The organism is Massilia sp. Soil_C_3 (genome assembly GCF_057657035.1).
Genome location: NZ_JBDGJG010000004.1, coordinates 454,578 through 512,248, shown reverse-complemented (window position 1 = coordinate 512,248; position 57,671 = coordinate 454,578). Strand labels below are relative to the sequence as shown.

The 57,671-nt window shown below is 66.4% G+C and carries 41 protein-coding genes and 1 pseudogene (2 of these 42 cut by a window edge); 29 read left to right on the top strand and 13 right to left on the bottom strand.

The window, feature by feature from the left end; genetic code table 11:
- Positions 1-114, bottom strand: partial view of a hypothetical protein gene (locus tag AC3A6F_RS10455; RefSeq protein ID WP_487680392.1) — the beginning only. It extends 927 nt beyond the left edge of the window; only the first 114 of its 1,041 coding nucleotides appear in the window; its start codon is at positions 112-114; its stop codon lies beyond the left edge, outside the window.
- 238 nt (positions 115-352) lie between these two features.
- On the opposite strand from AC3A6F_RS10455, the gene AC3A6F_RS10450 reads away from it, so the two are divergent.
- From AC3A6F_RS10450 to AC3A6F_RS10425, 6 genes are all read left to right on the top strand, one after another.
- On the top strand, positions 353-1,855 hold the full coding sequence (locus tag AC3A6F_RS10450; protein WP_487680390.1) for a hypothetical protein: 1,503 nt from the start codon (positions 353-355) through the stop codon (positions 1,853-1,855).
- Positions 1,852-3,354: a hypothetical protein gene (locus tag AC3A6F_RS10445; RefSeq protein WP_487680388.1), complete on the top strand. Its 1,503-nt coding sequence runs from the start codon at positions 1,852-1,854 to the stop codon at positions 3,352-3,354. Before AC3A6F_RS10450 ends, AC3A6F_RS10445 begins: the two co-directional genes overlap by 4 nt.
- A 20-nt stretch (positions 3,355-3,374) precedes the next feature.
- Positions 3,375-3,833, top strand: a complete 459-nt coding sequence (locus tag AC3A6F_RS10440) for a hypothetical protein (protein ID WP_487680386.1) — start codon at positions 3,375-3,377, stop codon at positions 3,831-3,833.
- Positions 3,834-3,852: 19 nt separating this feature from the next.
- Positions 3,853-7,515 carry a tubulin-like doman-containing protein gene (locus tag AC3A6F_RS10435; RefSeq protein WP_487680384.1) on the top strand — a complete coding sequence of 1,221 codons (3,663 nt, stop codon included), beginning with the start codon at positions 3,853-3,855 and terminating at the stop codon, positions 7,513-7,515.
- Between the two features lie 428 nt (positions 7,516-7,943).
- Positions 7,944-8,183, top strand: a complete 240-nt coding sequence (locus AC3A6F_RS10430) for a hypothetical protein (RefSeq protein ID WP_487680382.1) — start codon at positions 7,944-7,946, stop codon at positions 8,181-8,183.
- A gap of 73 nt (positions 8,184-8,256) precedes the next feature.
- Positions 8,257-8,580: a hypothetical protein gene (locus AC3A6F_RS10425; protein ID WP_487680380.1), complete on the top strand. Its 324-nt coding sequence runs from the start codon at positions 8,257-8,259 to the stop codon at positions 8,578-8,580.
- Between the two features lie 7 nt (positions 8,581-8,587).
- On the opposite strand, the gene AC3A6F_RS10420 is transcribed toward AC3A6F_RS10425, so the two are convergent.
- The 4 genes from AC3A6F_RS10420 to AC3A6F_RS10405 form a co-directional block, all read right to left on the bottom strand.
- A complete protein-coding gene (locus AC3A6F_RS10420; RefSeq protein WP_487680378.1) occupies positions 8,588-9,874 on the bottom strand; it encodes a sensor histidine kinase in 1,287 nt (428 codons plus the stop codon).
- Positions 9,867-10,565 (bottom strand): response regulator transcription factor, encoded by a 699-nt coding sequence (locus AC3A6F_RS10415; protein WP_487680376.1) that lies wholly within the window; start codon positions 10,563-10,565, stop codon positions 9,867-9,869. The genes AC3A6F_RS10420 and AC3A6F_RS10415 overlap by 8 nt, the downstream gene beginning before the upstream one ends.
- Before the next feature lie 75 nt (positions 10,566-10,640).
- Positions 10,641-11,408, bottom strand: a complete 768-nt coding sequence (locus AC3A6F_RS10410; protein WP_487680374.1) for a MipA/OmpV family protein — start codon at positions 11,406-11,408, stop codon at positions 10,641-10,643.
- 80 nt (positions 11,409-11,488) lie between these two features.
- Positions 11,489-12,634 (bottom strand): fumarylacetoacetate hydrolase family protein, encoded by a 1,146-nt coding sequence (locus AC3A6F_RS10405; protein WP_487680372.1) that lies wholly within the window; start codon positions 12,632-12,634, stop codon positions 11,489-11,491.
- 145 nt (positions 12,635-12,779) lie between these two features.
- Between AC3A6F_RS10405 and AC3A6F_RS10400 the strand changes: the two genes are divergently transcribed.
- Positions 12,780-15,764: a sensor histidine kinase gene (locus tag AC3A6F_RS10400; protein WP_487680370.1), complete on the top strand. Its 2,985-nt coding sequence runs from the start codon at positions 12,780-12,782 to the stop codon at positions 15,762-15,764.
- A 3-nt stretch (positions 15,765-15,767) separates the two neighbouring features.
- Here the strand turns inward: AC3A6F_RS10400 and AC3A6F_RS10395 are convergent, their stop codons facing one another.
- Entirely contained in the window at positions 15,768-17,081 is a 1,314-nt protein-coding gene (locus AC3A6F_RS10395; protein WP_487680368.1) for an ATP-binding protein, read from the bottom strand.
- Positions 17,078-17,818, bottom strand: a complete 741-nt coding sequence (locus tag AC3A6F_RS10390; protein WP_487680366.1) for a response regulator — start codon at positions 17,816-17,818, stop codon at positions 17,078-17,080. The genes AC3A6F_RS10395 and AC3A6F_RS10390 overlap by 4 nt, the downstream gene beginning before the upstream one ends.
- Before the next feature lie 191 nt (positions 17,819-18,009).
- Between AC3A6F_RS10390 and AC3A6F_RS10385 the strand changes: the two genes are divergently transcribed.
- The 8 genes and pseudogenes from AC3A6F_RS10385 to AC3A6F_RS10350 all read left to right on the top strand — a co-directional run.
- Positions 18,010-18,717, top strand: a complete 708-nt coding sequence (locus AC3A6F_RS10385) for a cytochrome c biogenesis CcdA family protein (RefSeq protein ID WP_487680364.1) — start codon at positions 18,010-18,012, stop codon at positions 18,715-18,717.
- 11 nt (positions 18,718-18,728) lie between these two features.
- Positions 18,729-19,250: a thioredoxin family protein gene (locus tag AC3A6F_RS10380; RefSeq protein ID WP_487680362.1), complete on the top strand. Its 522-nt coding sequence runs from the start codon at positions 18,729-18,731 to the stop codon at positions 19,248-19,250.
- Between the two features lie 35 nt (positions 19,251-19,285).
- Complete coding sequence (locus AC3A6F_RS10375) at positions 19,286-20,023, top strand: 3-oxoacyl-ACP reductase family protein (RefSeq protein ID WP_487680360.1); 738 nt, start codon at positions 19,286-19,288, stop codon at positions 20,021-20,023.
- A gap of 15 nt (positions 20,024-20,038) precedes the next feature.
- The gene (locus AC3A6F_RS10370) at positions 20,039-21,091 is read left to right on the top strand and encodes an alpha/beta fold hydrolase (RefSeq protein ID WP_487680359.1); all 1,053 of its coding nucleotides are present in this window, start codon (positions 20,039-20,041) and stop codon (positions 21,089-21,091) included.
- A gap of 11 nt (positions 21,092-21,102) precedes the next feature.
- Positions 21,103-21,522 carry an organic hydroperoxide resistance protein gene (locus AC3A6F_RS10365; RefSeq protein WP_487680357.1) on the top strand — a complete coding sequence of 140 codons (420 nt, stop codon included), beginning with the start codon at positions 21,103-21,105 and terminating at the stop codon, positions 21,520-21,522.
- Positions 21,523-21,533: 11 nt separating this feature from the next.
- On the top strand, positions 21,534-21,986 hold the full coding sequence (locus AC3A6F_RS10360) for a DUF6130 family protein (protein ID WP_487680355.1): 453 nt from the start codon (positions 21,534-21,536) through the stop codon (positions 21,984-21,986).
- A gap of 247 nt (positions 21,987-22,233) precedes the next feature.
- Positions 22,234-22,788, top strand: a complete 555-nt coding sequence (locus AC3A6F_RS10355; protein WP_487680353.1) for a porin family protein — start codon at positions 22,234-22,236, stop codon at positions 22,786-22,788.
- Positions 22,789-22,838: 50 nt separating this feature from the next.
- Positions 22,839-22,904, top strand: a pseudogene (locus AC3A6F_RS10350) (GAD-like domain-containing protein); the annotation flags it as partial.
- Between the two features lie 158 nt (positions 22,905-23,062).
- Here the strand turns inward: AC3A6F_RS10350 and AC3A6F_RS10345 are convergent.
- Entirely contained in the window at positions 23,063-25,132 is a 2,070-nt protein-coding gene (locus tag AC3A6F_RS10345; RefSeq protein WP_487680352.1) for a diguanylate cyclase, read from the bottom strand.
- Between the two features lie 331 nt (positions 25,133-25,463).
- On the opposite strand from AC3A6F_RS10345, the gene AC3A6F_RS10340 reads away from it, so the two are divergent.
- Positions 25,464-26,225, top strand: coding sequence for a DUF2243 domain-containing protein (locus AC3A6F_RS10340; protein ID WP_487680350.1), 762 nt, complete (start codon positions 25,464-25,466; stop codon positions 26,223-26,225).
- Here the strand turns inward: AC3A6F_RS10340 and AC3A6F_RS10335 are convergent.
- The 3 genes from AC3A6F_RS10335 to AC3A6F_RS10325 form a co-directional block, all read right to left on the bottom strand.
- Positions 26,222-28,024 (bottom strand): ABC transporter ATP-binding protein, encoded by a 1,803-nt coding sequence (locus AC3A6F_RS10335; protein ID WP_487680348.1) that lies wholly within the window; start codon positions 28,022-28,024, stop codon positions 26,222-26,224. The genes AC3A6F_RS10340 and AC3A6F_RS10335 overlap by 4 nt on opposite strands.
- Positions 28,014-29,774, bottom strand: coding sequence for an ABC transporter ATP-binding protein (locus AC3A6F_RS10330; protein WP_487680346.1), 1,761 nt, complete (start codon positions 29,772-29,774; stop codon positions 28,014-28,016). The genes AC3A6F_RS10335 and AC3A6F_RS10330 overlap by 11 nt, the downstream gene beginning before the upstream one ends.
- A 124-nt stretch (positions 29,775-29,898) precedes the next feature.
- Entirely contained in the window at positions 29,899-30,639 is a 741-nt protein-coding gene (locus tag AC3A6F_RS10325) for a phasin family protein (protein ID WP_487680344.1), read from the bottom strand.
- A 184-nt stretch (positions 30,640-30,823) separates the two neighbouring features.
- On the opposite strand from AC3A6F_RS10325, the gene AC3A6F_RS10320 reads away from it, so the two are divergent.
- From AC3A6F_RS10320 to AC3A6F_RS10305, 4 genes are all read left to right on the top strand, one after another.
- Positions 30,824-32,128 carry an amidohydrolase family protein gene (locus tag AC3A6F_RS10320; protein WP_487680342.1) on the top strand — a complete coding sequence of 435 codons (1,305 nt, stop codon included), beginning with the start codon at positions 30,824-30,826 and terminating at the stop codon, positions 32,126-32,128.
- A gap of 64 nt (positions 32,129-32,192) precedes the next feature.
- Positions 32,193-32,720, top strand: coding sequence for an N-acetyltransferase family protein (locus AC3A6F_RS10315; protein ID WP_487680340.1), 528 nt, complete (start codon positions 32,193-32,195; stop codon positions 32,718-32,720).
- Positions 32,721-32,753: 33 nt separating this feature from the next.
- Positions 32,754-33,269 carry a GNAT family N-acetyltransferase gene (locus AC3A6F_RS10310; protein ID WP_487680338.1) on the top strand — a complete coding sequence of 172 codons (516 nt, stop codon included), beginning with the start codon at positions 32,754-32,756 and terminating at the stop codon, positions 33,267-33,269.
- Between the two features lie 74 nt (positions 33,270-33,343).
- The gene (locus AC3A6F_RS10305) at positions 33,344-34,339 is read left to right on the top strand and encodes a diacylglycerol/lipid kinase family protein (RefSeq protein ID WP_487680336.1); all 996 of its coding nucleotides are present in this window, start codon (positions 33,344-33,346) and stop codon (positions 34,337-34,339) included.
- 185 nt (positions 34,340-34,524) lie between these two features.
- On the opposite strand, the gene AC3A6F_RS10300 is transcribed toward AC3A6F_RS10305, so the two are convergent.
- On the bottom strand, positions 34,525-37,419 hold the full coding sequence (locus AC3A6F_RS10300) for an alpha-L-rhamnosidase-related protein (RefSeq protein ID WP_487680334.1): 2,895 nt from the start codon (positions 37,417-37,419) through the stop codon (positions 34,525-34,527).
- The gene (locus AC3A6F_RS10295) at positions 37,416-39,269 is read right to left on the bottom strand and encodes a glycoside hydrolase family 13 protein (RefSeq protein WP_487680332.1); all 1,854 of its coding nucleotides are present in this window, start codon (positions 39,267-39,269) and stop codon (positions 37,416-37,418) included. Before AC3A6F_RS10295 ends, AC3A6F_RS10300 begins: the two co-directional genes overlap by 4 nt.
- Positions 39,270-39,711: 442 nt before the next feature.
- On the opposite strand from AC3A6F_RS10295, the gene AC3A6F_RS10290 reads away from it, so the two are divergent.
- The 9 genes from AC3A6F_RS10290 to AC3A6F_RS10250 all read left to right on the top strand — a co-directional run.
- Positions 39,712-42,591: a TonB-dependent receptor gene (locus AC3A6F_RS10290; RefSeq protein ID WP_487680330.1), complete on the top strand. Its 2,880-nt coding sequence runs from the start codon at positions 39,712-39,714 to the stop codon at positions 42,589-42,591.
- Between the two features lie 85 nt (positions 42,592-42,676).
- Positions 42,677-44,188 carry a tryptophan halogenase family protein gene (locus AC3A6F_RS10285; RefSeq protein ID WP_487680328.1) on the top strand — a complete coding sequence of 504 codons (1,512 nt, stop codon included), beginning with the start codon at positions 42,677-42,679 and terminating at the stop codon, positions 44,186-44,188.
- A gap of 438 nt (positions 44,189-44,626) precedes the next feature.
- The gene (locus tag AC3A6F_RS10280) at positions 44,627-47,296 is read left to right on the top strand and encodes a TonB-dependent receptor (RefSeq protein WP_487680326.1); all 2,670 of its coding nucleotides are present in this window, start codon (positions 44,627-44,629) and stop codon (positions 47,294-47,296) included.
- A gap of 214 nt (positions 47,297-47,510) precedes the next feature.
- Positions 47,511-49,346, top strand: a complete 1,836-nt coding sequence (locus AC3A6F_RS10275; protein ID WP_487680324.1) for a DEAD/DEAH box helicase — start codon at positions 47,511-47,513, stop codon at positions 49,344-49,346.
- Positions 49,347-49,778: 432 nt separating this feature from the next.
- The gene (locus AC3A6F_RS10270; protein ID WP_487680322.1) at positions 49,779-51,113 is read left to right on the top strand and encodes an MFS transporter; all 1,335 of its coding nucleotides are present in this window, start codon (positions 49,779-49,781) and stop codon (positions 51,111-51,113) included.
- A 138-nt stretch (positions 51,114-51,251) separates the two neighbouring features.
- Positions 51,252-52,883 (top strand): alpha-D-glucose phosphate-specific phosphoglucomutase, encoded by a 1,632-nt coding sequence (locus AC3A6F_RS10265; RefSeq protein ID WP_487680320.1) that lies wholly within the window; start codon positions 51,252-51,254, stop codon positions 52,881-52,883.
- Positions 52,884-52,919: 36 nt separating this feature from the next.
- The gene (locus tag AC3A6F_RS10260) at positions 52,920-54,593 is read left to right on the top strand and encodes an alpha-amylase family glycosyl hydrolase (RefSeq protein WP_487680318.1); all 1,674 of its coding nucleotides are present in this window, start codon (positions 52,920-52,922) and stop codon (positions 54,591-54,593) included.
- Between the two features lie 178 nt (positions 54,594-54,771).
- Positions 54,772-56,637, top strand: a complete 1,866-nt coding sequence (locus AC3A6F_RS10255) for a putative bifunctional diguanylate cyclase/phosphodiesterase (RefSeq protein ID WP_487680316.1) — start codon at positions 54,772-54,774, stop codon at positions 56,635-56,637.
- A gap of 80 nt (positions 56,638-56,717) precedes the next feature.
- Positions 56,718-57,671 carry the 5' portion of an alpha/beta fold hydrolase gene (locus AC3A6F_RS10250; protein WP_487680314.1) on the top strand. The gene runs 72 nt beyond the window's last position, so only the first 954 of its 1,026 coding nucleotides appear in the window; its start codon is at positions 56,718-56,720; its stop codon lies beyond the right edge, outside the window.

The following is a 57,671-nucleotide window of genomic DNA, read 5'->3' as shown; positions in this document are numbered from 1 at the left end:
CGCGCGCTGCGCCGGACCGTGTTCGAGCGCGATCGTCAGCACGTCGGCTAGATGCCTGGTGGCGGCATCGACGGCATGCGAAGGGAGGTCGGCGTGGGGATCGGCAGCGGTCATGGCGGAATCGGAAGGGCTGAAGAGGTGGAAAGGCAGGCGGCCATTATACGTATGTCTGCCGAAAGTTCCCCGTCGGGGCAGGCGATGAGTTCGATTATTGATGCGTCCGGGATCGCGCGACGCTACCTTGTGAACGGCGCGCCGCGCGCCGGTTCACGGAGCTATCATTTGAGCAACAGCAATGACGCGGCCTGCGGGTCGTGTTTCGACAAATTATTTGGCAGAGCGAAAGGCAGCAATGGCGTACAGATGGGAAACGCCCGCCAGCATCTGGCAGGAAGACGAGGCAAGCGGCGAATTCGCCCTGCTCGCCAGCGAAGGCCTGGGCCCGGTCGACTGGCAGGGGCGCGCGCGCCAGCGGCTGCCCGACGTCGCCCACGTGCTCGGCGCCTCGCTGCCCCTCGATTGCCGCTGTTCTCCGATCTATCCCGAAGGTTTCGCCTATTGCCCGCGCTGCGGGCGTCCGCTGCTGCGCCTTGGCGGCGCGCCGACGCGAGCGCGCGGCTGGTGGGGACCGGGCGGGGACGACGTGCTGCCGCGCCACGTGCCGCATGGCTTGCCGGTCACCTCGACGCCGCTCGGCGACAGCCTCGAAGAACGGCCGGCCGCGCCGACGCCAGGCCGCTGCGACCTGACCATGCCGGCGCCGCCCAATGCCTGTTCGGTGTTCGCTGCCGCCGGCTTCGGCTTTCCCGGCGAACGCCTGCTGGCGCTGGCCCACACCCGCGGGGTGCTGCAATACTGGGATCCGCTGGGCGGCAGCTGGCATGTGCTCACGCCCGAAGCGGGCGCCGCCAGCCTGGCGTTCACCGCGTCCAGCCACGCCTGGATCCCGGCGCTGGATGCGCGCCGCGGCGAGGCCGGCGTGGTCCCCGGCCTGGACGGCCTGCAGCGGCTCTGGATCGATCCGGTAAGCGAAACCTACCGCACCGAGAGCGTGCTGGCCGCGCCCATCGTGGCCGCGCCCGGCCTCATGCGGCGCCACCTGGCGTGTCTCGCGGGCGGCAATGACGGCGTGCGCCTGTGGAGCATGCGCCTCGACCTCGATGAAGTGCACGAATATGCCTGCCCCGATGCGCCGGCCGCCGGCTGGAGCCGTCCGCTAGGCTACGACGGCCGGCTGTTCTGGCTGCACGCGCAGGGCCAGCTCACCTGGCGCCCGGGCGAGGCGCCGCAATTTTCGCCATGGCCGCTGCACTGGCAGCCACGCCTGGACTTCGGCGGCCCGACCCAGGGCCGCGACGGCCGCCTGTGGCAGATCGGGCACGATGGCCAGGGGTATTCCTATCTCGAACTCGGCGCCGGCTTCGACCGGCTGCCGGCGCGCATGGCGATCGACGGCGCGCGCCTGGGTTTCGCCAACTTCCTGTTCCGGCGCGGGCATCCGGTGCTGGACGAGCCGTGGTCGAACGAGCACGTCGAAGACCCGCACCACGACGACACGCTGGTGCTGCCGCTGCTGCGCAGCTTTAACAATAACCGCAGCCAGCCGAGCGGCCTGGTGCTGCGCTTGCACAAGGCGAATTTTCGCGCCGAAGAAGCGTTGGGGAGCGGAGAAAACGCCCGCATCATCCCGCGCACCACCGTCGAATGGATCGGGCGCCGCAACGTGATCCTGGACGAGATCGCGCGCCTTTCCCGTCCGCTCGAGTGCGTGCCGGTGGTGGCGGGCGGCTGCCTGTGGCTGCACCATCCGGACTGGAACCAGATGCGCGGCTGGCGCCTGGACGAGCCCTTGTGATCACGACGATGATGAACACGATCGCACGTCCACTGGCGGCAGCCCTGCTGGCCGGCGTGTCGCTGTGTGCTCATTCAGTCCCGCATGTATTCCTGGTGCAGAACTCGGGCTGGATGGAGCCGTTCTACAGCGATCCCAAGTCGCCTTTCAAGCCGCTGGTGGCGGCGTTGGCGGGCAGCGTGGTCCAGCCGGGAGACGCGCTGGTGCTGGCAAGCTTCAACCAGGCCCGGGAGGGGGCGCCGTCGCCGCGCGCGCTGCTGTCGTTCAAGGCGGGCGAGGAACCGGTGCGCGCGCGCGTGGCGCAGGCCATCGCCAGCCTCGATACGGCGCGCAAGCCGGGAGGCGCCGCGCTGGCCGACACCGATCTTGGCGAAGCGGTGCGCGCCGCCACGGGCGAGGTGCTCAAGGGCCAGCCGGGCATCGTCTGGCTGGTGACGAACAACCGCAACAGCCCCAACAACGACCAGGCCACGGCCACCCGCAATCGCGAATTCTATGCGCTGATCCACGGCGGCGACGCGATCACGAAGGCGCTGGCCTTCCCGCTGCGCATGCCGGTGCAAGGTAAGCATTACAGCGCGAACGGCTTGATGGTGTATGCCTTCGCCGTCGGGCCGCAAGGCGCGGCCGCGCTCGATGCGCTGCTGGCCTCCGGACGCATCGCCCGGGTGATTACCGAGCCGCCGGCGCGCCTCAAGCCGCTCGACCGCGACACCGTGCGGCTGGCGCCGCGCCGCGTCGTCAATGCGCCCGGCGTCTCGTTCGCATCGGATGCGCGCGGCGTGCTGCGCGCCGACGTCGCTCCCGATGCGCGCACGCCGCAAGCGCGCATCGAATGGAACCTGGAAAACACGATGTATCCGTACACGATCAGCTCCGCCACCCTGAGCGCGCGCTCGACCTTGGCCGGCGAGAGCCGCCCGATCGCGCTCGATACCCAGCGCGTGCGCGCGCTGGCGCCCGGCCAGCCGGCGCCGCTGGGTTCCAGCATGGCGCTGCCAGTGGCGCAGATTCCCGACAAATGGTCGCTGGCCGCGCTCAAGTCCGCGGGTTCCGCCTACGTGCTGCCGGGTCGGATCGAGCTGCACCTGGCCGACCAGGAGCTGGCGCTGTCGCAGGCCTTCCGCCAGCGCATGGCGGCGCTGTTCCCGGGCGATCCGCTGCCGGACATCTTCATCCCGCCGGCGCGGGTGCAGGCGTCGACGGCGGTGCTGCCGGTGGAGGTGCGCGTCCATTACGGCATGGGGCCGCTGCTGGCGCTGGTCGGGACCTTGCTCGCGCTGTTGGCGCTGCTCGCGGCCGCCGCCTGGGCCTGGGCGCGGCCGCGCAAGGTGCAGGTGACGGTGGACGAGGAGATGCGCACCATGCACGGCCGCGCCGGCACCACGCAGGCGATCCATGACCGCCATGGCGAACAGGTCGCGCAACTGAAAACAACGCTGTTCGGCCATCGGCTGCTCGATGTGCGCGAAGGCGCGCAAGTGCGGCTCGGCCGCTGAAGACTAGAAAGGAAAACGCCATGCAGGCAACCCAAGCACCAACCGATGCCCCGTCGCCCGCCGATCCAGGCTTCAAGCTGCCGGAAGAATCGGCCTCGCCACAGGATAGCTCGCCGCGCACGTTGCCGGACACCGCCACCCGCCCGGTCGAGGTGATGCCGGTCGACCCGCACACCTTGCCGGTCGCGGATACCTCAGACCGCGACCTGGCGATCGGCGGCATCGTGTTCCTGATCCTGATCAGCGTCTACTTCTTCGCGCGCGGCGCCTATGTACACCACTTGGTGAGGAAGCGCGTGGCGCCTTCCTCGGCCGGCAATGCGGGCTGGCTGCTGTTCGTCGGCCTCGGCTTCCTGTCGGCGGCGGCGGTGCTGGCCATCATCAATGCCAGCCGCTTCCTGACCTTCGCCGTCACCGGCCCGCTGGTGGCGGTGGGCCTGGTGGCGCTGGTCGCCTCGCTGTTCATCGGCCGTCGTTAAGAAAGGGAGTTTTTTCACCATGGCAGAATTCCCGAACCCATCGAGCGTCAACGCCCGTCCGGCCGAACTGAAGGTCGACCTGCGGCCGACGCTGTTCATCGGCGCCGGCGGCACCGGCATGGAAGTCATGATGCGCATCCGGCGCCGCATCCTGTCGGCGGTCTGGAACCGGCGCCATCCGACCCGGGTCGAATCGATCGCCGACTTCCCGGTGGCGCGCTTCCTGCACTTCGACCTCGATAACAATGCCGTCATCGACGAGGGCAAATCGCAGCGCACCGATCCCTGGTACGAGCTGGTGCGCCTCTCCGACGAGGAACGCCTGGTCGAGCCGCTCGACCTGCCGCAATACCATGAGTCCGACGACAGCCTGGCGCGCTTTCCGCTGATCGAGAGCTGGATGCCGCTGCGGCCCAAGAAGCTGCGCTCGCTCGGCATCGATCCGTCGAAAGGCGCGGGCCAGATCCGCGCGCTGGCGCGGCTCTACCTGTTCGACAAGTATCCGAAGCTGCGCGGCCGCATCAAGGGCGCGCTGAACTACCTGAGCAGCAATGCCGGCATCGAGCGCAAGGAGAATTACCAGCGCCTCGGGCTGCAGGTCGACACCTCCAAATTCCGCATCGTGGTCATCGCCTCCGCCGCCGGCGGCACCGGCGCCGGCAGCGTGCTCGATCTGGGTTGGCTGTCGAAGGCGATCGCGCGCCAGGAAGTGTCCGACAGCCAGGTCGACCTGGTGCTATTGATGCCTTCCGGTTTTGCCAAGGCCAACAAGGAGCGCACCGAGGCCAATGCCTACGCCACCCTGATGGAACTCGAGACGGCGATGCGCGACATGAACGCCAGCGTGGCGTGGGCGGAGCCGGACAGCATCGCGGGCCGCGGCGCGCCCTACGACGACGTGTATTTCGTCGACACCGCCAACCTGGCCAACAAGGCCACGCTCGACGTCAAGGATGTCTACCAGATGGTGGCCGACACGCTGTTCGAAGACTTCGCCTCGGCCGATTTCGCCAACCGCAAGCGTTCGGTGGCGGTCAACCAGCAGCAGCACAAGCTGGGACCGTACAACCCGCGCGTGCCCGAGGCGCGCTTCGGCGACATGCGGCTGTCGTACTCGAAGGTGTATTCGAGCTTCGGGCAGTCGGTGCTCGACACCCAGCAAAGCCTGCATGAAGACATCCGCGCCTATGAACTGGCGGCGCTGATGGTCAAGGCGTTTTTCGGTCTTGCCGGCGCCGATGGCGTAAGTGGGAACAATGCGGGGAACAATGCGGCGCGGCGCGCCGGCGACGCCGAGCGCGACGCCTTCATGCGCGAGCAGATGGAGATGGCCGAGCGGCCGTTCGACGAGTTCCCCGACCTGCGCAAGGGTTCGGTTGACGTCACGCCGTTCACCGAGTACGCGCTGACGACCGCGCTGCTGCAGGACCGCGACGGCCGCTCGCTGCTCGAGCGCGTGGAAAGCCGGGTCCAGCTCGAGATGGACCGCATCATGGCGTCCTACGACATCAAGCTGTGGCGCGAAAAAGTGTCCGAACTGCTGCCGCAGCTCGAACGCGATGCGATCCGCGAGGCCGGCGCCACCGCCGAGACCAGCGAAGACCGCATCAAGCGCCATACCGGCGAACTGTCGAACCGCCTGAAGGGCAGGGTGCGCGAGCGCCTGTATGCCCTGCTCGACGACCGCCGCCAGGGCGGGCTGGAATTCGTGCTGTCGCTGCTGGAGCAGGTCAAGGCGCGGCTGTCGCAGCGCGACCTGGGTCATGCAGAACGTAATGGCCGGCGCTACCGCGACATCCGCGATGCGCTGCGCACGCGCCAGGTCGAGGAATCGCTGAACAACCTGGGCCAGGCCGCCGGCCGCCTGTTCGGCAAGGAGCCGCAGGCGCGCGAAGTGATGGGCCACCTCAAGCGCGACCTGGCCGACTACCTGCGCTTCCACCTGCTCGCGGTGGCGGCCGGCCAGTCGATCGAAGTGATGCGTTCCCTGTCCGGCTGGCTGGGCGATCCGCAATCGACCGATGAACAGGGCCATGCGCAGTGGAGCGGCATCGCCGGCGAATTCCAGGAGGGCCGGCGCGCCGTGCAGGCGATGCTCGGGGCGGTGGACCAGCGCATCTTGCAGCTGCGCGCCGACGCGCGCCAGGAACATGCGACCACGATCAAGCTCGGCTTCGATACGACGCCGGCGCCGGTGAGGCTCACTGGCGACACCAGCATCTGGAGCGAGGAAGTGCTGCTCGAATTCGGCGGTTCGTCGCGCCTGTTCCCGCAGCTGGGCGACGAACGCCTGCGCGCCGAGTTGCTGCTCAAGCTGTTCCGCCGCGCGCAGTTGCAGCTGTCCAGCCAGGGCCTGGACCAGCAGGAAGGCGCCGATCCGCTGCTCGAACGCTTATCGAGCCTGTCGCCGCAGGAGCGCCAGCGCATTTTCGCTGAGTGGATCCGCAGCGCGATGCCGTGGGTGAATGCGCGCTTCTCGGCCGAGTTCACGCCGAACGCCGACCAGTTCAAGTGCTTCATCGGCGTGGGCGATCCAATCGCATGGCGACGCATGGAGGCCGAGATCCGCGCCGCCGTGCCGACCGGGCACTTCCATGGCGAGCTGGTGTCGATCGTCAACACCGGAGTGAGCGGCAGGGCGGTGTGCTATATCGAGCTGTCCGGCTATCCGATGACGGTGCTGCGCGGCCTGCCGACCTGGCGCGCCTCGTACCAGATCGAAAACCCGAAGATCCCGACCCACCTGCATTTCGACGCCACGCGTTTTCGTCATCCGATCTCGCCGTCGATGGACGAGCTGGGACGGCTGGCCGACGATTACGAGTGGTATTTGCAGGCGATCGCGCTCGGCGTCATCCGGCGCAAACCGGAGCTGGGCGACCGCGAGGCGGCTTTCCAGCCGCGCGGCCAGTACCTGTTCGAGGTCGAAGCGGGGTCCGGCGAATGGCTCCAGGTCGGCAACGAGTTCGCGATCCGCTCCAATGGCCTGCCGCCTTATTATCGCGAGGGGATCGTCGCGGCCGTCCAGGCCCGCCTGGTGAATCTCGGCCCGCAGCGGCTGATGCTGCTGGCGGCGCTGATGCGCTACTACCAGCTGCGCGTGTACGAACCGCGGCTCGAAGTCGACGAGACCGGCGCCCAGCTGCCATCGCCCTCGCTGCCCAACATCACCGCGCGCCGCCTGTACGACAGCTGGATCCGGCGCGCGCAGGCGCCAGACCCGGCCCTGGGGCCTGCGCGCATCGAAGCCTTGCTGGGCCATGTCGAGCGCTGGACCGAGGCTGTTCCCGGCTCGAGCCAGGACGCCTATAGCTGGGAAGTCGAGCGCGCGGTCGACAAGCGCGTGATCCTGCCCGCTCTGCTGGCGGACGAGGAAGCGGCGGCGCATGCGCTGGCGCCGCGCCCCGTCGCGCCGCCACCGCTGCCGACTACCGCGCCGCGCTTCAAGCTGTTCGTGGGCGGCGCCCAGCGCGGCCCGTTCACGGTCGACGAGATCACGGAGCAGGCCGCGCGCGGCGAGATCGATCACGCCACCCGCGCCTGGGACATGCGCTGGCATCCGAAGATCGGCAAGTGGAGTACGGTGGGCGAGCTGCCGGAATTGGCAATCGCGCTTGGCCGGACGCGGGATGAGGGCATACCCGACCCCGACGACGGCGTGCCGGATCCGGCCCAGGATTGAACATGGAGCAAGCCCAGTCCCTCCACCGCTGCGTGAACGTCGGCTGCGGACGCGCCTTTCCGCGCCGGGTCGATTTCTGTCCCTGGTGCGGCACGGCGCAGCGAGCCGTCGCCGCGCCGATCGTGCCCCCGGCGCCAGCCTTGGCGAAACGGCCGGAGCCGGTCGTGGTCCCGCCGCCGCCGCCGGCGCCTGTCCCGGCTCCTGCGGCGCCAATTCCGCCACCGCCACCGTCACCGCCACCGTCACCGCCACCGTCACCGCCACCGTCACCGCCACCGTCACCGCCACCGTCACCGCCACCGCCACCCAGGCCTCCGGCGCCGCCACCGATTCGCCCGAGCGTTCCGCAACGGCCGGCTCCACCTTCGCGCAAGCCGATCCGCCTGCGCTGGTGGCTGATCGCGCTCGGCCTGCTATGGCTGGCCTGGATGCTGACCAAGCCGACCCAGGCGCGCATCGAGCGCCGCATGGACGCGGCGGTCACGCTGGCGAAGGAATGCAAGCCGAAACAGGCGCAGGACGAATTGATCGCGCTGCGCAAGATGCGCGCCAGCAAAGAGCAACTGCGCAAGGTGCAGGATGCGCTCAATGCCGCAGCCGCCGCCTGCACGCGCGAGGAGCGGCGCCGGCGCAGCCATCCGCTGGCCGATCCGAAGCGGGGCGGCTGACCATGTAAGTACATCCACGCCGGATGACCCGGTGTATCATGGAAAGCGTTGAGGAAACCGCAAGGAGTAGAGAATGAAAGCAACCATGACCAGGGTGCTGCTGGTGCCGGTGATGCTCATGGCGCTGGCCGGCTGCAGCCGTGACGAGGACGGCGCCGGCCCGGCGGAACGCATCGGCAAGGCGATGGACGAGGCCAGCGCCAAGGTGACCGATTCGATGAAGGACGAACTGGCCCGGGTCGACGACGCGGTCGACGAGGCGCGCGACAAGGTCAAGGACGCGACCGAGGAAGCCAGCCGCGGCCTGGATCGCGCGACCGAGGAAGTCGGCAAGTCGGTGGAACGCGCCGGCGAGAAGATCCAGGAAAAGGCGGACGAGATCCAGGAAGACGACTGAGCGCCGTCTAGGTAAACGTCATCTCCGCCAGCGTGCCGTGCGCGGGGTTGGACGAGATCGTCAAGGTCCAGCCGAAGCGCTCGCACACCCGGCGCGTCAGGAATAGGCCGAGTCCCTGGCCGCCGCCCTGCTTGACCGACTTGCGCAGCGCCTGCGTATAGCGCCGCGCCGCGGCGACCGTGTCGAAGCCTTCGCCGCTATCCTGGATGGAAAGGCGGCCTTCCGTAAGACGCACGCGGATGGCGCCCTGGTAGCTGTTCTCGGCCGCGTTACGCAGCAGATTGCCCACCACGATGCGCGCGATCGCTTCCGGGCTATTCACCGTCAGGGGGGCCAAAGCTTCGACGACGAAATGCGCGTCCTTGCCCTCCAGTAGATGGCGGTGGTCGTCGATCAGCGTCAGCACCAGCGCATCGAGCCGCGTGGTCTCCAGCGGCGCCTTGCCGTCCTCGCGCGACAGGAACAGCAGCGCCGCCATGATCTCGGTGAGGTCGTCGACCGTCGATTCGATGCGCGCCAGCGGGGCCTCGGCGGCCGGCGGCAGGTCGTGCAGCTTGAGCACGTCGACGGCGCCGGCGATGACGGCGATCGGCGTGCGGAATTCGTGGCTGGCCTGGTCGAGCAGGCTGCGTTCGCGCTCGATGAAGCGCTCGACCCGTTCCAGGTGGCCGTTGACGATGACGGCGATGTCGTGCAGTTCGCTCAGGGCGAAGTCGGTCGCCAGGCGCTGCGACGGCTGCTCGGGATCGAGTTCTTCCATCCGCTCTGCCAGCACCCCCATCGGCCGCCGCAGGCTGCGGTAGACCCAGGCGATCGAGCCGGCGATCATCACGCCGCTCAGCACGGCGATCAGCACGCTGACCAGGGCCATATTGTTCTGGTAGTTCTCCAGGTCGGTGATGTCGACCGCCATCACGATGCGTTCGCCGTCGCCGACCGGCGTTACCAGCACCGCATGGCTGAGATCCGACTCATGGCTGTCCATCCGCTCTTCGTCGTAGTAGCCGGGCTGCAGCCCGGCGAAATAGGGCGGCATGTCGGCCGGAATCGGGCCCGCGCCCAGGCGCCAGCCGCGGATCAGGCCCGTCTGCGGCGGCTCGGGCGCAGGCCTGCCGTCCGCGAGCATCCGGGCGGTGCTCGATTCCAGCAGTTCCTCCCACAAGGGATGCACGATCAGGTGCTGGCTCAGGTTGCCCTGCACGGTCAGGCCCAGCGCCATCACCAGGAAGAACAGGACGAATACCGCGCTGATCTTGCGCTGCAGGCTGGACATGCCACGGCTGCGCTTATTCATCCGACAGCTCCAGCCGGTAGCCGCTGCCCGCGATGGTCTTGAGCAGCTTGCGCGGCGCGTCGCCGTCGACCGCCTTGCGCAGCATGTGCATATGCGAGCGCAGGACGTCGTTGTCGGGCACGTCGTCCTTCCAGATCAGGGTTTCGAGTTCCTCGCGCCGCACCAGCGCGGGCGAGCGGCGCATCAGGAGTTCGAGCAGCTGGCGCCGCACCGGCGTCATCGCCAGCACCTTGCCGGCGCGGCTCACTTCGAGCGTGCCGAGGTCGAAGCGCAGGTCGGCCACCTCCAGCACCTGCGATTCGGCCACGGCGCCGCGCGTGCGCTGCACCAGCACCCGAAGGCGGATTTCCAGCTCCGCCAGCGCCACCGGCTTGACCACGTAGTCGTCGGCCCCGGTCAGGAAGCCATGCAGCTTGTGCTCGAGCTGGTCCCTGGCCGTGAGCACGATCACCGGTATCTGCGATTTCATGTCCTGGCGTAGCCGCCCCAGCATCGTCATGCCGTCCATGCGCGGCATCATCCAGTCGAGGACGATGGCGTCGTAGCGGTTGATGGCCAGCAGCCCCAGGCCGGATTCGCCGTCCGGCGCCGCGTCGGGATGGTGCCCGCACGCTTCCAGGTAGTCGTAGATGTTCGCGGCCAGGCCGGCGTTGTCTTCGATGATGAGTATGCTCAGGGGCTGCTTGATCATGGGGCCGCGACGGATTCGGTTGATAGGGCTGGACCAGTATCGCATCAAAGCCGCGCGACCGGTCCCAGGTAAAGGTCAGAAGCCGCGGCTGAAACCGATGAAGGCCGACACCGAGCCGTCCTTGTCCTTCTCCACCAGCGGGCTGTCGGAGAGCTTCGTCGGCAGCTTGCGGTAGCCGACGTTGCCGATGAAGACCCAGTTGCCGGCGAACGGGCGCATCACGTCGACGCCGATGCGGGCCACCGCCGCGCTGCCCGGCTGGTAACTGGCCACGCCGCGCGCAATTTCCTCGGGCAGGGTGCCGTAGTAGTAATTGGCCAGCTTCTTCGACAGGTGCGAGACGCCGACGTTCGGTGTGATGCGCGTGGCGCCCCACTGGACTGGATACCCATAGGTCAGATTGGCTTCGTAACCCTTGCTGGTGCTGGTGACGTCGCCCTTGATGCCCAGGTCGAGCTGGCCCATGGCGCCCCGCCAGCTGGCGGCCAGGCCCAGGTCGAAGGCATCGTCGCGGTCTTCCAGCAAGGCGCGGTCGATGCCGCGCTCGGCCAGTTCAGGCCCGCCGAAATCATCCCGGTCGATCCCGTCGAAACGGGCCGACAAGGTTGCGTCGAGCGCGAAGCCGCCGCGTTTGACCAGGTGGGCGCCGCCGCCAATGCCGCGCCAGTAGAAGCGTTCGCCCTGGTAGGTCACGAGCGGGAACGGCGTGACGCGCGTGCCTTCGCCGGCGTACACCGAGTCGGAGACGGCGGCGCCGACGCCCAGGCCCCAGCGCGGCGGTTGTTGGGCGCTGGCGAGGCTGGAGACGGCAAGAAGGGTAGCAAAGAGAAAGAAGGGCTTCATGGATGGTCCTGTCGGTGGTCGTGAATGCGTGCCTGCACTATGGGGCAGGCGTGTCGATGAAATGTCGTTGGCGCGTTGGCTTACTTTGTCGGCGCGCCGGCCGCGATGACGGTGGCGTCGATCCAGCCGAGGTAGTTGCTGGAATGGCGCACCCGGTTGCCCGGCTGCAGATAGATGCGCCTGGCGGCCTCGCCGGCCAGGTAGCGCTCGATCTGCGCCAGTTGGGCGGCGCGGTCCTTTGCGCCCATTACCGCCTTGATCACGGCCGGCTCGGGCTCCTGGAACACCACGCCCTCGCCGGTGCCGGTCAGCACCGCGCTCTCGGTGCCGATCGCCTTTCGTGCGACCATCGGGATGCGGCTGCCCGCATACGACCAGGTGCGGCTTTCCGCCTCGTCCAGCGTCTCGGTCACGATCGCGCGCAGGTCCTTGATCATGTCGCCCGCCTTCGCCTGCTGGCGCTGGCGGCCGTCGACGTGGGTCGCGATGGTGACGCCCTGCAGGAAGGCCTTCCAGTCGCGCGGCACAACCAGCAGGGCGCCGGCGGGGAAGCGGTCCGGTCCGCTCTTGGCGTCGGCGAAGCCGTCGCCGGAGGCGGGATTGCGCAGATTGATATTGCGCACCAGCGTGGCGCGGTCCGAGAAATCGCCGCACAGGAACAAGCCCTTGCGGGCGGCGTCGAAATCGGCGCCGGAGCGCAGCTCGCGGTCGAAGCGCGCGCAGACTTCCACCTCGTAGTCCAGCAGGGCGCCGGGGGCGGCGAGGACGGTGGAGCGGGGGCCGCCGGCCGCCGACAGCTTGGGAAACAGGAAGGCCTCGTGCATGCCGACCTCTTCGCCGTGCGCCGGGTAGTTGGTGCCGGCGGCGATGTGGGCCAGTCCGCGCGGCCCCACGCCGAGCAGGCGCTCGAGCGGATGGCTGACGGTGCCTTGTGCCTGGCGCGCCAGGCCGTCGAGGGCGGCGGCGTCGAAGAGGTTGATGACGTCGAAGGCGTCCGGGCTATACAGGCCGCTGGCCGCGCTCAGGTCGATGGCGGTGAGCTTGCCGGCGCCCAGCGTCAATGCCAGCAGGGTGTGGACCCGCTCACCCTGTCGTACCTGGGCGAAGGTATGGGCCTGTGCGAGGGGCGCCAGCATCGGGGCGCCGCCGACCGGTGGCGCTGCGGGCGCACTGGCGGCGGCAAACACCAGGCTGGCGCAGGAAAGAAGGGTACGAAGGCGGAACATGGTGGACTCCAGGTGGTGAACGAGCCGGCATCGTAGCGAGGCGATGTCGCGAAGTTGTCATTCAATACCTGCCCTGCATATCCACGCATGGGGTATATTTCTGGTATTGAATTCTGCTACCACAAGTAGGAGTTATCCAGCAGCCATGCCCCGCCTCTCCTTGCCGCCACTCCTGCTGAACAGCTTCTGGGCCCTGTGCCTGTTGTCATCCGGCCTGCCTGCCTGGGCGCTGGACCGTGAGGTCGGCCTGGCCAATATCCATCACACCCGCTGGACCGCGCTCGAGGGCGCGCCGTCACGGATCATGTCGATGGCGCAGACGTCCGATGGCTGGCTATGGCTCGGTACCAATGATGGCTTGTACCGCTTCGACGGCGCGCGTTTTACACGCGTGGAACTGCCGCGGCGCGGCATGCTGGCGCGCGATCGCATCTACGCGCTGGGCGCGGAGCGCGACGGCAGGCTGACGATCACCTATGCCAGCACGGGCATGTCGATACTGCATCCGGACGGCCGCCTGGAAGACTTGCCTGACGCCCAGCAGCCGCTCGGCCTCATCCTGTCCACGGCGATCGACGCCGACGGCAGCATCTGGGCCGGCGCGGAGCGCGGCGTGCACCGTTTCGACGGCCAGCATTGGCAGGCGGTCCCGTTCGATGGCGTGCCGGAGGTGGGCGGCGTACACAATATGCTGGTCGACCAGTATGGCCAGATGTGGGTGTCGGACCGTGAAGGCGCCTGGCGCCTGGACCGCCAGCGTGGTCGCTTCGTGCGCGTTGCCATGCATGGCGGGTTCTTCGCGATGTCGCCCGACGGCCGCCTGTGGCTGGCGAACGGGGGCAGGATCTCGCTGCTGCCCGGTGCGCCGGATGGCCGCGTGCTGCCGCCACCGGAAGGGTTCAATCGCACCGAAGCACGACCCGCGGCGCTGTTCGACCGGGATGGCACGCTGTGGTCGCTCGGCGCCGGTCGTGAACTGCGCCTGCGCTATGGCGCCGGCACGCTGCCGGATGCCGCCTTCGATGCTGCACAGGGCGAGGGCGATGTTGTCGCTTCCCCGCCTTTGTCGGGCGACGATCCTGAATACATCCTTGAAGACCTTGAAGGCAATGTCTGGATCGCGACCCAGCATGGCCTGGACCGCTTCCGCGAGCGGCGGGTGCATCGCTCGCTCCTGTCGGGGGCAGGCTACTACTTCACCCTGGCGCGTGATACCGATGGCGTGGTCTGGGCCGCTGACCGCAGCAATGGCGCCTTGTGGCGCATCGCACCAGGCCGCGCGCCGCAGGTCGAGCGCGGGCAGCATGCGCTCATGGTCGCCACCGACCACCGGGGCGCGCTGATGCTGGCCGGAACGCATGGCATCGAGGTGCGCTATCGCGGCGCGGTCGAACGGATACCTTTCCCACCGGGACCGGATGGCAAGCCGGCCGCGTTGCGCCTTGCCGGCCTGGGTCATGACGGCAAGGTGTTGTGGATATTCTCCGCCCCGACCGGCCTGATGGGACTGGTCGATGGCAAGTGGCTGCCGCGCAGCGCCTTTCCGCTGCCACCCAGGATCGGCGTCTCGACGGCTGGCGCCAAACCGGGCCAGCAGTGGCTGGGCCTGGCCGACGGTGAGCTGGTCTTCTACGACGACGGCGTCAGGCAGGTGTACGATGCGTCCGCGGTCGGCATGGCGTCACGCATCTTCGCCGAAGGCGACATCACGATCAGCGGCGCGCGCGGCATGGGCGTGCTCAAGGACGGCCGGGTCCAGCTCTTGCGCGCCCCGGATCCGGACGCGCTGCGCAACGTCACCGGCATGTACGTCACGCCCGAGGGCGACCGCTGGCTCAATGGTGCGGGTGGCGCAGTGCACGTGCGCGCGCAGGATTGGCGGCGCAGCATGGCCGACCCCGGCCTGCCGCTGCGCTACCGGCTGTTCGGCGTGCAGGACGGCTACACCGGCAAGGCGATGACCGAGATCCGCATGCCCACGGCGGTGGCCGATGGAGGAGGGCGTATCTGGCTGGTGACAGATGGCGGCGTGGTCAGCATCGACAACACGCCATCGTCGCGCAATGGGCACGCGCCGCGGGTCGCGATCCTTGGCGCCGAGGCCGGCGGCGTGGCCGTTGGCGCTGCCGGGACGCTGTCCCTGCCGGCGGGATCGAACGAGTTCGGCATCGAGTTCACCGCGCTCGGGCTGCGCCGTCCGGAAGGGCTGCAGTTCCAGTACCGCCTGGACGGCGTCGACCGTGACTGGCAGGATGCCGGCAACCGGCGCGCTGCCCGGTACACCAATGTGGCGCCGGGCGCCTACCGCTTCCAGGTGCGCGCGCACAACGAGGACGGCGTGGCCAGCGCCAATACCGCGGCCCTCGAGCTGGAGATCGCGCCGACCCTGTTCGAAAGCCGTCCATTCCAGGTTGCGTGCGCATTGGCGGCGCTGGCGCTGGGCTATTCTCTGTACCGCTACCGCGTGCGTCATCTGACGCGGCGGGTGGCCGAGCGCCTGCGGATGCGCACCGCCGAGCGCGAACGCATCGCCCGCACCCTGCACGATTCCTTCCTGCAGACGGTCGAGGCGCTGGCCCTGCGCCTGGACACCGTGGTGCGCGCCATGCCCGATGGCGACCGGGCCCGAGCCAGGTTGGAACAGGTGCTGGACGAAGCCGACCAGGCCATTGCCGAGGGCCGCGACCGCTTGCAGGAACTGCGCATGAGCGACAACGTCACCCTGGAGTGCGTCATCGACGACGCGCTGCGCAGGCTGCAGGAAGACCATCCCGGGGTCGTGGCCGGCTTCGAGGTCGACGGCAGCGCTGTGCGGCTGGCGCCCGCGCTGGCCGAGGAAGTCGCCGAGATCGCGCGCGAGGCGATGCGCAATGCCTTCCGCCATGCCGGCGCGACGCGCATCGACGTGCGCCTGACGTATGGCCGGCGCCGGCTGGCGCTGGAGGTGGCCGACGATGGCCGCGGCATCGCGAAGGCGGTGCTGCAGGCCGGCAGGCGCGACGGCCACTGGGGCCTGGTCGGGATGCGCGAGCGCGCGGCGCAGATCGGCGCGCAGCTCACCGTCGACAGCGTCGCCGGCCGCGGCACGACGGTGCGGCTGGCCGTGCCCCTCGCCGCCGGTCAAGGATAGGCTTCAGGCCAGGTCGCGGATCACCAGCCTGGCTTCCAGCCCGCCTTCGGGATGGTTCGCCAGTGCCAGCGTGCCGTCCAGCGTGGCCGCCAGTTGGCGCGCGATCGCCAGGCCGAGCCCGGTGCCGCCGGTATCGCGGTTGCGCGAGGCTTCCAGGCGGTAGAACGGTTCGAAGACCTTCTCCAGCTCTTCCTCGGGAATGCCGGGGCCGAAATCGCGCACCAGGATCGCGAGATCGCCGGCTGCGGCCTGTCCGATACTGATTTCGACCGCGCTCCCATACTTGAGGCCATTGTCGACCAGGTTGCCAAGGATCCGCCTGAGCGCGTGCGGACGGGTCGCCATGGAAGCGCCGGCCTTGCCGCGCAGGGTCACGGCACGTCCCGCGTCCTGGTAATCGCCGACCAGGCTGCACAGCATCGCATCGGCGTCGATGCGGCACGGCGCTTCCAGCGTGCCGTGCAGGGTGCGCGCATAGGCCACGCCGTCCCTGACCAGCGCTTCCATTTCAAGAAGGTCGCGGTTCATCTTGTCGCGCTGGACGCCGTCTTCCAGCATGTCGGCGCGCATGCGCATGCGGGTGATCGGCGTTTGCAGGTCGTGCGAGATCGCGGCCAGGATCTGGGTGCGCTCGCTCATGTAGACGGCGATGCGCGCCTGCATCGCATTGAAGGCGCGCGCCGCACGCGAGACTTCCTGGGGGCCGGACTCGGGCAGCGGCGCGGACTTGAGATCGGGCCCGAGACTGTCGGCGGCGTCGGCCAGCCGGGCCAGGGGCCGGGTCGCCAGCCGCACGCCGGCCCAGGTGAATGCCGCCAGCAGGGCCAGCTGGCCGAGCAGCACGGCGGGCAGCCAGTTCGACACCGGCAGGCCGGCGGGACGCATATCGATCGTCAGCGGCGTGCCGTCGCCCAGGATGACGGTGGCCTGCACGCGGTTCGGATGGCCCGGCACCGCCCGCGCAGTGACCTGGTACTGCTTGCCGATGGCGTCCATGAAGGCTTCGGCGATGCGGCGCGCATGCGCGGTGTCGGGCAGGTATCCCTGGTCGCCGGGGCCGAGCGAAAAGCTGTAGGTGCGCCGCTCCAGGCGCGGCAGCCAGGCGGCGCGTTCGGCGGCCGGCAGGCGGTCGAGCAGGGCCACCGAGCTGGCGACGTCCTGCTCCAGGTAGCCGAGCATCAGCCCCACCGTGGCTTCGCGCCGCTCGCTCATGATCAGGACATAGGACAGCGCATGCGCGAGCGCGAGGCCGAGCGACAGGATCAGTACCAGGCGCACGAAGAGGGTGCGCGGCCAGCGCAGGAAATGGGAGCTCATGGCTGACCGTCCGCCACCTCGACCGCGCACGAAAACACATAGCCTTCGCTGCGCAGGGTCTTGAGGTAGCGCGGCTCGCGCGCATCGTCCCGCAGGCGCTGGCGCAGGCGGCTGACCAAGAGGTCGATCGAGCGGTCGAAAAGGTCGGCGTCGCGGCCCTGGGTCAGGTTCAGCAGCTGGTCGCGCGACAGCACGCGCTGCGGATGATCCAGGAACACCCGCAGCAGGCGGTATTCGGCGCCGCTCAGGGCCACCATCGTGCCCTCGGCATCGAGCAGGTGGCGGCCGACGGTGTCGAGCCGCCAGTCGCCGAACGCCAGGAACTGGCCCGGCTCCTTGACCTCGAAGTTCGGCGGCAGCATGCGCGCGCGGCGCAGCACCGAGCGGATGCGGGCGAACAGTTCGCGCACGGCGAACGGCTTGGTCAGGTAGTCGTCGGCGCCCATCTCGAGGCCCACCACGCGGTCGGCCTCTTCGTCGCGCGCGGTCAGCATCAGGATCGGCAAGGCGCGCCATTTGCCGGCGCGCAGGTCGCGGCACAGGGTCAGTCCGTCTTCGCCCGGCAGCATCAGGTCCAGGATCACCAGGTCGAACTGGTGCTGTTCCATCAGCGTGCGCATCTGGCGGCCGTTGGCGGCGGTTGACGCGCGCATGCCCTGTTTTTCCAGGTAGCTGGCGAGCAGTTCGCGGATCTCGAGGTCGTCGTCGACGATCAGGATATGGTCGGTGTGTTCCATGGTCGGCACCTGGCAAAGGATCTGTTCAAGAGTAGCAGTGCTGTCTTTATATCTCAACCGCCGCCCACTTTTGTATGCCAGTGTATCTGGGCCCGGGCCGGGTACAGTACATTGCAAGAACCCCCATTCCCGACACATCCCGGATACGCCACGGCGGTCCAATACGGTCATCCCAACAGGAGGACCGTACCATGTCAACTCTCATCGACGCACCACTTGCCCTGCTCGGCGGCGTGCTGACCATCGCTTCGCCCTGCGTGCTCCCCATCCTGCCCATCGTCCTGGGCGGCACCCTGCAAGACCGGGCGGAGGGACAACGCAATACACGCCCCCTGTTCATCGTGGCCGGCTTCGTCATCTCTTTCGCCGCACTCGGCATGCTGCTGGCCAGCGCCTCGCAGCACGTCGTGCTGGCCCACGAAACGCTGCGCTACGCGGGCCTGGCCATCCTGGCCGTGCTGGGCGTGGCAATGCTGTGGAAGGCGCCGTATGCCTTTCTGATGAACCGCTTGAGCGCCCTGGTGAGCCGCGCGATGCCAGCCGGCGGCGAGGCCCGCGCCGGCAACCTCGGTGGCCTGTTGCTCGGCATGTCGCTGGGCGCGGTCTGGACGCCCTGCGCCGGCCCGGTGCTGGCCTCGATCCTGGTGCTGGTAGCCCAGGCCCAGGATATCGGCCGCTCGGCCGGCCTGCTGCTGCTGTACGCCATCGGCGCCGGCATCCCGATGCTCGTCATCGCCTATGGCGGCCAATTCGTCCGCACCCGGATCCGCGCCGTGGCGCGCCACGCCGACCGCCTGCAACAGCTGTTCGGCGCGCTGATCCTGGCCACCGCCGCCGCCATCTATTTCCAGTACGACGTCCTGCTGTACGCCCATCTCGCCAACTTCATCTCGCTCTGAAAGGAATCATCATGAAACGCCTGTTCACCCTGCTGCTCGCCGGCGCCACCTTCTTCAACGCCGCCTCGTCCCACGGCGCGCCGCTCGCCAAGGTCCAGACCGCACCTGAATTCACCGGCATCGACAAGTGGCTCAATTCGCAGCCCCTCACCATGCAGGGCCTGCGCGGCAAGGTCGTGCTGGTCGATTTCTGGACCTACACCTGTATCAACTGCATCCGCACGTTGCCCCATGTGAAGCGCTGGCACGAGAAGTACAAGGATCAGGGCCTGGTCGTGGTCGGCGTGCATACCCCCGAGTATCCGTTCGAGCGCTCGACCTCGAACGTGCAGTCCGCGATTAAGCGCTTCGGCATCCCGTACGCGGTCGCCCAGGACAACCGCTACGCCACCTGGGAAGCCTATTCGAACCAGTATTGGCCGGCGGTCTACCTGATCGACAAGCGCGGACGCATCGTCTACACGCACTTCGGCGAAGGCGCCTACCAGGAGACCGAAGCCAAAATCCAGGCCCTGCTGGCCGAAGCGGCGTAAGCCATCATTTTTTCAACCCACGAAGGAGAACCACCATGAACACCATCACCGCACAAGCAAAAATCGCACTCGTCTTCGGCGGCTCGCGCGGCATCGGCGCCGGCATCGCCCTGCGCCTGGCGCAGGAAGGCGCCAACGTCGCCCTGACCTATGCCGCGGCCACGACCAAGGCCAATGAAGTGGTCGCCGCCATCGAACAGGAGGGCCGCGAAGCGCTGGCGATCCAGGCCGACAGCGGCAACGCTGCCGACCTGCAGTCGGCCGTGCGCCAGGCCGTGGAACGCTTCGGGGGCATCGACATCGTCGTCGTCGCCGCCGGCATCCTGCACATCGCCGACGTGGCCGAATTCAGCATCGACCACCTCGATCGCATGCTCGACGTGAACGTGCGCGGCGTCTACCTGGCGATCAAGGCGGCCCTGCCGCATATGGGAGAGGGCGGCCGCATCGTCACCATCGGCAGCAATGTGGCCGAACGCAGCAGCCATCCCGGGTCCAGCGTGTACGCCATGACCAAGGGCGCGGTGGCGGTGATGGTCAAGGGCCTGGCGGTCGACCTGGCGCCGCGCGGCATCACCGTCAACAACATCCAGCCCGGCCCGATCGCGACCGACATGACGGCCGACATGCTCGAGATGATCACGCCCCTGATCCCGGTCAAGCGCGTCGGCCAGCCGGCCGAGATCGGCGGACTCGTGGCCTACCTGACCGGCCCGGATTCGGGCTATATGACGGGCGCCAGCCTGACCATCGACGGCGGCATGTCGCTGTAATCCGGGGAGAACATCATGACCGACACCACCAACCTGAAACGCAGGGGTTTCCTGGGCACCGCAGCGCTGGGCATCGCCGCCTTTCAAACCAGCCTGATGGGCGCCGCGCAGGCGGCGCCTGCAGGCGCCAGGGCAAACGCCGGCAGCGGGATATCCCCGGCCAGCAATACCTTCACCGACATCCGCCAGATCCGCGCCGGCGTGCTCGACGTCGGGTATGTCGATGCCGGGCCGCGCACCGGCACGCCGATCGTGCTGTTCCACGGCTGGCCCTACGACATTCACGCCTTCATCGACGTAGTGCCGATCCTGACCGCGGCCGGCTACCGCGTAATCGTGCCGCACCTGCGCGGCTACGGCAGCACGCGCTTCCTGTCGCCGGACCTGCTCCGTAACGGCCAGCAGGCCAGCTTCACGGCCGACGCCGTGGCCTTCCTCGATGAACTCAAGATCGAGCGCGCCATCGTCGCCGGTTTCGACTGGGGCGCCCGCATCGCCACCACCCTGGCCGCACTGTGGCCGCAGCGTTTCAATGCGCTGGTCTCGGTCAGCGGCTACCTGATCGGCAGCCAGGAAGGCAATATCAAGCCGCTGGCGCCGAAGGCCGAGCTGCAATGGTGGTACCAGTACTACTTCGCCACCCCGCGCGGCGAGCTCGGTTATCGCGAAAACACGCACGCCTTCGCGCGCCTGATCTGGGAGCTGGCGTCGCCCGAGTGGAAGTTCGACGACGCGACCTTCGCCCGTTCGGCCAAATCGCTCGACAACCCGGACCACGTCGCCATCTCGATCAGCAACTACCGCTGGCGCCTGGGCCTGGCGCCGAGCGAGCCGCAGTACGAAGACATCGAGCGGCGCCTGGCCAAATTCCCCGACGTCGCGGTGCCGACCATCACGATGGAGGGCGAAGCCAACGGGGCGCCGCATCCCGATCCGAAGAACTACGCCAGGAAATTCTTGAAGAAGTACGAACACCGCCACCTCGCCAAGGGTGTCGGCCACAACCTGCCGCAGGAAGCGCCCCGGGACTTCGCCCAGGCCATCCTCGACGTCGCCAGATGGATTTGAGGAGATCGACCATGAACACCCATGCAAACGTGCTTTACACCGGCAAGACCCACACCACCTCGGGCGGCCGCGATGGCGCGGCCCGCAGCGCCGACGGCCGCCTGGACATCCAGCTGTCCTCGCCCGGTTCGGCAGGCGCGGGCACCAATCCCGAGCAGCTGTTCGCGGCCGGCTGGTCGGCCTGCTTCATCAGTGCGATCGGGCTCGCGGCGGGCAAGCTGGGCGTGAAGCTGCCGGCCGGGCTGGCGGTCGACGCCGAAGTGGACCTGTGCAATGCCCGCGGCGCCTACTTTCTGCAGGCGCGCCTGAACGTGCACCTGCCCGGCCTGGACCAGGACACTGCGCGCACGCTGGTCGACAGCGCGCACCAGACCTGCCCGTATTCGAAGGCGACGCGCGGCAATATCGACGTCCAGATCAACCTCGTCTGAGAGAGAACATCATGCGACTATTGTCTACCCTGATCCTCGGCCTCGCGGCCACCCTGTCCCTGCCGGTCTTCGCCCGGGGCGATGTCGGCGGCGCCCGCCCGATCGCCGTGGTGGCGATCGAGAACGAGGCGGCTCCCAGATTGATCGTCGACCAGCCGCTGCCAGGACCGCTGGCGAAAGGCCAGGTCTTCATCGGCTACCGCACCGAGAACATCCGCATCGTGCCGGTATATAACAAGGGCGCGCTCGATGTGTCGCCGCGCATCGGCCACCTGCACGTGACGGTGGACGGCGCGCCATGGCACTGGGCCGACGCCAGCAACGAGCCAATCATTCTTGTGGGCCTGGCGCCCGGCCCGCACAAGGTGCTGGTCGAACTGGCCGATCCCACACACATGGTCGTCGCCAGCAAGACGGTGGAATTCGTCGTGCCGGCGGTGGCGGGCCGCCAGTACGGGCATTAGCCGGGAAGGTCGCCGCCAAGTTGTATCCAGAGGTAACGCAATACATATATTGCATTACGCAAGATCATGCGGCGAATGGCGCGCATCGTGCCGGCAAGTCACCCCGGCCGGCCAGCAGGTCGCCAGCCGGACCGCCCATCGTTACAAGCGCTTACGTATCAACGGTTCAGCTTGGCTTGCCATTGGTGCTACCTTTCCAATACGCAATTCAATGAGGAATTGCGAACCAGACCAGATAGAGGACATCATGAAAAAACTGTTCATCACGCTCGCAGCCACCGTGGCCGCCATCGGTTCCGCACAAGCCCAGAGCATCGTCACCGAGGGCGTCACGGCGCGCCCCTATATCGGCGCCGCCGTATCCGGCGCCAAGAACCAGACGACGGACGACTGGCAGGCCGGCGGCAAGATCTTCGGCGGCTACAACATCGATCAGAACTGGGCGGTGGAAGTCGGCCACTCCCGCTTTGGCAAGGAAGACTTCAGGGCTACCGCAGCGCCTCAATTCCCGGATGCCCAGGTAAAGAGCTCGCGCACCTATATCGCGGGTAAATACACGATGCCGGTGAGTACCGACCTGTCGGCCTACGCAAAGCTGGGCGCGTCGTATAACGAAACCAAGACCAGCTTCATGAGCGCCAACCGGACCAATCGCGACACCGGCGCCTACGCTGCGCTGGGCTTGCAGTATGCGCTGGCGCCGAACGTGGCGCTGGTTGGCGAATACGAGCGTTATGGCAAGAAAAAGGACGTAGGCGCCAAGGCTGACGTCGTGTCGGTGGGCCTGCAGTACGGCTTCTGAGCTTTCCCTCGCTCGCCGGACGCGCAGGTTGACGCCTTCGCGGCCGGCTAATCTGCTGGCAGGAAGAAGGACGGTGCGGCTACAAGGATGGACTATTCTGGACGGTCAACCCAGATGACCATGAGGATAGCCAGTTGACGATACTTCGCCAACTGGCTGTGCCTACGATGCCGTTTTTCGATGTCGAGATCGATAAGCTGCTCGGCCCCAGCCGCGCAACGAGAGCGCGTGCCAGTCCGGCCGAGCGACCACCCACTGCCACAACGGCTCCGGTTCAACCGTTCGCCGCCTTCAACGGCTCCCGCTCGCCCATCACGACCGACAAATCGACCTGCCCCGCGCGCCACGCATGCTCCAGGTTCTGCTCGATCGCATCGATGCTGGCCAGCCTGTCGTCGGCGAAGCCGCGCACGCCATACGCGCGGTTGCGCCCGTGCGACTTGGCCAGGTACAGCGCCATGTCCACCAGGTTCACCACGCGCTCCCACGCCAGGTTCTGCTTGCCCACCGACAGCGGGAAGGGCGCATAGCCGATCGAGACGTTCACGGAGAGGGCCGTGCCGCCATGGTCGACGACGGTCGCGCCGATGCCGGCCAGGATGCGCCCGGCCACCTCGTCCAGCCCTGATGTGCCGGCGGGCGCCGTCGGCAGGTAGGCCAGGAATTCCTCGCCGCCCCAGCGCACGATCATGTCGGTCTCGCGCAGGATCTCGCACAGGCGCGCCGCGATCGTGGTCAGCACCGCGTCGCCGGCCGCATGGCCGTAGGTGTCGTTGATGTTCTTGAAGTGGTCGACATCGAGCAGGAACAAGGCGCCGCCGCTTGCTTGCTCATTGCTCTCCTCTACTGCCGCCGGCAGCGCGCGCATGTATTCCAAAAAATGGCGTCGGTTGTACAGTCCCGTCAGCGGATCGCGCACGCTCTGCTGCTTGAGTTCGCGGTTCTTTTCGTGCAGCTGGGCGTTAGCATGGCGCACCTTGCGGTACAACAGGCCGACCACGGTCGCCGCCAGCGCGAACACCGCGACCAGCAGCCACCACACGCGCTGCTGCAGGCGGCGGTTGTCGATCTCGGTCGACTTGATCAGGTTCTCGCTGCGCAGCAGCTCGATCTGGCGCTGCTTCTTGTCGCCCTCGTACTTTTCCTGCAGGTCGAGCATCGCCTGCTGGCGGCGCCGTTCGAACAACTCGTTCGAGATCTTGCGCTCGCGATGATAGGCTTGCAGCGCGCCGGGCAGGTCGCCGGCGCGTTCCAGTGCGAGGCCGTATTCGACCAGGGCGTTCTGCAGTTCCGGCTTGTCGCCGATCTCCTCGTAGCCGGCCATGCCCAGCTCGATCTGGCGCTTGCCGTCGGCCAGCCGGCCGGTGCCCAGATAGGCCTGGCCCAGGTTCAGGTGCGCGGTCGCATCGAGTTTGCGGTCGTTCAGCGGACGCGCCGCCGCTACCGCCTGCTCGGCGTAGCCCGCCGCTTGCTTGTAGGCGCCGGTCTTGAGATAGAAGTCCGACAGGTTGATCAGCGACACCGCGATCCGCTTGGTGGCGCCGATCGAGCGTTCCAGCGCCAGTCCTTCCTGCAGCGCGCGCAGCGCGCGTTCGCGCTGGCCGGTATCGATCGCCAGCCAATACTCGGCGTTCCTGATGGTCGCCATGCGGCCGGGCGAATCCGCCTTGCGGGCGGCGGCGAGCGCCTCGTCCAGCAGGCCGAAACCTTTTTCGGGTTCGCGCATCTGGGAGTAGAGGCGCACCAGCGAATTGAGCGCCATGACCACGTGCACCGGCTCGCCCTGCTTGCGCGCCAGTGCGGCCGCCGACTGCAGGCGCTCGAGGGCGCTCGGCAGATTGCCTTCCTCGGCATGCGATTCGCCCGACGAGATCGCTGCGCGTACGCGCAGGTCGATGTCCTCGGTGGTGTTGGCCAGCTTTTCCGCTTCCCAGATCAGGCGGTGCGCCTCGCCCGGACGATGCTGGGCAAAGGCGGAATACCCTTGTATCAGGAGGCCCTTGGCCAACGCGCCGGGATGGTCGTGCTCGCGCCCCAGGGCGAGCAGCTCGTTGGCCAGCGCGAAGGCCTGGGCGTGATGGCCAAGGCCATGGCGCGCCGTGGCGAGCTGGTTCAGGAATTCGATGCGCTGCGCCAGCGGCGCATTGCGGGCTTCCGGCTCGAGCGCTTCCAGCTTCGGGAGCGCGCGCTCAGGGACGAAACGATTCAGTTCGCGGATCTCTGCAATGCGCTGGTCCAGCGGCAGGACGCCGCTGGCGAACGCCAGGGGCGCCGCCACGCACAATGCCAGGGCCAGCGCGTGGGAGCGGAAATGCGCGAATGCGCAATGCAGGACAGCGAACATGCCGTTTCTCGTCGCGCCGGGGCGGTCCGGAGGAAGTTGTTTGGGCCATTATATGGCTGTTGCAAAGTAGAAATTTCACTTTCTCTTTAATTGTCACAAAAATGACACAGCCGATTTATGGGCGTCCGCGCGGCGACAGGGTGCTCGCCCCGGGAAGCCTGCCAATCCGGGCAAACATGATCAAACCGCGTGTTTAGTGGGACAACAAAATGTCGCCCATCGGAAGTAACCGATAGCAAAAATCACGCACCAAATTGTGGCGGCAACTGTGCGATCCCGATCCACGCCGGCTTCTATACTGGGGTCCACGATTGGCGACGAGGAGAACGCGATGTGGAAGTCACCCTGGGCCAGGTGGGGCGCGATGCTGGGCTTCGCGCTGGGCGGTTTTTTCGACGGCATCCTGCTGCACCAGATCCTGCAGTGGCACCACCTTCTGAGCCTGGTGCCCGGCATCGACGACCTGCGCCTGCAGGTGCTGTGGGATGGTTACTTCCACCTGCTGATGTACGTGATCGCCCTGGCCGGCCTGGTCGGGCTGTGGCGCGCGCAGCGGCGCGGTGGGGTGGATTGGGGCCGGCCGCTGGTGGGCGCGATGCTGGTCGGCTTTGGTGTCTGGCACACGGTCGACGCGCTGCTGTCGCACTGGCTGCTGGGCATCCACCGCATCCGCATCGACAGCCCGAACCCGCTGGCCTGGGATGTGCTGTGGCTGGCCGCGTTCGGCATCGTGCCGTTGGTGCTCGGCTGGCGCTGGCTGCGCCGCCAGGGCGGCAGCGGCGGTGGGATGCACAATGCGACCGTGGCGATGGCCCTGCTGGCCGCCGGCACGGCCGGCGCCGGCGCCTGGGCGCTGATGCCGCCGCCGGGGCAAGACCTGACCACGGTCGTGTTCCACCCCGGCGCCGGCCCGCGCGAGGTGTTCGCGGCGCTCGACGCGGTCGACGGTCGCCTCGTATGGAGCGACCGCGCCATGGGCGTGGTGGTGATGGCGGTGCCGGAATCGCGCCGCTGGGACCTGTACCGGCACGGCGCGCTGCTGGTGAGCGGCAGCGGCGCGCCAGCCGGTTGTTTCAACTGGAGTCGAATCTAGACGGCGATCTGCTGCAACAGATACAGCCGCTGATACAAGCCGCCCTCGATCCGCATCAGTTCCTCGTGCGGCCCGGCCTCAAGGATCTTGCCGTGGTTGAGCACGATGATGCGGTCGGCTTCGCGAATGGTCGACAGGCGGTGCGCGATGGCGATGATGGTCACCTTGCCGCGCAACTCCTCCAGGGCTTCCTGCACGATCTGCTCGGTGGCGCTGTCGATGCGCGAGGTCGCCTCGTCCAGCAGCAGGATGCGCGGCTCGCCGGCCAGCGCGCGCGCGATCGCGATCAGCTGCTTCTGGCCGGATGACAAACGCGAGCCGCCTTCGCCCAGCTGGGTCTCGTAGCCGTCTTCCAGTGCTTCGATGAAGTCGTGGGCGTGGGCCGCGCGCGCCGCCGCCTGCAAACGCTCGAGCGGCAGGCCGCGGCCCATGTCGATGTTTTCACGCGCGGTGGCGGCCAGGATGAACGGGTCTTGCGGCACCAGGCCGACCTCGTTGCGGAAGCGCTCGTTGCCGATGCCTGCCAGCGGCAGGCCGCCGATCTCGATAGTGCCCTTGTCGGCCACGTAGTAGCGCAGTAGCAGCGACAGCAGGGTCGACTTGCCGCTGCCGGTGTGCCCCACGATGCCGAAGAAGGCGCCTTGCGGCACGTCGAGCGACAGGTCGTGCAGCACCGGCTGGCCCGCCACGTAGGCGAATTCCACGTTGCGTACCCGCACCGCCGGCGCAGTTGCCGAGAAGACGCTGTCGTCGTGGGCGCGCTTGGGATCGTGTTCCGGCGCGCCCGCTTCATCGAGCAGCGTGTTCACGCGCGCCGCCGCCACCACCGCCTGCTGCAGGCCGCTGAACTGCATCGTGATCTGGATGAGGGGTTCCACCACGCGCGCGATATAGCTCACAAAAGCGTACAGCACGCCCACCTCGACCGCGCCGACCTCGCGCTGGCCGAAGGCGAAGATCACCAGCGCCAGCAGGGCGACATTGAGCAGGTCGAGCGCGGGCCGCAGCAGGAAGGCGTTGGCGCGCAGCTCGGCCACGCGCGCCGTGTAGTGGTTGCGGTTGGTGCCCAGGAAGCGCTCGCCGAAACGCACTTCGGCATTGCTGGCCTGCAGCACGCTCATGCCGCCGATCGACTCGGCCATCTGGGCATTGATGTCGCTGCGCAGTGCGCGCGCGCGGGTGACTGCCGGCGCCGACAGGCGCTGGTAGAGCCAGACGATGCCCACCACCGCCGGCACCAGCGTCAGCACGATCAGCATGAGGCGCCAGTCGAGCCAGGCCATCGCGATCATGGTGCCGATCAGAACGATCGAGTTGTCCAGCATGACGTACAGGACCTGGATGTACAGGGTCTTGACCGCCTCGGTGTCGTTGGTCACGCGGCTGACCAGCTGGCCGGTGATGGCGCGGTCGAAGAAGGCCATCGGCAGGCGCAGCACGTGGCCATAGACCCATTCGCGCAGGCGCTGCACCGAGCGCATCGCCAGGCCCGACAGGCGGATCAGCTGCAGGTAGCGCACCCAGCTCGAGATCCAGCCGGTGACGACCAGGCCGCCCAGCAGCAGGGTCATCTGCGTCCAGTCGAGGTTGCGCGGCAGCAGGTGGTCGTCGATCAGGGCCTTGCCCAGCAGCGGGCCCAGGACTTCGAAGGCCGCGGCCAGGATCAGCCACAGGGTGGCGACGGCCAGGTGGCGCTTTTCGGGCGCGGCGGCGCGGCGCAGCAGGCGCGTGGCGAGCTTGGCCTGGTTGCGCAGTTCGCCGCGTTCCACGGATTTGTCGGGGCTTGCGTCAGATGGCATCGAGGCTGGCCTCCAGTTGTTGGTAGCGCCACTGGCTGGCATACCAGCCATCCAGCGCGAGCAGTTGATCGTGGGTGCCCGCTTCGACCACGCGGCCGGCCTTGAGCACGATAATGTGGTCGGCCGCGACCACGCTTGATAACCGGTGGCTGGCGATGATGGCGGCGCGCCCCGGCTGCGCCTGGCGCAGTTCGGCCAGGTGTTCGAGGATGCGGGTTTCGGTGCCGGTGTCGACCGCCGACAGGGCGTCGTCCAGCAGCAGCAGGGAACTAGCGGCCAGCAGCGAGCGCGCGATCGCGACCCGCTGGCGCTGGCCGCCCGACAGGGTGATGCCTTTTTCGCCGACCGGGGTGTCGTAGCCGTGCGGGAAGCGCAGGATGTCGTCGTGGATGTCGGCCATCTGCGCCGCCGCGATCACCTCGGCGCGCGAGGCGCCGGGACGGGCCAGCGCGATGTTCTCGGCGATCGTGGCCGAGAACAAAAAGGATTCCTGCGGCACCCAGCTGGTCGCGCTGCGCAAGGCCGACAGGCGATAGGCGTCGAGCGCCTGGCCGGCCCATTCGGCGCGGCCGGACTGCGGCGTGGCCTGGCGCAGCAGCACCCGCAGCAGGGTCGACTTGCCGGAGCCGGTCGGGCCGACCAGGCCCAGGGTCTGGCCCGGCTCGAGCCGCAGCGATACGCCGTCGAGCGCCGGATCCTGCAGCTTGCCCTGGCCGCCATAGGCGAAGGTGACCTTGTCCAGCACCAGCGGGCCCTGGCCGACCTTCTCGACCGTGCCGGTGTCCTCGACCGAGAGCGGGGCGTCGAGCAGCGGTTGCAGGCGCGCCAGGCCAGCGCGGCCGCGTTCGATCAGGGTCAGCACCCAGCCGGCCGCGAACATCGGCCAGATCAGCTGGCCCAGGTACATCGTGAAGCTGGTCAGGGCGCCCACGGTGAGCTCGTTCTGCCACACCAGGTAGCCGCCCAGGCCGAGCGTGAGGCCGGTGGCGGCGGTGAGCGTGAGCCCCACCGCCGGCTCGTAGGCGGCTTCCCATTTCTGCGCCGTCAGGCTGGCTTGCGCGGCATTGCCGGCCAGCTCGCCGAACTGGTTCGCGCTGCGCCCTTCGAGGCCCAGGGCGCGCAGGGTGCGCACGCCGGACAGCGACTCTTGCACGTGGTCGTTGAGGGCCGAGAAGCGCTTGAGCGCATCGCCTTCGGCGGTGTGGATATGGGTCGAGATGTACCAGAACGCGAGACCCATCAGCGGGAACGGCAGCAGCGCGACCAGGGCCAGGCGCCAGTCGACGCCCAGCATCATGATCCCCAGCACCATCACCAGGGTCAGCGTGCCGTCGAAGGCGGCCAGCAAGGCTTCGCCGGCCGCCATCTCGATGGCGTCGATGTCGTTGGTGGCCAGCGCCATCAGGTCGCCGGTGCGCTGGCGCTGGTAGAAGGCCGGGCCTTGCGCCGCCAGGCGCGCGTATAGCCGGGTGCGCAGCTCGACGCCCAGGTTGTAGGCGGCCGAATACAGCCGGATGCGCCAGCAGACCCGCAGCACGTAGATCGCCACGCCCAGCGCGACCAGTTCGGCGATCCCGAGCAGCAGGTCGTGCTGGCCGAGGCGGTTGGCGGCGAGGGCGTCGACCATGGCGCCGACCTTGCGCGGGATGAGGACGGTGCAGATCGCGACGCCGACCAGCATGGCGGCCGACGAGGCATAGGATTGCCAATGCCGGCGCACGAAGCCACCGATCAGCCTGGACAAACTCATTCGAAATCCTTGGAAATGCGCCCGAAAAAAAAGCGGGCCAGAGCCCGCTAGTGTAGTCGTTTTGCCTATCCGGCGCATTTCGCCGCGCATTTTGCGGCGCTATTGGCGCATCATGTCGTGCAGCTTATTTACGGCGCTTCGACGACGTGCCGATGCGGGTGACGGTGGCCGAATCCTTGTCCTCGACCGGGGCCGCAAGCGGTTGCGGCACCGCCGCCGCCTTCGAGGCGCCCTTGCCGACGGCCTTGGCGATCGGCTTTTGCTCGGACACGGGAACAGGCTCTTCGAGGACGGTCGCCTGCACCTCTGCCGCCGTCGCGATCGGCTCGGCTTGCTCGACCACGAACGGCTCTGGCGCGGCTGCCGGTGCGGGTATCTGCTCGGCAGCCTGCTTGAGCTGCTCTGTAGCTTCCTCGGTGACCTTCTCGGTGACTTTCTCGGCAGCCTGGATAACCTCCTTCGGCGCTTCATCCACGGCCTCGGAAATCAGCGCTTTCTGAACGACCGGCGCGACCACGGCCGGGGACGCTGCCTGTGGCGCGATCGTGCGCAAACCGTAGGGCTGGGCATTGGCGGTGATGTTGGCCAGTTCGCGGCCGTAGTTGAACAGGCTGCGTACCTGTTCTTCGGCGTGGCTGCGCAGCACCAGCAGGTCTTGCGGCTGGGTTGCCCCGATCAGCTGGCGCAGGGTGTGCGAGGAGCGCTCGACCGAATCGCGCGAGGCCGACAGGTTGAGCGACATGAGACGGCTGGCGTTGTCCAGCGCCTGCGTGGCGAAGGTATTGAAGAAGCGGAACTGCGCATCCAGCTGGGCGCTCAGTTGCCTGACAGATGCTGCGGACAATTGCTCGGGAAGTGAAGTCATTGGATTTCCTATCGGTCAGTATGGCGCGCTGCAATATTGACCAGTGTACCCACGATTTGCGGGTGTTGCAACGCACAAAGGTGGCTTATTAATTAAGGGTAATATTGCATCGCAGCATTGTTTGATTTAGCTCAAGGACCGTGTTCCTGAATTGCTACAATGACCAATCAAGGATGGAGTTGATATGGACCTCGTGATTCGCAATGCGACGCTGCCCGACGGCCGCCAAGACATCGATATCGGCATCGCCGACGGCCGCATCGCCGCCCTCGAGCCGCGGTTGGCAGCGCGGGGCGCGCGCGAGATCGATGCCGCTGGCGACCTGGTCAGTCCACCTTTCGTCGACGCCCATTTCCACATGGATGCGGTGCTGAGCTATGGCTTGCCGCGCGTGAACAGCAGCGGCACCTTGCTCGAAGGTATTGCGCTGTGGGGCGAGCTGAAACCGACGCTGACCCAGGACGCCCTGGTCGAGCGCGCGCTGCGCTATTGCGACTGGGCGGTGGCGCGCGGCCTGCTGGCGATTCGCAGCCATGTTGACGTCTGCGACGACCGCTTGCTGGCGGTGGAAGCCCTGCTCGACGTCAAGCGCCGGGTGGCGCCGTATCTTGACCTGCAACTGGTGGCTTTTCCGCAGGACGGCCTGCTGCGCAGCCCGACCGCCTTCGACAACCTGAAACGCGCGATCGGCATGGGCGTGGACGTGGTCGGCGGCATCCCCCATTTCGAGCGCACCATGGCGCAGGGCGCCGAGTCGGTGCGCCTGCTGTGCGAGTTCGCGGCCGAACGCGGCTTGCGCGTGGACATGCACTGCGACGAGAGCGACGATCCGCTGTCGCGCCATATCGAGACGCTGGCGCACGAGACCCTGCGCCTGGGTCTGCAGGGCAGGGTGGCCGGCTCGCACCTGACCTCGATGCACTCGATGGACAATTATTATGTGAGCAAGCTATTGCCGCTGATCGCGGAAAGCGGCGTGGCGGCGATCGCGAACCCGCTGATCAACATCACCCTGCAGGGCCGCCACGATACCTATCCGAAGCGGCGCGGCATGACCCGCGTGCCCGAGCTGATGGCGGCCGGCGTCGACGTCGCCTTCGGCCACGACTGCGTGCTCGATCCCTGGTACGGCATGGGCTCGGGCGACATGCTCGAAGTGGCGCACATGGGCCTGCACGTGGCGCAGATGACGGGGCTGGAGGCGATAGAGGCCTGCTTCGACGCGATCACCGCGACACCGGCGCGCATCCTCGGGCTCGAAGGCTATGGCCTGGCGCCCGGCTGCCACGCCGACCTGGTGATCCTGGCTGCCGGCTCGCCTGTCGAGGCGATCCGCCTGCGCGCGGCGCGCCGGCTCGTGCTGCGGCGCGGCCGGGTGGTGGCCGAGGCCCCGGCCGCCGCCAGCCGCCTGTACCTCGACGGGCGGCCCGATGGCGTCGACTTCCGGATGCCCCACGGCAACAAGCCCGCGAACCAGGACGCTCCGTGATTATTTGTGAGTTTTCAGGCAAAATAACTGACCGCCGGGTTCTGGCATTTGCATACTGACCGTTGTGATAGATATTGAAATCCGTCCCGCCGTCGAAGCCGACTTCGAGGCGATCTGGACCATTTTTTGCGCCCACGTGGTGGCCGGTGAAAGCTATGTCTTCACCACCGCCACCTCGCGCGAGGCCGGCCATCATTACTGGCTGGGCCAGGGCGTGAACAGCTTCGTCGCCGTGAGTGCGGCGGGGCGCGTGCTGGGCATGTACCGGCTGGTGCCGAACCAGGTCGGACGCGGCCACCACGTGGCCAACGCCTCGTATATGGTCAGCCCGTCGGCGCAAGGCGCGGGCATCGGCCGCCGGATGGGGGAACACAGCCTGAACGAGGCGCGCAGCCTGGGTTTCCTGGCGATGCAGTTCAACCACGTGGTCAGCACCAATGCCGCCGCCATCGGGCTGTGGAAGAAACTGGGCTTTTCCATCGTCGGCACCCTGCCCAAGGCCTTCCGCCACAAGCGGCTGGGCTATGTCGACGCCTATGTGATGTACCAGCTGCTGCAAGATCCCGACCACTGGCCGACCGCGGACGAGTAGTCGCGAGCACATAAGCACGATATGATCCCGGTCATGACCGAGATCCTCACCACCGACCGCCTGCGCCTGCGCCTCGTCACCGAGGACGACGCCCCGTTCTACCTGGCGCTGGCCAACGACCCCGCCTTCATCGAGCATATCGGCGACCGCAAGCTGCGCACCGTCGACGCCGCGCGCCGCGGTCTGCTCGAGGGACCGATCGCGATGCAGGAAAAATACGGCCATTCGCTGTACCTGGTCGAGCGGCTGGCGGACGGCGCGCCGATCGGCCTGTCCGGCCTGGTCAAGCGCGACACCCTGGAACACGTCGACATCGGTTATGCCTTCCTGCCCGAGTACCGCGGAAGCGGCTACGCCTTCGAGGCGGGGCAGGCGGTGGTGCGCCTTGCGGCGCGGCTGGGCATCCGGCGTCTGGCGGCGATCGTCGCGCCCGCCAATGCGGCCTCGATCGCGCTCCTGCAGCGCCTGGGACTGCGCCTGGAACGCCGCGCCAGCCTGGCTCCCGGCCAGCCCGAGGTGGACGTCTACCTGGCCGATCTGGATGGTTGAGTAGCGCACCTTGTGCGGGTATTGACGGTGGTACGATGGCGCATCGCCAACGCCTGCTTACCGAAACGACACCGATGCCATCCAACGAGTTGCTGCCAGACGCCCATTTCTACATTGTCTTGAATGCCGGTTCCGGGCATTCCGAGACCGAAGAGCGCATCTCGACGATCCGCGAGGTCATGGACAAGTCGGGCCGGGTCTGCCACCTGGAAGTGGTCGAAGATCCAGAGAGACTGGAACACATCGCCCGTGAAATGGCCGCCAAGGCCCTCGCTAACGGCGGCGTGCTGGTCGCGGCCGGCGGCGACGGCACCATCAACACGGTGGCGCACCAGGCGGTGCTGGCCGGCTGCCTGTTCGGCGTGCTGCCGCAAGGCACCTTCAATTATTTTGGACGCACACACGGCATCCCGGAAGACCTGGCCGAGGCGGTGTATGCGATGTTGAACGCCGAGGTAAGGCCGGTGCAGATCGGCATGCTCAACAATAAAATCTTCCTGGTCAATGCCAGCGTGGGTTTGTATCCGGCGCTGCTCGAGGAGCGTGAGAACGACAAGCGCGAATATGGCCGCAGCCGCGTCGTGGCCTTCCTGTCGGCGATCAAGATGGCGCTGCGACCCCACCGTCACCTGCGCATCACGCTCGAACTCGACGGCAAGGAAAAGCGTTTACACACCACGACTTTGTTCGTGGGTAATAATCGCTTGCAGATGGAGCAGGTCGGGATGGAAGGCCTGACCGAGGCGGTGGAAGAAGGCCAGCTGGTGGCGCTGGCGCCCAAGCCGATGGGCAAGCTCGGGCTGCTGGGCCTCTTGATCCGCGGCGCTTTCGGCAAGCTCGGCGCGGGCGACGACGTCATCGCCTTCGCGTTCAAGAGCATGACGGTGCGCACGCCGTCGTTCTATGGCCGCAAGCGCCTGAAGGTGGCGGCCGACGGCGAGGTGAGCAAGATGGCGACGCCGTTCGAATTCAGGGTGCTTGAAGGGCGGCTCAAGCTGCTGGTGTCTTCGAGCGGACGCGGTGAGCCGAGGCCCGTGGAGAGTGCGGGCGGAACGTTCGAGACTGCCTGAAGCTGGCGCACCCACGCGGCATTCATGTCCATCGTTGCAGCCAGAACGTCGTCCCCGCGAAGGCGGGGACCCAAGCTCGCAAGCGGGCCACTTCGTCAATCGACAGTGGTCTGCTGAAAACTTGGGTCCCCGCCTTCGCGGGGACGACGGTGGCGAAGCGGACAGCTCGGCTAGCGAAGCCTGCTTTACTTCACCCGCAACAACCGCACCCCATAAATATCGAACCGGTTCGACGGCTCCGCGCCGCCGGCGCCGGTGAAGCTGCGGTTACTGTCGAGATAACTCATATTGTAGAAGTCCGTCATCTCGAGACGGTAGCTGCCCGCCCTGACGCGCGCCGCCAGCGGCGTCGAATACACGCTCGGCGTGTCCTTCTGCAGCAGCGGCGCATGCGGCAGCTGGATCACGCCCTGGGCCACGATCTTGCCACTGCCATCCTTCAGCGCCAGCCATTTCACGCCGCCGCTGATGCCCAGGTTCACCTGGTTGGCGCCGTTGTGATAACGCACCTGAATGCGGTAATCGCCCGCACGCTCGATGCGGACGCCTTCGACGGCGAAGCGGTCATCCGGCTTGCCCCAGTCCTTCAGGTGCGGTTGGGTGAAACGCACGTCGGCCGCCGTCGTCTTCAGGTTCGAGGCGACGCGTGCATCGGTCACGGGAATCTCGATGCCCGCATCGACGCAGCGCGGCTGGCTGTGATGGCTGACGTTGCCGCTGTCGGTGTACAGCGCCTCGACCGCGTAGCAGGACGTGGCGCCGGCCTTGCGATCGACCCAGGCCCCGGCCGGCAGCTTGTCGGCCACCAGCTTGCCGTCGCGGTAGACGCGGTAGCGCACGTCGGCGGCATTGCCGTTGGCGCCGATCTGCAGGGTGACGGGGCCCGAGGCTGTGCGCGCCAGGCTGTCGATGGTGGGCTCGCGCGGGCCGAAGACGGCGCTCGCTTCGTCATAGGGATTGGCGTTGACGCGGCGGATGTCCTGCTGGCCGGCCACCAGCTGGCCGAGCACGATCTCGATGCGGTTGCTGTCGGCCAGCGCGTCCAGGCGGATGGTGCCGGTAACCGGCTTGCCATTCAGGACGATGCGCAGGACGGCGTAATAGCCATCTTTCTCGCTCGCGGCAGGCAGTTGCAGGCGCACGTCGATGCGCTTGTCGTGCAGGCGCAGGTCGTGCAGCGAGATCTCGTTCGTGGCGCCAAAGGTTTCGCGGCGCAGCTTGGCCGTCACGAACGGCTTCAACGCGATGCCGTCGTCCAGCGTCTCCACGCCGAACACATTCTTGACCACCATGCCGAGATAGCCGCCGACCGACCATAGCTGGCGGCGCGAGTTGATCACCGGACCGCTCAGTCCTGGATTGTTCTCATCGAGCAGCAGCGGCTGGCCGGACAGCCACTCGAGGTTTTCCATATTCGACAGGTTCACCGCCGCCCCGCGCATCAACGAAGCGTAGGCCACATCGGCCACCGCCGCGTTCTGGCCCAGTGCCGCCGCCCGTAGGCCATAGGCGGTCACGAAAGGCCAGCTCGAGCGGTTGTGATACACCGGCGCGCCAATCTGCTGCGGCCAGATCATCGGGGCGCCCAGCGGACCGTGCGGATAGCGCGCCAGGATCGAGCGCGCCTGGCGCTCATCGGCCACGCCGCTGACGATGGTCAGCGCCTGGCCCAGCCAGTCGAATTTGTGCAGCGGCGCGTCGTCCAGGTGACCGGCGGTGAGGCTGCTGTACATGCCTTCATCTGCAAGCCACAGGCGCGCGTTGATTGCCCGTTTCAGTTCCGCGGCCCAGCGCGCGTAGCGCTGCGCCTTGTCGTTATCCTTGTGCTCGCGCGCCAGCCTGGCCGCCAGGTTCAGCGCCTGGTAATACACGACGTTGGTCGACAGCGCCTTGGAGCTGGCCATCGAGGCCAGGTCGCCCGGGATCCAGGCGGCATAGGTCTGGTCGCGCCAGTCGAGGAAGGACTCCTCGCCCGTGTACAGGCCAGACACCGGATCGAAGGCCGCCACGCGATCGATCTCGATCGTGTTCGACAGCGCCTTCAGGGCGCGCGCCGCGAACGCGGCGCGTTCGGAAGCGGGCAGGGTGCGCAGCGTTTCCTCGGCCGCCAGGGCCCATGTCAGCCGGTCGGTGCTGACCGGCCAGCTGCCGCCGCTGCCGGTATCCTGCACGATCTGCAGGCCGTCCGGCGTGCCCGGGATCTGCGGCGCGGCCGTGATGTCCGGACGCCAGCCCGAGAGCTTGAAGTCCAGTGAATTGCGCACCCGCTGCGGGTCGAGCAGGGCCAGGCCCAGGTCGGCCGCATACGACAGGTCGCGGGTCCAGACGTAAGCCCATTTCTCGCCGGTGGCAAAGCACGCGCAGTCGATTGCGTTGCCGCCGTTGTAGTTGCCGTCGTTGATCTGGCTGACCGAATTCTGGCGCATCTCGCGCCCCGCCATGGCGAACAGGGCGTCGAAGGCCAGGTTGCCGCTGCGTACGCGCGGCAGGCCGTCTTCTTCGGCATACTCGACGTGCTGCGGACCGGGATCGCGCAGCAGCATGGTGCTCGACTGGACGTAGCGGCGCAGCGGCGCGTCCGCATCCGGCGTCGAGTAGCGCACGGTTTCCACCTTGCCGTCCCAGGTCGGCCATTGCTGGGTTGCCTGGGCCGCGTGGCCGGCATGCGGATCGGGGCCGGCGCCACGCTGGGTGTCGGCGATGCGCGCCACTTTCAGCACGGGTTTTGCGCGGTCGCGCGCGTCGATCGTGAAGCGGTAGGTGCCCGGCTGGCGCACGAACAGGAAGGTCTCGGGACCGGACTGCCGCTCCAGGCGGTAGTCGGTGTCGGGCCTGACGCTGGTGCTTCTATCGGGATCGATCACCCACTCGGCGCTCCAGTCGCCCGTGCCCAGCTTGAACGCGTGGTTGCCGGGCATGACCTCGACGTCGGCCTGGTAGATGCCATCGCCCTTGGCCGCCAGCGGACTGGCGGTGCCCCAGCCATTGAAGGCGCCGCGCACGTACAGGCCGTCGACGTTCTGGGCAAGCACGCCGCCACAGGAGAGCAGGGCGGCCAGGGCGATGGCATGGCGCTTCATTGCGGCGCCGCCAGTTCGAGGACGACGGCGGCGCGGGCTGGAAGCGTCAACTTCTCGCGCAAGTCGTAGGTCTTGCCGGTCAGGGCGTCGGTGCCGCTGGCCACGCCGGAGAGCATCTCGCGGAAGCGCACGACGTCCAGCGACATCTCCTTGCTGTTGTTGTTGAAGGCGACCAGCACCTTCTTGTCATCGTTGTAGCGGAAGTAGACCCAGGTGTTGTCCTGCGGGCCGTAATGCATCATCTTGCCGTTGTGGATGACCGGCTGGCCCTTGCGCCAGTTGGCCAGCTTGCGCACGAAGTCCTGCGCAGTGCGCTCTTTCTTGCTCAGGCCAGTGCCCTTGAACGCATCGACCTTGTCGCCGGCCCAGCCGCCCGGGAACGGGGTGCGGTAGGTGGCGTCGTTGCGCTCGCCGACGGCGCTGGTCATCAGGATCTCGTCGCCCGTGTAGAACTGCGGGATGCGCGGCGCCGTCATCATGAAGATCATGGCCATGCGGTACTTGTCGAAGTCTTCGCCCACTTCGCTGTAGATGCGCGACATGTCGTGGTTGTCGGCGAACAGCACCAGGTTGCCCGGCTCCGGATACAGGTAATCCAGCGACAGCGTCTCGTAGACGTCGGTGAAGACGTTGCCGCCTTTTTTATCGGCCAGTGCGCGGCGCATCGCCTCGGCCACCGGGAAGTCCATCAGGCTCGGCGTGTATGCCTGATAGCCGTCGAAGTTCTGCTTGCCGCGCTGCCAGTAGGCGACCACCGGCACCTTGGTTGACCACTCTTCGCCGACCAGGTTCAGGTTCGGGTATTCCGCCATCAGGCGCTTCGTGTACTCGCCCAGGAAGGCCTTGTCCGAATAGCCGAAGGTGTCGATGCGCAGCCCTGACAAACCCGCGTATTCGATCCACCAGATATTGTTCTGGATGAGGTAGTTCGATACCAGCTGATTGGACTGGTTCATGTCGGGCATGCTCTTGACGAACCAGCCACGCGTGAAGTTGTCGGCGTCTTCCTTCGAGCCGTATGGATCCTGCACCGCCGTGTGGTAGTGGTGGGTCGGCACGAACTTGTCGCTGTAGTTGATCCAGTCCGGCGTCGGCAAATCCTTCATCCACCAGTGGTGGCTGCCGATGTGCGACAGCACCACGTCCTGGATGATGCCGATGCCGTGTTTTTTCGCTTCCTGCGACAGGCGCCTGAAATCCTCGTTGCTGCCGTAGCGCGGGTCGATCTTGTACAGGTCGGTCGCCGCATAGCCGTGGTAGGAGTAGCCCGGCATATTATTTTCGATCAGCGGCGTCGGCCACAGCTGGGTGAAGCCCATGCCGGCGACGTAGTCGAGGCGGTCGATGATGCCCTTGATGTCGCCGCCGTGGCGGCCCAGGCCGCCCTTGCGGTCGAGCTTATCGGGCATGCCCTCGACGCTGTCGTTGGACGGGTCGCCGTTGGCGAAACGGTCCGGCATGATCTGGTAGATCGCGTCCTTGCTGCTGAAACCCTGGCGTTCGGCGGAGCCGGCCTCGCGCTCCAGCAGGCGATAGGTGTAGTTGGCCGTGCGGTTGGCGCCCTTGAAGGCGATGTCGAAGCTGCCGGGCTTGACCTTCGGGTCGAGCGCCAGGTCGATGAACAGGTAGTTGCGGTTCGGGGTGCGGGTCACCGAGGCGATGCGCACGCCCGGATACGCCAGCGACGGGTCCAGGTCGGCGATCTTGTCGCCATACACCATCAATTGCACCTGGGCGTGCTGCATGCCGGCCCACCAGAAAGGCGGCTCCATGCGGGCGATGTCGGGGGTTTGGGCGTGCGCGGCGAGCGTAGCGCCGCCCAGCACGATGCTGGCGAAGAGTTGTCTCATGATTATTGAGCGCCTTTACCGCTATCAGCTGTTCAGGTAGTAAGACTACAAACCCATGCAGAATGAGTGCGGATCGGGCGCTAAGTGTTGTTGTGTTGGCGAAAGAGTACTATAGAAAATGGTCGCTAACAATCAATACACCCCCTGCCGTCTCTAGTGGAACTACACGGGCGCGCTTCTGCCGAATCTTAAGATTTCCTTTAGAAACAGTGCGAAATCTCCTTCCGCGCAGCCGAACACGGCTATTTCTGTAGCCCAGGTACAACGAGCGCCATACTGTTTTTTACGAAACCTGCCATTATTGTCGATACACACAGTTATTCGACTGCAACATCTAGTTTTAGTACAGACGTTCGGTTGGGGCTGATAAAAATTGTCGAGGCAATGACCCCGGCAGCGGCACGGCCGCGCCGCGGGAACCCGCCTTTCACCGAGGAGACACATGAAAGCTACCGCCACCAGGCGCGCCGGCAAGTCGGCGCGTACCGCATTCCCGTTGAACCCGTTCGCCGCGGGCTGCGCCGTCCTGCTGTCGGCGCTGGCTGGCCAGGCCTTCGCGCAGGCGTCCGGCAGCGCAGAGCAGACCGCCGTCGCACCGAACACCCCGACCGCGGCCGCCACCAGCGAAGTCATCGCTACTCCGACGCCAGTCCCTAACGTCTCGACCGTCACCGTGACCGGCATCCGCCAGGGCATCGAGGCGGCGATCTCGGTCAAGCGCAATTCCAATTCCATCGTCGAAGCGATTTCGGCCGAAGACATCGGCAAGCTGCCCGATTCCTCGGTGGCCGAATCGATCGCACGCCTGCCGGGCGTGACCGCCCAGCGCAGCCGCGGTTCGGGACGCGCGTCCGAAATCTCGGTGCGCGGCCTGTCGCCGAGCTTCAACGGCACCCTGCTCAACGGCCGCGAAATGGCCTCGACCGGTAACGCCCGCAATCCTGAATTCGACCTGTTCCCGTCCGAGCTGATGGGCGGCGTGGTAATCTACAAGACCCCGGACGCGAGCGTGATCGGCCAGGGCCTGGCCGCGACCATCGACCTCAAGACCGTGCAGCCGCTCGACTTCGGCAAGCGCGTCATCGCCGTCAACTACAAGAAGAGCCGCCTGGGCGTGCGCACGGCCGAAGAAGGCGATGGCGACCGCTTCTCGCTGTCGTACATCGACCAGTTCGCCAATCGCACGATCGGCGTGGCGGTCGGCCTGACCTCGTACGACGAAACCGGCGGCGAGCAGCGCAAGTTCGACGCCTGGGGCGGCCAGACCTCGGTCCTGCCTTACCAGGGCCGCGACGTGATCCTGCCGATGGGCTTCACCGCCGACACCGAAACCGGCTATCACAACCGCGACGGCGCCTTCGCCTCGCTGCAATGGCGCCCGAACCGCAACTTCCGTTCGACGATCGACCTGTTCTATTCGGCCGGCGAAACCGGCTACAAGCGCAGCGGCATCGAAGGCGCCGTCGGCGCCAACACCTCCGGCCTGTACGATCCGGCCGGCGTGCTGGAAAACGTGACGGTGCAGAACGGCATCGCCACCAGCGGCACCCTGACCAACTACAAGGGCGTGGTTCGCAACCACATCGAGTCGGCGGACGACGACCTGAAAACCGTCGGCTGGAAGAACGAGCTGAAACTGGGCGAGTGGAATACCAGCGCCGACATCACCTGGTCCAAGGCCACCAAGCTGAGCTCGCGCTATGAAACCAGCGCCGGCCTGCCGGGCAATGCGGCCAACCTGGACACGATCTCGTGGACCGGCTTCAACGGCGGCAACTTCACCGACATCGCCTGGCGCACCGGCCTGAACTACGCCGACCCCAACGTCGCCCAGCTGACCGACGTCAACGGCTGGTCGGGCACGGCCGACAATCCGCTGGCCCAGGCCGGTTACCTGGCGCAGCCGTATATCGAAGACACGCTCAAGGCGATCCGTCTGAATGCCAAGCGCAACGTCGAATGGGGCCCGGTGTCGGCGCTCCAGTTCGGCTACAACTTCACCGACCGCGAAAAAGCCCGTACCGGCGACGAAGGCCGCCTGATGATCATCGGCGGCGACCGCTTTGGCGCCGTCGCGATGCCGGGCGCCACGCCGAACACGGCCGGCACCAGCGGCATCCCGATCTCCACCTGGAATCCGCTCGGCTCGCTCGGCTCGGTCTATGAGCTGGCGCCGAAGGTCAATGCCGACATCCTTACCAAGATGTGGGACGTCAAGGAAACCGTGCAGACCGCCTACGTCATGGGCGACCTGAACGGCGAGCTGTTCGGCCTGGAATACCGCGGCAACGTCGGCACCCAGTTCGTGCACACCAAGCAGATGGGCGGCGGCTTCAACAGCGGCAACTGCACCGGCGAGACCGCCGACACCTGCCCGGTGGTGCGTACGACCGGCGAGCACGATTACTGGGATGTGCTGCCGAGCCTGAACCTGTCGTTCGACCTCAAGAACGACCAGGTGCTGCGCATGGGCATGGCGCAAGTGCTGTCGCGTCCGACCCTGGACGACCTACGCGGCGGTATCGGCTTTGGCGTCAACACCGGCGTGACCAACCCCTTCCTCAGCGGCGGCGGCGGCAACCCGATGCTCGAGCCGTTCAAGGCCAAGTCGTTCGACCTGTCGTACGAGAAATACTTCGGCAAGAAGGGCTATATCAGCGCGGCCGGCTTCTACAAGAAGCTCGACACCTTCATCCTGCGTACGCCGTCGGAATACGACTTCGCGCCGTGGGTCACCGAGACCACGCCGCTGCCGACCTCGGGCGCCAACGCCGGTTCGACCATCGGCGTGCTGAACCGTCCTGAAAACGGCGACGGCGGCACCATCCGCGGCTACGAGCTGGCGATCAACGTGCCGCTCGAGATGGTGCATCCATGGCTGGACGGCTTTGGCATCCTGGCCAACCACTCGAACACGACGTCGAAGATCGACCTGCCGGCTTTAGGCTTCGGCAATGTGCAGACGGCGGCGACCACCATCCCGCTGCCGGGCCTGTCGCGCAAGGTCAGCAACCTGCGCCTGTACTACGAGAAGAACGGCTTCCAGATCGCCGCTGCGGCGCGCAAGCGTTCGGACTTCCTGGGCCAGTCGCCCGACTTCTCGGACACGCTGCAGTACACCTTCGTGAAGGGCGAGACCATCGTCGACTTCCAGATCTCGTACGAGATCCAGAAGGGCTTCGCCAAGGGCATGTCGGTGTTCGCCCAGGCGAACAACTGGAACAACGCACCGTATCAGGAGTACACCGACAACAGCGATTCGATCACCCGTCGCGTGGAGTACGGCCGCACCTACCAGTTCGGCGCCAACTACAAGTTCTGATCACGAGCAGGACTACAATGCAACCCTCGCGGCCGCCCGGCTCCGGGGGTTGTTTTTTCTTGGACGAGACAGCAGGACTAAACATATGGAAAACCAGGCAATCAAGGACATCGTGATCGTCGGCGGCGGCACCGCCGGCTGGATGACGGCGGCGGCGTTGAGCAGCATGCTGGGCGGCCGCTACAACATCCGGCTGGTGGAGTCGGACGAGATCGGCATCGTCGGCGTCGGCGAGGCGACCATCCCGATGATCCAGCGCTTCAACCGCGTGGTCGGCATCGACGAGAACGAATTCATGCGCGAGACGATGGGCAGCTTCAAGCTGGGCATCGAGTTCGTCAACTGGGGCAAACTGGGCGAGCGCTATATGCACGGCTTCGGGCGCATGGGGCAAGACCTGGCCACCGTGCCGTTCGAGCAATACTGGCACAAGATGCGCACGCTGGGTAAGGCCGCGCCGCTCGAGGAATACTCGATCACGCGCATGGCGGCCAAGGCCGGCAAGTTCATGCCGGCGCGCACCGATGTACCGAATTCGCCGCTGGGCGACATCGCCTATGCCTATCACTTCGATGCCAGCCTGTACGCGAAATACCTGAGAAAGCTGTGCGAGGGCCGTGGCGTCACACGCATCGAAGGCAAGATCGCGCGCGCCACCCGGCGCGAGCCGGACGGCTTCATCGATGCGGTCGAACTCGAAAGCGGCCAGCGCATCGAAGGCGAGTTGTTCATCGATTGCTCGGGTTTCCGCGGCTTGCTGATCGAGCAGGCGCTCGAGACCGGCTACGAGGACTGGACCGGTTGGCTGCCGGCCGACCGCGCGCTGGCCGTGCCCTGCGAGTCGGTGCCGGCCATTACGCCGTTCACCCGCGCCACCGCGCACAAGTCGGGCTGGCAGTGGCGCATCCCGCTGCAGCACCGCACCGGCAACGGCCACGTCTACTGCAGCCGTTTCATCAGCGACGACGAGGCGGCGGCCACGCTGCTGGCCAACCTCGACGGCCGCGCGCTGGCCGAGCCGCGCCTGATCAAGTTCCAGACCGGGATGCGCAAAGAGGCCTGGAACCGCAACGTGGTGGCGATCGGCCTGTCGAGCGGTTTCCTGGAGCCGCTCGAGTCGACCAGCATCCACCTGATCCAGTCGAGCATCGCGCGCCTGGTCGAGCTGTTCCCTGACCGCCGTTTCAGCGACGTCGACCGCGACGAATTCAACCGCCAGTCGCGCTTCGAGTACGAGCGCGTGCGCGACTTCATCATCCTGCACTACCACCTGAACCAGCGCACCGACTCGGCCTACTGGACCGAATGCGCCAATATGGCGATTCCGGCGACGCTGCGCCAGAAGATGGACTTGTATCGTTCGCGCGGCAAGGTCGTGCGGGTCGATAACGAGCTGTTCTCGGAGGTCGGCTGGCTGCAGGTGTTCGAAGGGCAGAACATGCCGATCGACGGTTACCACCCGCTGGCCGATACCCAGTCCGAGGCCGACATTGCCGACTACATGGGCAGCGTGCGCGACGTGATCCGCAAGTGCGTGGACGTGATGCCATCGCATGACGAATACATCGCGAAGCATTGCGCCGCCAAAAAAGCCTAGCCTTGTCGCCAGCTCCACCGCGCGGCCGCCCACGGGCGGCCTTTTTTACGTCTGTTGTAAGGCTGCATCATCATTTGGAACTTATCTATGTAGCAAATTTTCAGTCTTCGAGCTGCAGCCTCATCGATCTGAATGATTTACTACAGGAAGCGCACCAAGATGGTGCGAGGCAATAAACATCTGCCGGTTTTGAGGGCATTTGTAGCCCGACTACAGAGCCACTATATTGCCTTGTCGCTCTTAAACAACGGAAAATCCTTTAAATTACAATGTATTAGCCAAATCCAACCCGCAATCCTTGCTCTAAATAACTCCCGTTGACAGTGCATCTAGTTTTAATACAAAATTCCGCCCAACGTTGATTTTGTCGCAAAAAGCCGATCCCGGTCTGCTCAAGCAGGTGATTTCGGGACTACATCGTTCTATCTGAGGGGACACATGAAAAATATCGCCACCAAGCGTGCCGCATTCCAGCTGAGCCCGGTTGCCGCCGGCTGCGCCATCCTTGTCACGGTCCTGGCCGGCAGCGCCCATGCGCAAACCGCCGCTACCAGCGAAGCCGCCAACCTGAACCCGGACGCGCCTGTCACCACCGTGACCGTGACCGGCATCCGCCGCGCGATCGAAGATGCGATCGCTGTCAAGCGCGAATCGACCGGCATCGTCGAAGCGATTTCCTCGGAAGACATCGGCAAGCTGCCGGACGTGTCGATCGCCGAATCGCTGGCCCGCCTGCCGGGCCTGTCGGCCCAGCGCGTCAATGGCCAGGCCCAGCAGATCAGCATCCGCGGCACCTCGGGCGACCTGTCGACGGCGCTCCTGAACGGCCGCGAGCAGGTCACCACCAGCTCGGACCGTAGCGTCGAATACGACCAGTACCCATCGGAACTGATCAGCGCCGTCACCGTGTACAAGACCGGCGACGCTGCCGTCGTCGGCCAGGGCCTGTCGGGCACGGTCGACCTGCAGACCATCAAGCCGCTGTCGCTGCGCGAGCGCGTCATCACCGTCAATGTGCGCGGCGAAAAGAATTCGAAAGGCTCGATCAGCGCCGGTTCGCCGGACACCGGCAGCCGCATCAGCGCGTCGTACATCGACCAGTTCGCCAACCGCACGTTGGGCGTGGCGATCGGTTATGCGCGCCAGGACAAGCCGAACGTGCACCAGCAGTTCGAGACCTGGGACTGGGTGGACGACACCAATGTCGTGCCAGGCTCGACCGTTAAAGTGCCGAAGGGCATGAAGTCGATGGCCACCACCGGCGACCAGGTGCGCGACGGCCTGATGGGTGTGCTGGAATGGCGCCCGAACCGCAACTTCAGCTCGACCTTCGACGTCTATCACTCGCGCTTCGACCAGGAAGAAATCCGCCGCGGCATCGAAATGCCGCTGAAGGACGACGGCGAAGTGCGCTTCTCGAACGCAACCGTGGTCAACGGCACCGCGATCGCCGGCACTGCCAACAACGTCAATCCGGTCGTGCGCAACAACCGCATGACGCGCGACGACAAGCTGACCGCCTTCGGCTGGAACAACCGCTACAGCTCGGGCGACTGGGTCGGTATCGTCGACATCAGCCGTTCCAAGGCTGACCACAAGGAAGAGCTGGTCGAGATCAACGCCGGCCGCGCCGCGCGCCAGACCCTGGACTACAGCTATAACGGCGGCACCATTCCGCAGCTGTCGCTGTCGGGCGCGTATGACGATCCGTCGCAGATCGCCATCGGCGGCCAGTTCGGCGAAGGCTATGTGAATGCCCCGAACATGACCGACAAGATGACGTCGTTCCGCGTCAGCCTGGAGCGCAAGTTCTCGGACGGTCCGTTCAGCAGCCTGGAAGTCGGCTACAACCACTCCAAGCGCGAGAAAGAAAAAGAACACCTGGAAACCGGCTTCTCGAAGATCGGCGACGGCACCTTCGCGCCGGGCGTGCTCAATGGCTCGCAAGGTCTCTACGCGCTGCAGAACTCGCTGAGCTGGGACATCGACGCCGTGCTGGCGAACAACTTCGGCCCGTTCACCCCGACGGTGCTGGTGCCGTGGGGCGCGACCAAGAACTGGACGATCGAAGAAAAGGTCAAGACCGGCTACGCCAAGCTGAACATCGACACCGAACTGATGTCGATGCCGCTGCGCGGCAATATCGGCATGCAAGTCATCGAAACCGACCAGAGCTCGACCGCGAACACGCTGCGCGCCTGGCCGTTCGCCGACCTGGTGCCGCTGACCGACGGCAAGAAGTACACCGACTACCTGCCGAGCGTGAACCTGGCATGGGCCCTGCCTGACCAGCAATTCATCCGCTTCGGCGCCGGCAAGACCCTGGCGCGCGCCAAGCTGAACCAGCTGAACGCCGCCCTGGAAGTGGGCCTGACCGCGCAGACCACCGGCACCCCATGGGGCAACGGCGGCAACGCCCAGCTCGATCCATGGCGCGCCAAGCAGGTCGACCTGTCGTACGAAAAATACTTCGGCAACAAGGGCTATATCTCGGCCGCCGGCTTCTACAAGGACCTGTCCTCGTACATCTACAGCGTGACCGTGCCGCGTGACTTCTCGGAGTTCAACCTGCAGGGCGCCCTGACCAATATCGGCACCATGACCCAGCCGATGAACGGCGAAGGCGGCACCCTGAAGGGCCTGGAGTTCGCGGCCTCGACCCCGCTGGACATGATCCACCCGATGCTGGACGGCTTCGGCATCACCGCCAACGCCTCGTTCACCAGCAGCGAAATCTCGATCGTCGACCAGCGCTTCGGCAGCCTCGCAATCCCGCTGCCAGGCCTGTCCAAGCGCGTGTTCAACGTCACCGCCTACTATGAGAAAGACGGCTTCTCGGCCCGCGTCAGCCAGCGTTATCGCAGCGACTTCGTGGGTGAGATCGGCGGCATTGGCGGCGCCACCGAGCTCACTTACGTGAAAGCTGATAAAGTGGTCGACCTGCAACTGGGTTATGACTTCAAGCAGGTCGAGGGCCTGTCGGTGCTGTTCCAGGTGAATAACCTGACCGACACCGCCTTCCGCAGCTACGCCGGCACCGAAGATCGTCCGCGCGGCTACAGCAAGTACGGCCGCCAGATGCTGCTCGGCCTGAACTACAAGCTGTAAGCAACACACTGGTTGATCGGCACGCCGCCCAGCGCGGCGTCTGCCAGCCCTTGCAGGTTTAGCCTGCAAGGGCTTTTTGTTTTTTTCGGATTCTGTGGTTTTGGCCTCATAATCCACGCCTGTTTAGTCCACGCATCGTCCTATTTAGCGCCTTGCGCGGGGCGACGGTGTAAACTATCGCTTTCGTTTCTACTTATTTAAGAGCAACTCCTTTATGTCTGACACCCCAATTCCATCGTTTTCCGACCTCAATCTTTCGGCGCCTGTCCTGAAAGCATTGAAAGACGTCGGCTACGAAACGCCGTCGCCGATCCAGGCCGCCACCATTCCTTTGCTGCTGGAAGGGCGCGACGTGTTGGGGCAGGCCCAGACCGGGACCGGCAAGACCGCGGCCTTCGCGCTGCCGATCCTGTCGAATATCGACGTCAAGAAAACCGCGCCGCAAGCGCTGGTGCTGGCGCCGACGCGTGAACTGGCGATCCAGGTCGCCGAAGCCTTCCAGAGCTATGCCGCCCATATCAAGGGCTTCCACGTGCTGCCGATCTACGGTGGCCAGAGCTATGGCCCGCAACTGTCGAGCCTGCGCCGCGGCGTGCACGTGGTGGTCGGCACCCCGGGCCGCGTCATCGACCACATCGAGAAAGGCTCGCTCGACCTGTCGCAGCTGACCACCCTGGTGCTGGACGAGGCCGACGAAATGCTGCGCATGGGCTTCATCGACGACGTCGAGCAGATCCTGCAGCAAACCCCGGAGGGCCGCCAGACCACGCTGTTCTCGGCGACCATGCCGCCGGCGATCAAGCGCATCGCCAAGACCTATCTGCGCGATCCGCAAGAAGTCACCGTGGCCGCCAAGACCGGCACTGCCGACAATATCAAGCAGCGCTACTGGCTGGTGGCCGGCATGCACAAGCTCGACGCGCTGACCCGCATCCTCGAAGCCGAGCCGTTCGACGGCATGATCATCTTCGCCCGCACCAAGCTCGGTACCGAAGAACTGGCGACCAAATTGCAGGCGCGCGGCTTCGCGGCCACCGCCATCAATGGCGACATGGCCCAGCAACAGCGCGAGCGCACCATCGAGCAGCTCAAGAACGGCAAGATCGACATCCTGGTGGCGACCGACGTCGCCGCGCGCGGCCTCGACGTCGAGCGCATCAGCCACGTGATCAACTATGACGTGCCGTCCGATCCCGAGAGCTACACCCACCGCATTGGCCGCACCGGCCGGGCAGGGCGCAGCGGCGACGCGATCCTGTTCATCACCCCGCGCGAGCGCGGCCTGCTGAAAGCGATCGAGCGCGCCACCCGCCAGCCGGTGGCGCCGCTCGAGCTGCCGACCATCAAGGTGGTCAATGAAGTGCGCATTACCCGCTTCAAGGACCAGATCCGCACGGCCCTGGCCGAAGGCGGCCTCGAAGTGTTCCGTTCGCTGATCGAAGACATCGAGCGCGACGACAACGTGCCGGCGATCGATATCGCGGCCGCGCTGGCCAAGCTCGCGCGCGGCGACGAGCCGCTGCTGCTGCAAAAGCCCGATCGCGAAGCGCGTCCCGATTTCGTGCCATCGCAACGCGAGTTCGGTGGCGGCGTGCAGGAGCGCGCACCGCGTGCACCGCGCGGTGACTGGGAAGAGCGCCCGGCGCGTCCGGCACGCGAGCCAGGATTCAAGAAAGAGCGCGTGATGCGCGATCCTGAACCGGGCATGGCCACCTTCCGTATCGAAGTCGGCTTCGCCCATGGCGCCAAGCCGGGCAATATCGTCGGCGCCATCGCCAACGAAGCCAATATCCCGTCCAAGCATATCGGCCGTATCGAGATCTATGACGACTACAGCACCCTCGACCTGCCGGACGATATGCCGAAGGAGCTGGTCGAGCACCTGAAGACGATCTGGGTCGCGGGCCGGCAGCTGGCCATCACGCGCGACGGCGAAACGCCGGCCACGCCGCCGGCCAAGAAGCCATATGCCGCCAAGGGCGTCGAGCGTCGCCTTGGCGAAAAGCCAGCTGCCAAGAAGCCGCACCGCAAGGGGCCTAGCCAGGGCTGATCGTCCAGCCACCTGCTTTAGCACGTCGTTCCCGCCCTCGCCGGGCGCCTTGGCGGGAACCCAATTCCTTAACGTGGCCGATACCTTCAAACAGGGTCTCGGCGCACGCAAGCTTGGGTTCCCGCCTCCACGGGAACGACGGTTTGTGGGGTGGTGGATGAAATCATGGTTCGTCAGTGCTGTTGTTTGACTACAAAACAAAGTCTTTATGCTCCCCAGCATGACGTTCTCACTAGAGAACACCACGATTGACACCCAGAAATCACCATGTTATTTTGCTACAGATACGCTAGCCGGACTGTAGTCGTCTGTTTTCGTCCCTTCCGGCCTCGCACCGCATCCTGCACAAGGCACTGACGGTACGCTCAATGCGAGCGGCCGTGCAATCACACGAGAGAGCCCGCACCGTCCGGGCCAGATTGGGGACACACAATGGATATGCAATCGACCGTGGGGAAGCCACGTCTGTCGTTCTGGCAGCTGTGGAATATGAGCTTCGGTTTCTTCGGCATCCAGTTCGGCTTCGCGCTGCAGAACGCCAATACCAGCCGCATCTTCGCCACCCTTGGCGCCGATCCCGACAACCTGGCCCTGTACTGGCTGGCCGCGCCGGTCACGGGCCTCCTGGTCCAGCCCATCATCGGCTACCTGAGCGACAACACCTGGCACCCGAAATGGGGTCGTCGCCGTCCCTTCTTCTTCATCGGCGCCGTGCTGGCCGCGATCGCGCTGTTCCTGATGCCGAATTCCACCGCGCTGTGGATGGCGGTCGCCGTGCTGTGGATGATGGACGCAGCCATCAACGTGTCGATGGAACCGTTCCGCGCCTTCGTGGGCGACAAGCTCGACCCGGCCCAGCAGACCGCGGGCTACGCGATGCAGACCTTCTTCATCGGCTGCGGCGCCGTTATCGCCTCGCTCCTGCCGACCTTCTTCGAGAGCATGGGCGTGTCCAACGCCGCCGTCGGCGGCACGATCCCGGACACCGTGCGCTACTCGTTCTACGCCGGCGGCCTGGTGTTCTTCCTGGCCGTGAGCTGGACCGTGCTGTTCGCCGACGAACTGCCGCCGCCCGACATGGAAGCCTTCCATAAGGAGCGCAAGGCCTCGCGCGGCCTGGGCACGATGTTCGTCGAGATCCTGGGCGGCTTCGGCAAGATGCCGCGCACCATGGTGCAGCTGGCCTTCGTGCAGTTCTTCACCTGGATCGCGCTGTTCGCGATGTGGATCTATACCGGCACCGCGATCGCCGACAACGTCTATGGCACCACCGATGCCCAATCAAGCGCCTACCAGGACGCCGGAAACTGGGTCGGCATCATGTTCGCGGTGTACAGCGGCGTGTCGGCGCTGGCCGCCTTCATCCTGCCGGTGTTCGCCCGCATGACCTCGCGCAAGATCGTGCACGCCACCTGCCTGGTCATCGGCGGCCTGTCGCTGTCCAGCATGTTCCTGATCACCGACAAAGAGATGCTGGTGCTGCCGATGATCGGCATCGGCATCGCCTGGGCCTCGATCCTGACCATGCCGTACGCGATCCTGGCGGGTTCCTTGCCGGCCAAGCGCATGGGTTACTTCATGGGCCTGTTCAACTTCTTCGTCGTGATCCCGCAGATCGTCAGCGGCCTGCTGCTGGGCAGCGTCACCAAGCACCTGTTCGGCGGCCATGCGGTGCTGACCCTGGTGCTGGGCGGCGGCTGCATGCTGGTCGCGGCGGGGCTGACCCTGTTCGTCACCGACAAGGCGGCGCCGGTCTCGAAAGCCTGATCGGACGCTGTTTCCAACCCTCGCGCGCCGTCATTTTTGCGGCTGTCGTATCGTAATGTTTTACTAACATATTCACCCGAGGCCGAGCCGGTCCCGGGTGCTTATGTGAGCGCAAACTTACCCAGACAGGAGCACAGCATGACCATCCAGACCGTCGCGACCACCCCGTTCACCGGGCAGCGTCCCGGCACCTCGGGCCTGCGCAAGAAGGTGTCCGAGTTCCAGCAGCCCGGCTACCTCGAGAACTTTGTCGAATCCATCTTCCTGACCCTGGGCGAGGGCAAGTGCCGACACCTGGTGGTGGGCGGTGACGGCCGCTATTTCAATCGCGAGGCGATCCAGACCATCCTGCGCATGGCCGCCGCGCATGGCGTCGAGAAGGTGCTGGTGGGCCGCGGCGGCATCCTGTCGACGCCGGCCGTGAGCTGCGTGATCCGCAAGCATGCCTGCTACGGCGGCATCGTGCTGTCGGCCAGCCATAATCCGGGCGGTCCCGAGGGCGACTTCGGCATCAAGTACAACATCGAGAACGGCGGCCCGGCGCCGGAAAAGATCACCGACGCCATCTACGGGCATACGACGTCGCTGACCGAATACCGCATCAGCGATGCGCCGGCCGTGGACCTCGACCGGCTGGGCAGCACCCGCATCGAGAACACGACGATCGAGGTGATCGATCCGGTGGCGGATTACGCCGAACTGATGGCGCGCCTGTTCGACTTCGACGCGATCCGCGCGCTGTTCGCGAGCGGCTTCCGGATGCGCTTCGATGCCATGCACGCGGTCTCGGGCCCCTACGCCAGGGCGGTGCTGGAAGACCTCCTCGGCGCGCCCGCCGGCACCGTGGTCAACGGCCAGCCGCTGGAAGATTTCGGCGGCGGCCATCCCGACCCGAACCCGGTCAATGCGGCCGACCTGATCGCGGCGATGGCGGCGCCGGATGCGCCCGATTTCGGCGCCGCCTCGGACGGCGACGGCGACCGCAATATGATCGTGGGCCGCGGCATCGCCGTCACCCCGTCGGACAGCCTGGCCATCATCGCCGCCAACGCCACCGTGGCGCCGGGCTACGCGGATGGCATCACCGGCATCGCACGCTCGATGCCCACCTCGCAAGCGGCCGACCGCGTGGCCGAGGCGCTCGGCATCTCCTGCTTCGAGACGCCCACCGGCTGGAAGTACTTCGGCAACCTGATGGACGCCAACCTCGCCACCCTGTGCGGCGAGGAGAGCTATGGCACCGGCTCCGTCCACATCCGCGAGAAGGATGGCCTGTGGGCGGTGCTGTTCTGGCTCAACCTGCTGGCCGTTCGCAAGCAGCCGGTCGGGGAGATCCTGCGCGCACACTGGGCCCGCTTCGGCCGCAACTATTACTCGCGCCACGACTACGAGGCGGTCGACGCGCAAGCGGCAGCCGCCATGATGGACGCGCTGCGCGCGCGCCTGCCCGAGCTGGCGGGCCAGACGCAGGGCGGCCACCACGTGGCGCAGGCCGACGACTTCGAATACGCCGACCCGGTCGACGGCTCGGTCGCAAGCCAGCAGGGCATCCGCATCATCATGAGCGACGGTTCGCGCATCGTGTTCCGCCTGTCCGGCACCGGCACCGAAGGCGCCACCGTCCGTCTCTACCTCGAACGCTACGAAGCCGATCCGGCGCGCCACGACCTGGACACCCAGCAAGCCTTGCAGGGCTTGATCGCCGTGGCCGAGAGCGTGTCGGGCCTGCGCCAACGCACCGGCCGCAACGAGCCCACCGTCATCACCTGATCATCTGATCAACTAACCCACCACACAGGAAACCGCATGAAACTACCCGTCCTTGCCGCCTCCATATTGCTCGCCTTCGGCGCCATGTCGTCTGCCAACGCGCAAATGAAAGCGCCAGCCGGAAAACCCTTCGTCTGGGAGAACGCGACCGTCTACTTCCTGCTGACGGACCGCTTCAACAACGGCAATCCGGCCAACGACAGGGCATATGGCCGCAAGGACGACGCGGCGACGATGCGCGGCTTCATGGGCGGCGACATCGCCGGCATCACGGCGAAGATCAAGGAAGGGTATTTCACCGACCTGGGCGTGAACGCGATCTGGTTCACGCCGGTCGTCGAGCAGATCCACGGCTCGACCGACGAGGGCACCGGCAAGAGCTATGGCTTCCATGGCTACTGGGCGAAGGACTTCACCGCGCTGGATGCGGCCTTCGGCACCGAGGCCGAACTGAAGGAGCTGGTCGACACGGCGCACGCGAAGGGCATCCGCATCGTGTTCGACGTGGTGATGAACCATACCGGCCCGGTGACGAAGCAGGATCCGGTGTGGCCGGCATCGTGGGTGCGCACCGGCCCGCAGTGCACCTACAAGGACGCGCGCACCACGATGGATTGCACGCTGGTGGCGAACCTGCCGGACTTCCTCACCGGCAGTAATGCCAACGTCGAGCTGCCGCCGCACCTGGCGGCGAAGTGGAAGAAGGAAGGGCGCTACGAGCGCGAAGTCAAGGAACTGGACGACTTCTTCAAGCGCACCGGCTATCCGCGCGCGCCGCGCTACTACCTGATGAAATGGCACGCCGACTGGGTCCGCAAGTACGGCATCGATGGCTTTCGCGCCGACACCGTCAAGCACACCGAGCCTGGCCTGTGGAAGGAACTCAAGCAGGAAGCGAGCATCGCCTTCGAAGACTGGAAGCGCGCCAATCCGAAGCAGCGCCTGGGCGACGACCGGTTCTGGATGGTGTCCGAGGTCTACAACTACGAGATCAAGCACGCGCGCAAGTTCGACCTGGGCGGCGGCGACTTCGTCGATTACCTCGACCAGGGCTTCGACAGCATGATCAGCTTCAGCCTGCGCAGCGACGCCAGGCAGCCCTATGAAAAAATCTTCTCGGATTACTCGAAGATCCTGCAAGGCGAGATGAAGGGCTATTCGGTCCTGAACTACATCAGCTCGCACGACGACAGCAGCCCCTTCGATCCGCTGCGCGAGCGCCCGTTCGAATCGGCCAACAAGCTGCTGCTGGCGCCGGGCGCCGCCCAGATCTACTACGGCGACGAGACCGCGCGCATCCTGCGCGTCGAAGGCGCCGAGGGCGACGCTACCCTGCGTTCGTTCATGAACTGGGACGAGCTGAAAACGAACGCCGAACGCGGCATGCACCGCGTGGCCGACATCCGCGCGCACTGGGCGCGCCTGGGCCGCTTCCGCGCCGCCCACCCGGCGGTCGGCGCCGGCGTGCACCAGATGATCAGCCATAGCCCTTACACCTTCAAGCGCACCTGGGAACGGAACGGGGTGAGCGACCGCGTGGTGGTGGCGCTCGACCTGCCGGGCGGCCAGCCGGCCACGATCCAGGTCGGCGGCGTATTCCATGACGGCGCCACCGTGCGCGACTGGTACACCGGCAAGACCGCCGTGGTCAAGGGCGGCAAGGTGCGCTTCGATACCGCCGCTCCGGTGGCGCTGATCGCCCAGGACTGAGAATCCACCCCATGCTTGTTGCATAAATCCTGCCGCGCGGAATTCCCGTCCGCGCGCCCGCTGTGTTCGTCGGAACACTGCTAAGCTGGCAACACAGTCAGCTTTACGGAACCGTGCGCCGACAGAGCGCACGGCCGTTGCGCGTCGATCCGACCTGGCGCGGTGAAGGGGAGCGAGCATGGGCAGCAATGCAAGAGCAAGAACGAGCTACCGCCAGGTGCAGGGCGCGCCGCGCCGGCTGGCGCCCGCAGGCGATGCGTATGCCGGCCCGCACCTGCCGGAAGACGGCGAGGTCGGCATGGCCGATTCTCCCGATCCGAAGCTCGACTACATCACGCGGCTGGCGGTGCAGGCCACCGGCGCCGACATCGGCGGCATCAGCCTGATGTTCAAGTCGCAGATCTGGCTGCCGTCGCATATCGGCATCCATGCCAGTTTTTTCCCGCGCTGCGGTTCCTTCTGCGAGCGCGCGGTGGAGGGCGGCGGCGACTGGTTCGAGGTCGAAGACGCCAGCCTCGATCCGCACTTCGCCGGCAATCCGCTGGTGACCGGGGCGCCGCATTACCGCCACTACGCCTCCGTGCCGTTGCGCGGCGAAAGCGAGCACCTGCTGGGCAACCTATGGGTGATGGGCACCGAGCCGCGCACGCTCGACGTGGCCCAGGCCGCGCAGTTGCGCCTGATGGCCCGCATCGTGGTCGACCTGCTCGAGCTGCGCTACTGCGATCCGGTCACCGGCATGTTCAACCGCGCGGTGTTCCTGCATCACCTGCAGCGCATGCTGGCGGACCACGACGGGCAGACAGTCACGGTCGGCCTGGTGGACCTGATCGGATTCCGCCAGGTGAACGACCTGTTCCGGCGCGAGACGGGCGACCGCATCCTGCGCCTGATGGGCAAGCGCCTCGAAGACTGGGTCGACGGCGCGCTGTTCGGCCATCTGGGCGCCGACCAGTTCGCGTTCGCGCTGCTGTCGCCGCCGCAGGATGAGCAATCGTGGATGCAGCGGCTATGCGCCGCCATCGACCAGCCGTTCGAGGTCGAGCCGGGCAATATGCATACGCTGCACGCGCGCATCGGCTTGCGGCGCCAGGCGCTGCCGTGCGAGGAAAACGCCGGCGGCCTGCTCGATACCGCGGACACCGCGGCATCCTCGGTCCGCCAGCACCAGGACGCGAGCGCCGTGCATGAGTACGACGCGGCGCTCATGGCGCGTGCGCGCCTGCGCTACGAGCTGCGCGAAGCGATCCGCGGCGCGCCGCGCTTCGGCCACCTGGAAGTGCATTACCAGCCGCAGGTCGACGTCGCCCGCGGCCGCCTGATCGGACTCGAGGCGCTGGTGCGCTGGCGCCATCCGGTGTATGGCCTGGTGGGACCGGCGATGTTCGTGCCGCAGGCCGAGAGCTCCGGCCGCATCTTCGAGCTCGACATGCATGTGCTCGACCTGGTCTGCCACGACCTGATGGCATGGCGCGCGCGGGGCCGCGACGTGCCACCGGTGGCGCTCAATTTTTCTCGCGCTTCGCTGATGCATGCCCAGATTTTCGCGCGCCTGGCCGACGTCCTCGAGGCCACCGACGTGCCCGGTGCGCTGCTCGAATTCGAGGTCACCGAAAGCCTGCTGCTGGATTCGCCGCAACTGCTGCACCAGCGCGTGTCGGCGCTGCGCGCGCTTGGGGTGCGGGTGGCGGTCGACGACTTCGGCACCGGCTATTCGAACCTCGACGCGCTCAACAGCTTCCCCTTCGATCGCCTCAAGGCCGACCGCCGTTTCGTGCACGGCGTGGCAAGCGACGCCCGCACCGCCGGCGTGTTCGCCCTGATCCAGGGCATCGCAGCGGTGTTCGACGCCGAGCTGCTGTGCGAGGGGCTGGAGGACGAGGCTGACCTGTCGTGGCTGGCCGAGCGCGGCGTGCACTGCGTGCAGGGCTGGTACTTCAGCCGCGCGCAGCCGGCGCCGGCGATCGAGCGGGTGCTGGAGCGCTTCCAGGAGGCGCAGGCGGCGCCGTTGTCGGTGCCGGAGATGCGCGCATTATTGGCCTGACGATGGCGTGAAAATCACGGTATCGAAGCGCCCGTAAACTGGGATAGACTGGGAGTTCCGTCAACTTTGCACAGATTGCCATGCCAGTCTTTACACGTATTGCCCGTGTTGTCGCGGGAATGAGCGTTGCCCTCGCGCTGCTGCCGGTCCACGCCTTCGCCCAGTCCCCCACGGAGCCGAGCTACGGTCCCGAGCTGGAAGAGTTCAAGTACCCCGAGCCGACGCAGCAATACCGCTTCAAGTCGCAGGGCGTCGACCTGCAGATGACCTATATGGACGTCAAGCCGGCCAAGCCGAATGGCCGCACCGTGGTGCTCATGCATGGCAAGAACTTCTGCGGCGCGACCTGGGACGGCACCACCAAGGCCCTGACACAGGCAGGCTACCGCGTCGTGGTGCCCGACCAGATCGGCTTCTGCAAGTCGACCAAGCCGCAGCATTACCAGTACAGCTTCCAGCAACTGGCCGACAACACCCGCAAGCTGCTCGAATCGATCGGCGTGAAGAAGGCGATCGTCATCGGCCACTCGACCGGCGGCATGCTGGCCACGCGCTATGCGCTGATGTATCCGGAAGCCACCGACCAGCTGGTGATGATCAACCCGATCGGCCTGGAAGACTGGAAGAACCTCGGCGTGCCGTCGCTGGGCGTGGACAAATGGTATGAGCGCGAGCTGAAAACCTCGGCCGAGCGCCTGCGCGAATACTCGCGCACCACCTACTACAACGGCCAGTGGAAGCCGGAGTACGAGGTGCCGGTGCAGATGCTGGTCGGTATGTACCGCGGCAAGGGCAAGGAAATCGTGGCCTGGAATTCGGCGCTGATCTACGACATGATCTATACGCAGCCGGTGGTCTACGAGTTCCCGCTGATTAAAGTGCCGACCTTCCTGCTGATGGGCCTGAAGGACACGACCGCGATCGGCAAGGACGCGGCGCCGGCCGAGATCCGTCCGAAGCTGGGCAACTACACGGTGCTGGCGCAGAAGACGAAGGAAGCGATTCCCGGCTCGAAGCTGGTGACCTTCCCGGAC

What these genes read in the sequence shown, in the direction of transcription:
- AC3A6F_RS10300 (WP_487680334.1), bottom strand. Translation starts at nt 37,419, where the DNA reads ATGAAGCGCCATGCCATCGCCCTGGCCGCCCTGCTCTCCTGTGGCGGC.
- AC3A6F_RS10285 (WP_487680328.1), top strand. Translation starts at nt 42,677, where the DNA reads ATGGAAAACCAGGCAATCAAGGACATCGTGATCGTCGGCGGCGGCACC.
- AC3A6F_RS10295 (WP_487680332.1), bottom strand. Translation starts at nt 39,269, where the DNA reads ATGAGACAACTCTTCGCCAGCATCGTGCTGGGCGGCGCTACGCTCGCC.
- AC3A6F_RS10360 (WP_487680355.1), top strand. Translation starts at nt 21,534, where the DNA reads ATGCGACTATTGTCTACCCTGATCCTCGGCCTCGCGGCCACCCTGTCC.
- AC3A6F_RS10325 (WP_487680344.1), bottom strand. Translation starts at nt 30,639, where the DNA reads ATGACTTCACTTCCCGAGCAATTGTCCGCAGCATCTGTCAGGCAACTG.
- AC3A6F_RS10280 (WP_487680326.1), top strand. Translation starts at nt 44,627, where the DNA reads ATGAAAAATATCGCCACCAAGCGTGCCGCATTCCAGCTGAGCCCGGTT.
- AC3A6F_RS10335 (WP_487680348.1), bottom strand. Translation starts at nt 28,024, where the DNA reads ATGCCATCTGACGCAAGCCCCGACAAATCCGTGGAACGCGGCGAACTG.
- AC3A6F_RS10365 (WP_487680357.1), top strand. Translation starts at nt 21,103, where the DNA reads ATGAACACCCATGCAAACGTGCTTTACACCGGCAAGACCCACACCACC.
- AC3A6F_RS10340 (WP_487680350.1), top strand. Translation starts at nt 25,464, where the DNA reads ATGTGGAAGTCACCCTGGGCCAGGTGGGGCGCGATGCTGGGCTTCGCG.
- AC3A6F_RS10450 (WP_487680390.1), top strand. Translation starts at nt 353, where the DNA reads ATGGCGTACAGATGGGAAACGCCCGCCAGCATCTGGCAGGAAGACGAG.
- AC3A6F_RS10275 (WP_487680324.1), top strand. Translation starts at nt 47,511, where the DNA reads ATGTCTGACACCCCAATTCCATCGTTTTCCGACCTCAATCTTTCGGCG.
- AC3A6F_RS10410 (WP_487680374.1), bottom strand. Translation starts at nt 11,408, where the DNA reads ATGAAGCCCTTCTTTCTCTTTGCTACCCTTCTTGCCGTCTCCAGCCTC.
- AC3A6F_RS10380 (WP_487680362.1), top strand. Translation starts at nt 18,729, where the DNA reads ATGAAACGCCTGTTCACCCTGCTGCTCGCCGGCGCCACCTTCTTCAAC.
- AC3A6F_RS10255 (WP_487680316.1), top strand. Translation starts at nt 54,772, where the DNA reads ATGGGCAGCAATGCAAGAGCAAGAACGAGCTACCGCCAGGTGCAGGGC.
- AC3A6F_RS10355 (WP_487680353.1), top strand. Translation starts at nt 22,234, where the DNA reads ATGAAAAAACTGTTCATCACGCTCGCAGCCACCGTGGCCGCCATCGGT.
- AC3A6F_RS10345 (WP_487680352.1), bottom strand. Translation starts at nt 25,132, where the DNA reads ATGTTCGCTGTCCTGCATTGCGCATTCGCGCATTTCCGCTCCCACGCG.
- AC3A6F_RS10395 (WP_487680368.1), bottom strand. Translation starts at nt 17,081, where the DNA reads ATGAGCTCCCATTTCCTGCGCTGGCCGCGCACCCTCTTCGTGCGCCTG.
- AC3A6F_RS10330 (WP_487680346.1), bottom strand. Translation starts at nt 29,774, where the DNA reads ATGAGTTTGTCCAGGCTGATCGGTGGCTTCGTGCGCCGGCATTGGCAA.
- AC3A6F_RS10390 (WP_487680366.1), bottom strand. Translation starts at nt 17,818, where the DNA reads ATGGAACACACCGACCATATCCTGATCGTCGACGACGACCTCGAGATC.
- AC3A6F_RS10320 (WP_487680342.1), top strand. Translation starts at nt 30,824, where the DNA reads ATGGACCTCGTGATTCGCAATGCGACGCTGCCCGACGGCCGCCAAGAC.
- AC3A6F_RS10290 (WP_487680330.1), top strand. Translation starts at nt 39,712, where the DNA reads ATGAAAGCTACCGCCACCAGGCGCGCCGGCAAGTCGGCGCGTACCGCA.
- AC3A6F_RS10420 (WP_487680378.1), bottom strand. Translation starts at nt 9,874, where the DNA reads ATGAATAAGCGCAGCCGTGGCATGTCCAGCCTGCAGCGCAAGATCAGC.
- AC3A6F_RS10405 (WP_487680372.1), bottom strand. Translation starts at nt 12,634, where the DNA reads ATGTTCCGCCTTCGTACCCTTCTTTCCTGCGCCAGCCTGGTGTTTGCC.
- AC3A6F_RS10385 (WP_487680364.1), top strand. Translation starts at nt 18,010, where the DNA reads ATGTCAACTCTCATCGACGCACCACTTGCCCTGCTCGGCGGCGTGCTG.
- AC3A6F_RS10440 (WP_487680386.1), top strand. Translation starts at nt 3,375, where the DNA reads ATGCAGGCAACCCAAGCACCAACCGATGCCCCGTCGCCCGCCGATCCA.
- AC3A6F_RS10265 (WP_487680320.1), top strand. Translation starts at nt 51,252, where the DNA reads ATGACCATCCAGACCGTCGCGACCACCCCGTTCACCGGGCAGCGTCCC.
- AC3A6F_RS10305 (WP_487680336.1), top strand. Translation starts at nt 33,344, where the DNA reads ATGCCATCCAACGAGTTGCTGCCAGACGCCCATTTCTACATTGTCTTG.
- AC3A6F_RS10430 (WP_487680382.1), top strand. Translation starts at nt 7,944, where the DNA reads ATGCTGACCAAGCCGACCCAGGCGCGCATCGAGCGCCGCATGGACGCG.
- AC3A6F_RS10435 (WP_487680384.1), top strand. Translation starts at nt 3,853, where the DNA reads ATGGCAGAATTCCCGAACCCATCGAGCGTCAACGCCCGTCCGGCCGAA.
- AC3A6F_RS10375 (WP_487680360.1), top strand. Translation starts at nt 19,286, where the DNA reads ATGAACACCATCACCGCACAAGCAAAAATCGCACTCGTCTTCGGCGGC.
- AC3A6F_RS10400 (WP_487680370.1), top strand. Translation starts at nt 12,780, where the DNA reads ATGCCCCGCCTCTCCTTGCCGCCACTCCTGCTGAACAGCTTCTGGGCC.
- AC3A6F_RS10415 (WP_487680376.1), bottom strand. Translation starts at nt 10,565, where the DNA reads ATGATCAAGCAGCCCCTGAGCATACTCATCATCGAAGACAACGCCGGC.
- AC3A6F_RS10425 (WP_487680380.1), top strand. Translation starts at nt 8,257, where the DNA reads ATGAAAGCAACCATGACCAGGGTGCTGCTGGTGCCGGTGATGCTCATG.
- AC3A6F_RS10310 (WP_487680338.1), top strand. Translation starts at nt 32,754, where the DNA reads ATGACCGAGATCCTCACCACCGACCGCCTGCGCCTGCGCCTCGTCACC.
- AC3A6F_RS10270 (WP_487680322.1), top strand. Translation starts at nt 49,779, where the DNA reads ATGGATATGCAATCGACCGTGGGGAAGCCACGTCTGTCGTTCTGGCAG.
- AC3A6F_RS10260 (WP_487680318.1), top strand. Translation starts at nt 52,920, where the DNA reads ATGAAACTACCCGTCCTTGCCGCCTCCATATTGCTCGCCTTCGGCGCC.
- AC3A6F_RS10370 (WP_487680359.1), top strand. Translation starts at nt 20,039, where the DNA reads ATGACCGACACCACCAACCTGAAACGCAGGGGTTTCCTGGGCACCGCA.